Source organism: Pseudomonas sp. LBUM1640 (assembly GCF_059716225.1).
The window spans coordinates 2464015-2521552 of sequence record NZ_CP166816.1 but is presented as its reverse complement, the minus strand read 5'-3'; the positions used below and the strand labels follow the sequence as shown (position 1 = coordinate 2521552).

Below are 57538 nucleotides of genomic sequence, written 5' to 3'. Positions count from 1 at the left end.
CTCGCCACGCCGGACCACGTCAGCACCGTGACCGGAAACCAGGTCGCCAGGGCGATCAGGAAAACACTCGCGCTCCAACTGCTGGGAAACAGGAAAAAACACAACGGCAGCAACGCCGTCGACGGCACCGGCCCGAGGATGCGCAACACTGGGTGCAGCCAGTAGCCAATGCGTGTGGACCAGCCGATAGCCACGCCTGCGACGAAACCGGTGGCCGCGCCCAAGGCCACGCCCGAACCCAGCAGCAGCGCCGAATGCAGCAGGCTGTCGGCCAGGCGCCCATAGTCTTCGATGTACACCGCGAGCAAGGCCTGGGGCGGCGCGAAGAACGGCACCGGCAGCAGCGCCAGTTTGGCGGTGAGCAATTCCCAAATACCCAGCAACACCGGCAAGGCGATCAACCACGGGCCGGCACTGCGCAGGCGCTGCCCCACCCTGGAAAAATATCGACCCAACAGGCTCACCACAATGAACAGCGCGGCCACGCCCACACACAAGTTGGCCAGCCCTTGTGTCAACGGCCAGTTGCGTACGGCGTTGGGCCAATAGCTGATTAACAAGGCAACGGCCAGCCAGGCGGCCACGACTGTTGCGCCACGCCGCCAGAGCGTGAACGTCAGAGGCGGGTCAAGGGTTGTCGCATCAACTGAAGACATCGGCGGTAATCTCCTTGGCAAACGCCACCGGGTCGGTGCTTTTGCTGATCACTTCCACGGTTTTCAGGTCGGTGACATAGGTGGTGATTTCCTGCGTCAGCGCCGCGCCGATGGCATGGTGGCCGTGGGTGTGATCGTGCAGGATCGCCTGCACTTCTTCGGTGGAGGTGTTCAGCGCAAAGGCCTGAAAACCCTTGGCGACTTCTTCTGGGTGCTGCACCGAATAATCATGGGCTTCAAGAATTGCCTGGGTCAGTGCCGCGACCACACGTTTGTCTTCGCGCACCAGTTTGCCGGTGACGCCCACCACGCAACAGCTGAGGTTGGCGTATTCCTCCACCAGGTTAGTGGACAGCTCCCGCGCTACGCCGGACTTGATCAAGCGGTACATGAATGGGTCGCTGCCGCTGACCGCCTGCACTTCGCCACGCTCCAGCGCAGTGCCCAGCAGGTCGGCCGGGTACAGGCGCCACTCCACATCACGCACCGGATCGACGCCGTGTTTTTTCAGCAAGATCGAAAAGAAATTGCGGTCAGGGCTGGCCATGTCAGTCACGCCAATTGCCTTGCCCTTGAGGTCTTCAAGCGTGGAGACGCCGCCGTTCAACGCACTGAGCAACCGCAGGCAGCCACCGTGGGTGCCGGCGGTGAGCCTCACATCAAAGCCCTGCTCCAGCGCCTTGAGCCAACGCAGCGCCATGCCTATGCCCGCGTCGGCCTTGCCGGTGGCGATGGCTTCGAGCAGCACTTCGGTGGAGTTGCCGAAGTTGACCAGTTCAACGTCGAGGTTGTGTTTCTTGAAAAAGCCCTGGCCGTGGGCGATCACCACGGGGGCCAGGCACACCGCGTTGAGGTTGACTGCCAGCTTGAGTGAACGCGGCGCATCAAGGCGGATGAAATCGCCGGTGCCCGCAGGTTCTGCAAGCGTGTTGTGCCCCGCGTGTTCGTCGGCTGCCAAGCCCAAGCGTGGCAGCGACATCAGTACCGGGCTGGCCAGGGTAATGCCGGCCAGGCCCAAGAGGCGGCGGCGGGTTAAGTGATCAAAAGCAGCCATGCGCAATATCCCTTTTAGATTGATGTACTTGCTGATGTGACCCGTGTGAGCTGGCTTGCCTGCGATGGCGGTGTTTCAGCCAGCAGTGATGCAACTGCCCCATTGCTATCGCTGGCAAGCCAGCGCCCACATTGACTGCGTTCAGTGTGTGAGATCCGCCAACCCCAAATGCTCACGCAACGTCGAGCCTTCATACGCCTTACGGAACAAGCCCTTGCGCTGCAAATGCGGAATCACGCTCTCGACAAATTCAGTGAATGAGCCCGGCAAATACCCCGGTGAAATCACAAACCCGTCACAGCCGCCCTGCTCGAACAGCTCGGCCAATTGGTCGGCGATCTGCGCGCCGGTGCCCACCAGTTGCGGCACGCGCACGCTGCTGGCGAAGATGCGGCCGAGTTGCTCCAGGGTGGTTTCCGGGCCTTGCATCAGCAGCTTTTCGGCCGCAGCGGCATGAATCAGCGGCGACTGGGCGATCTCGGCCAGGGTGGCCGACAGCGGGAAGGGCGACAGGTCCACATTGAGCTGCGAAGCGAGTGTGACCAGCCCCAGTTCGGGCCGCGCCAGGGCATTGTGCTTGTCGCGTTTGGCGCGGGCTTCGGCTTCGCTGCCGCCAATAAATGGCATCACCGCCGTCAGCACTTTGCAGCTGTCGGCGTCACGACCTTGCTGCATCACCTGGGCACGCACGTCATCGCGAAAAGCACGCATGGCCGCCAAGTGCGGGTGAATGGTGAAAATCGCCTCGGCCCAGCGCGCGCCAAACCGCCGACCACGCCCGGACGAGCCGGCCTGGATCAGCACCGGTCGGCCCTGAGGTGTGCGCGGAATATTCAACGGGCCTTCGACCTTGAACCACTCGCCCTGATGCTGCACCGAGGTAATCAAGGCCGGGTCGGCGAGCACGCCGCTTTCGCGGTCCAGCTTGAGGGCGTCCTTGCCCCAGCTGTTCCAGAGTTTCAGGGCGACTTCGACAAATTCATCGGCGCGGTCGTAGCGCAGGTCGTGTTCCAGGTGCTTGTCCTTGCCGAACAGGCGCCCTTCGCTGTCGTTCATCGAGGTGACGATATTCCACGCCGCACGGCCCTTGGACAGGTGGTCGAGGGTGGCGAACTCACGGGCGATATGCGCCGGTTCGTAGTAGGTGGTGGAGCGTGTCGCGCCCAGGCCCAGCTTGCTGGTCTGGCCGATCAGATAAGAAAGAATCGGCAGCGGGTCGAGGCGCGTAGCGTCCTGGGCGCCGTAGCGCAAGGCGAACTCACGCGAGCCGCCCATCTGGTCGCCAACGGCCAGGCGGTCGGCGAAGAACAGGAAGTCGAACAGGCCCTCTTCCACCACCTTGGCGATGCGTGAGTAGTAGTCAGGGTCGAGGTAATTGCCGACGGTTTCCGGGTGGCGCCACACAGCGTGGCTGTGCACCACCGGCCCACTCAGGAGGAAGGCTGACAAATGGATCTGGCGGCTCATGGTTTGGGTGCCCACACGGTGATGTCGGTGATTTTCAGCGGCTTGGGAATCAGCTTGGCGGCGTAGTAGGTATCGGCGATGCGTTGCTGCTCGGCGAGATTTTGCAGCTTGACCGGGATGATGTCGTAGCTGCGGCGGCTATTGGCGCGCTCCACCGTGGCCGGCGGGATATTGCCCCACAGCGGCCCAAGCATTTGCGCGGCGTCCTTGGGGTGGGCTTTGACCCATTGGCCGGTCTCGCGCAGGGTATCGAAGGTGACTTGCAGCACGTCCGGGTGCGCCTTGGCGAACGTGGTAGTCGCCAAATAGAAGCGGTTGTAGTTGGCCAGGCCGTCGTTGCCGTCGGCGATCACGCGCACGTGATGGTCGAGTTGCTGGGTGGCGAGGAACGGGTCCCAGATCACCCAGGCATCCACGCTGCCATTGGCAAACGCGGCTGCGCCGTCCGGTGCCTCGAGGTAACGCGGGGTGATATCGGCCAGGGTCAGGCCGGCTTTTTTCAGCGCCGCGATCAGCAGGAAGTTGCTGCCCGAGCCCTTGGACACGGCGACGGTCTTGCCCTTGAGGTCGGCGATGCGGTGAATCGGCGATTGGTCTTGCACGATGAGCGCCTGGGCGCCAGGCGATGCGTTTTCCTGGGCGTAGTAGGTCAACGGCGCGTCGGCAGCTTGAGTGAACAGCGCAAAGGCGTCGGCCACATCGGCGTGCAAATCGACACTGCCGGCGTTCAACGAGCTGAGCAGGCCGGTGCTGAATTCATGCCAGTTGACGGTGAAACCCAAAGGCTTGAGACGCTGTTCGAGCTGGCCATTTTGCTTGAGCAGAATCCACAGTGTGGAAGAACGCTGGTAGCTGATGTCCAGGGTCTGCTCGGCATGGGCCGCCGCTGCGGCGAACAGCAGGCTGGCGGCGAGGATAAGTTTTTTCAACGTCATGGAAGGCCTTGGCGTGGGTGAGGTGTAGGAAGCTGCATATGCCAAAAGACGACATAAGGCCTGGCAGACAAGCTAACTCGATTATATTAATGACGAGTAATTATGAAAGAACCCTATAATTCTATGGTTATGCCCAATTCGTCGGAACACGTGAAAAGCGCCCTAAGCTCAGATCGAAAGAGTATTTATCGAAAGCTTTTTAGAACTTTATGCTTGGCCATATTTCGCTGAATATCGAGCGCGCCATGCCTATTCGTCGTCCCCTCTGCCTCGTGATCGGGCTGCTGGCTTTTTCTGTCGCAGCGAGCGCCGAAGCCCAGCAAACCGTGCGCATCGGTTACCAGAAATCCTCGACCCTGATCACCCTGCTGAAAACCCAGGGCACCCTGGAAAAGGCCCTCAAGGCCGACAACATCGACGTGAGCTGGCACGAGTTCCCCAGTGGCCTGCCGCTGCTCGAAGCATTGAACGTGGGCAACGTCGATATCAGCGCCGACGTGGCCGACACCGTGCCGATCTTCGCCCAGGCCGCCCAGGCCAAACTCACCTATTTCGCCCAGGAAGCGCCCTCGCCTTCGGCCCAGGCCATCGTGGTGCGCAAGGACTCACCGATCCAGCAGCTGGCGGATTTGAAAGGCAAAAAAATCGCAGTGACCAAGGCCGCCGGCACCCACTATTTGCTGATCGCCGCGCTGGCTAAAGCAGGCTTGGTGTTCGCGGATATCGAGCCGGCTTATCTGTCGCCAGCCGATGGCCGCGCTGCGTTCGAGAACAACAAGGTCGATGCCTGGGTCACCTGGGAACCGTTCCTCACCAGCGTGCAGCGTCAACTGCCAACCCGCACCCTGGCCGACGGCGCAGGCCTTGCCAGTTACAAGCGCTATTACCTGACCGGCACGCCCTACGCCAAGGCGCATCCCGAGGTGTTGAAGGTGGTATATGAGCAGTTGGAAAAAGCCGGCACGTGGGTGAAAACCAACCCGCAAGACGCGGCGAAAGTGCTCGGCCCGCTGTGGGGCAACCTGGATGTGGCCACGGTGGAAGCCGCCAACGCGCACCGCAGCTATCAGGTGCAGCCAGTGACGGTGGATCAGTTGGGTGAACAGCAGAAGATTGCGGACGCGTTCTTCAAGGCGGGGTTGTTGCCCAAGGCGGTGGATGCCAAGGATGTAGACACCTGGAAGCCGTGAGGGATGTAGCCAGGCCTCACTCAGTAAACGCGTCTTGCAATAAAACTATCGCCCTTTGATCTAAGCACCTGTCAATTGTCACAGTAGACGGCCCCCGCCATGCTTTTTAGTCTGTAGTGGTAAACCCACCACGCAAGGAGCATCACCATGGCAATCGTCGAAACCTACAAGGGCTATCAAATTGAAGAGGGGCCAACGGGCGGCCGTTACGACAGCAATAACAACCTGGTCGGTCAGGTAACGGCCTACACCGCTATAAGTCCGACGGGAGTCAGGAGCATTACCAAACCTACGTTAGCTGAGGCGAGGGGTTACATTGATAACTTATTCGTGGATCCTCCTGATTGCGGCGGTGAGATCTTTTAATAAGCGAGCGCTAAATGGGTCGCACATGACCATGGAAGGAGAAAGGTTCATTTGGCTGCCTAACCGGGTTGCCGCATAAAGGGCTTTCTCTCCTTCCGTTCAAGTCACCGAGCATGATTTTCGCCATGCACGCGCTCTACATCATCGACGTCACCGAGCATCGCGCCGCTTGGATGTGCAGCTGTTCCAGAACCGCTGGCCGCAGAAGAATGAAGAGATATACGCGCAACAGCGTCCCCAACACGATTGCTGGATGTAATTGGGCGCACGTTGCGGGCCCGCACGGCGTAAACGAAAACGGGCGACCTCGCGGTCGCCCTCTATGAAATCCAGCCCATCAGCGGTACTGCACTGAATCAGAACGGCCCTTTCGTCATCACCCGCTCATCAATAAACCCACGCAACATCGCAATCTGCCGTGTGTAGGCATCACTCAAACAACTCACCTTCGCTCCGCACGTGCGGCGCTGCTTAAGCCAGGCAGCCTGCCCGTCCATCAATGAGCCGCGCCCGCCCATGGCCATGAAGTGCTTGTTCAAGTCGTAGAGCAACGCCATGGTGACATCCTGGTCGTTGAGACTGCGGTTGGCGCAGATGGCGATCTCGTCAGCAGCCTTGGCCTTGGCGCAGTCAAAACTGGCGGCTTGGCTGCAAAGGCTGAGCATCAAGGTGCAAATACCGGTGAAGAGTGCAGGTTTGATCAATGAACGTGGCATCGAGAGTCGGCTCCGAGGCAAATGGGCGGCGTTATAGGTAGGCCCGCCGCCGCCGAAAAAGTTCTCGGGAAAATGCCCCATGCGTTTAGTCGCGCTCGCCCAGTGCACGGGCGGCCAACGCACCGAGTATCCCGCCCACGATCGGCGCCAGCCAGAACAGCCAGAGTTGCGACAGGTACTCACCACCGGCAAACAACGCCGGGCCAGTACTGCGAGCCGGGTTGACCGAGGTGTTGGTGACGGGGATCAGAACCAGGTGAATCAAGGTCAGCGCCAGGCCGATGGCGATCGGCGCAAACCCGGCAGCTGCGCCCGGTGCAGTGACCCGCATGATGATCAGGACAAAGAAGAACGTGGCGATCACTTCGGCCAGCAACGCAGCAAACAGGTCGAATTTGCCTGGGCTGAGCGGGCCATAACCGTTGGCGGCAAAACCACCCACCGCGAAATCCGGCTGCCCGTTGGCGATCTCGTAGAGTGCCGCAGCGGCGAGTATCGCGCCGACTACCTGCACCGCAATGTACGGCAGCACATCAACGCTGCGAACACGCCGCCCGACCCATAAACCAATGGTCACCGCGGGGTTGAAATGCCCGCCGGAAATGCCGCCTACCGCGTAGGCCATGGTGAGTACGGTGAGACCAAACGCCAGGGAAACGCCGACAAAACCAATACCCAGCTCTGGGAATGCCGCCGCCAGAATGGCGCTGCCACAGCCGCCGAACGTCAGCCAGAAGGTACCTAGAAACTCTGCGGTCAAACGTTTTTGCACAATCGACTCCATTGCTTTCCAAGTGCCACGGCCCTTGTTCAAGGTCGTGGCAATCGCCGTCACCACGGGATGTGGCAGGCCCGGCGCGACGGTAGCAATGGGCATCAAAACGCCCTGTAAGATTTGTCTGGTTTTACTCAATGTGCGGCGTTTTGCGCGTCAGGTGCGCGCCACACCCTGCCCATACCGATGAATCGCCAGGCAGTACCCAATCAACGCCACCGCCGCGAGCAAGCCGCCCGCCGCGCCGATCCAGGCGAAGCCGAAGTGGCTGCCGACCCAACTGCCCATGAGCGCACCGCCGCCGATGCCGATGTTGTAGATGCCGGAAAACATCGCCATGGCCACGTCGGTGGCGTCCGGTGCGAGCACCAGCACCTTCGATTGCATGGCCAGGCCAAAGCCCATGATCGCCATGCCCCAGAACACGCTCAGGCCCACCAGGTAGGACTCGGCACCGCTCAACGGCAGCATCAACGCCAGGCACGCGGCGAGCAGGAACACCGCGCTGACCACAAAGATATGCGGGTTGAAACGGTGCACCAGGCTGAACAGCAGCGAACCGATGATGCCCGCGCCGCCGAACACCAGCAGGAACAGGGTCACCACATTGCCGCTCAGGCCGGCGACGCCTTCGACAAAGGGTTCGATGTAGCTGTAGGCGGTGAATTGCGCGGTCACCACCATGGCGGTGAGCACGTAAAGCGCCACCAGCGCCGGGCGTTTGAACAACATCGGCAGGCTGCGCAGCGAACCGGAGTTCTGGCTCGGCAGCAGCGGCAAGGTGCGCGCCAACCAGAACACCAGGGCGGCGGCAAACGCGGCGATCACCAGGAACGTAGTGCGCCAGCCCATGGCTTCGCCAAGCAGGCGACCCAGCGGAATGCCCAAGACCATCGCCAGTGACGTGCCGGTGGCCAGCAGGCCGAGGGCTTGCACCTGTTTGCCTTCTGGCGCCAGGCGCACGGCCAGGGAGGCGGTGATCGACCAGAACAGCGCATGGGACAACGCGATGCCGATGCGGCTGACCATCAGCAAGCCGAAGCTGGTGGCGACGCTGGAGAGGATATGGCTGGCGATAAACAAGCCAAACAACACGATCAGCAACTTGCGCCGCTCGACGTTACGCGTCAGCAGCATCACCGGCAGCGAGGTCAGCGATACGATCCAGGCATAGATGGTGAGCATCAAGCCGACGCTGGCGATGGGCATGTCGAAGCTGGCGCCGATGGCGCTGAGCAGGCCGACCGGCACGAATTCGGTGGTATTGAATACAAACGCGGCCAGCGCGAGGGCGATGACCGGTTGCCAATTGGCTTGGGGGGTTGCGGCTGAAATGCTCATTGGCGGGCGAGGTACTCTGGCGATGATCCAACGGCCACGCAGAACAGCGCCGCCGCCGAGCATTCTATAGGTTTCTCGGCCCGTTGTTGACGCGGATCGTCGCCCGGAGGCTTACGGCGAGGTCATGGTGATCACGTAATTGCCCGACTGGATCGGCTTGCCGGCACTGTCCACCAGCAGATAGCGCTGGTCGTAATAGCGCCCGTTGCCGCTGTCCGCCACCAGCTTCACGTGGGCGGCATTGACGCTGGCCACCGGCGCCACATTGCGCACATCAAAGCGGCTGCCGCGGTTAGAAGTGGCGCAACCTGTCAGTTCCATCACCGCGCCGCTGCGCGCATTTGTCGCACACCCAGGCTCCACGATAGCGCCGGTGAACACAATGGTACCCTGCCCCACTGTCTGTGCCGCAGCACAGGCACCCGCCCAGAGGCAAAACAGGCCGGTAACTACCGAAATACCTTTAACGTTCATGCCGACACTCCTTATTGGGCTCTCTATAAGGGTAGTCGTCTGGCCGCGCGTTAACTTGAGGTGATTCGGCTCAGGGTGTGATCTGGATCACGGATCCACCTGCCCCATCATCTCGGGGATGCTTTCCGGCCGATTGGCGTAGCGTTGTGCCAGCGCCGCGCACACCATCAACTGGATTTGGTGAAACAGCATCAGTGGCAGAATCAACACGCCCATGGTCGCCCCGGCGAACAACACCTGGGCCATCGGCACACCCGTCGCCAGGCTTTTCTTCGAGCCGCAGAACAAGATGGTGATGCGGTCTTCCTGACTGAAGCCGAAAGCCTTGCCCAGCAGGGTGGACGCCACCAGCACCAAGGCCAGCAGCACGCAACAGGCCACTACCAGACCGCCGAGCTCCCACAGTGGGATCTGGTGCCAGATGCCTTCGTTGACCGCTTCGCTGAACGCGCCGAAGACCACCAGCAGAATCGAGCCTTGGTCGACGAACTTCAGCCAGGATTTATTGCGGCCGACCCAGTCGCCGATCCAGCGGCGGGCAATTTGGCCCGCAACAAAAGGCAGCAGCAGTTGCACGCTGATCTTCAGGATCGCGTCGACGGTGGAGCCGCCGTCGCCATGCACGTTGAGCAACAACGTCACCAGCAACGGCGTGAGGAAGATGCCGAACAGGCTCGACGCCGCCGCGCTGCAGATCGCCGCGGGAATGTTGCCACGCGCCAGGGACGTGAAGGCAATCGCCGATTGCACGGTGGCTGGCAAGGCGCAAAGGTAAAGCATGCCCATGTACAGGTCTTTGCCGATCAGCGGCGACAGCAGCGGCTTAAGTGCCAGGCCCAGCAAGGGGAACAGCACGAACGTGAGGCTGAATACCAGCAGGTGCAGGCGCCAATGCCCGGCCCCGGCAACGATGGCCTGGCGCGACAGCTTGGCGCCATGCAGGAAAAACAGCAGCGCGATGGCCAGGTTAGTGACCCAGCCGAAGGCCACGGCGGTCTGGCCGCTGGCGGGCAGCAATGAAGCGAGGATCACCGTGGCGATCAGCGTCAGGGTGAAGTTGTCGGGCAGAAAACGTGGGCGGGTCATAAGCAAATCTTCCAGGGGTTGCCAAGCGCATCGTTGCGACTCTAACGTAACGGCTTATTACCGACTAACGCCAATGAGCCAGTAAATGCCGCCTAAAGGACATGAAAAGACGGTCCGCCGCAGTGTACCCGGGCTTTCCAGCCTGCCACGGCCGGTGTATGGGCGCACTGAATCGCTGCCCAATCGGGCCCTGACCCGCCGCCACAGCCACCCGTGGGTGCAATTGTCCTACGCGATTTCCGGGGTGCTGGAGATCCAGACCAGCGTCGGCCGCTTCGTCGCGCCACCCCAGCGTGCGGTGTGGATTCCCGCGGGCGTGCCGCACCGGGTGTTCAGCTCGCCGCACACGGAAATGCGCAGCCTGTACCTCGACTGCAGCGTCACCGCCTGGGCGGCAGAGCGTTGTCAGGTGTTGGAGGTGAGCAGCTTGTTACGTGAGTTGATCCGCAGCTTCAGTGAGCTGCCGGTGGAATATGCCGAGGACGGGCCGGATGGGCGTCTGGCCCAGGTGGTGCTGGACCAGCTGGCCGCCGCGCCGCAGGTGGATTTGATGCTGCCTTTGCCGCTGGACCCGCGATTACGTCAGGTTTATCGCAGCTTGAATCTGCATCCGGAGCAGCAGACGACTTTGGGGGATTGGGGCCGAAAGCTGGGGGTGAGTGAGAAGACGCTGAGTCGGTTGTTTCTGAGTGATACAGGGCTGACGTTTCGCGCTTGGCGTCAGCGGTTGCGCCTGCTTAGCGCCCTGCCCGCCCTGGAGCAAGGTGAGCGGGTGACGGACGTGGCGTTGGGGTGTGGGTATGAGTCGACTTCGGCGTTTATTGCGGCGTTTCGGCAGCAGTTTGATGCGACACCGGGGGAGTTTTTTCGTTGATTTTTGGGGTGGGGGGTGGGGTTAGGTAGGTGGGGTACATATCCGTTATTTGGGTGATGGCTGATATGGGTTCCGCTCTTACAGCGGGTCACTTTTGAAAAGAGCCCAAAAGTAACCAAAAGGCTCTTGCCCCACCACTCGGCACCTCGCCTCCGGCTCGGTGTGCCCTCACGCAGGCTTTGGAGCGGGGGCCGCCGCGATGGGCCATCCTTGGCCCAGCGCGGCTAAACCGGCGTCCTGCCGGTTTACCCCCGCTCCAAAGCCTGCGTTCGGCCAGCGTGGTTGACGGGGCGCCTAAGATCAAAATCAAGATCAAAATCTACAGCACGGCGGCCTAGTAGCCGACCTGAGTGGTTAGATCAAAAGCGAAAGCGAGGCGGTGTGTCAGTTGATGCATTTGGTGGCTGGCCCACCGCATTCGCGAGCAAGCCCGCTCCCACATTTTGGATCGCAGTGCATCAGGTAGATGTGTGTACTCGGTCAAAGGTGGGAGCTGGCTTGTCGGACCGCCGAACCGCTGCGAAGGCATCAACTGGTTATGCCTGATGTACCGAGGTGTCTGCATCGCAGGCAAGCCAGCTCCCACAGAAAAGCAGCTCTGCTTCTGATCTGTTTTTGCCCTGCTTTTGCTTCTACCACTCAGGTCGGCTACTAGGCCGCCGTGCTGTAGATTTTGATCTTGATCTGACAGGCCCCGTTAACCACGATGGCCGAACGCAGGCTTGAATCCGTGGGTAACCCGGCAGGACGCCGGGTTAGCCGCGCTGGGCCAAGGATGGCCCATCGCGGCGGCCCACGGATTCAAGCCGGAGTGAGGGCATGCCGAGCCTAGGCGAGGCACCGAGTGGTGGGGCAAAGACCTTTTGGTTACTTTTGGGGCGTTTGCCAAAAGTGACTCGCTGTAAGAGCGAAACCCTAAGTGGCCGTTACCGCAGCAACGGATATGTACCCCGACCAACCACCTGCCCCACCACAATCAGCCATTTATCCGCATTCCAAATGCAGGCCAACTCAACTCCCATTCCCACCATGAGCCTCTTCAAAGAAGTAATCCTTCCAGCTCGCCGCCTTGTTCTTCAACACACCCAGTTCCTGCAATTTCTCGGCATAGATATAGGTACGCTGCGGCACGATGGTGAAATCAATTTCCGGGTCCTGAACGATTTTCTCCACCAACTCCAACGGCAGCTTGGATTCCTCGACACGGATATACGCCTTGGCCGCAGCCGGCTTGTCGGCCTTGATGATCGTCTCGGCCTCGGCCAGCGCGTCGTAGAACGCCTTGTAAGTCTTAGGGTTCTCGTCGTGGAATTTCTGCGTGGTGTAAAGCACGTTGAACGTCGCCTGCCCACCCAGGATGTCGTAGGAACTGAGCACCTTGTGCACCTTAGGATTGAGCAATTCCTGGTACTGGAACGGCGGGCTGGAGAAGTGCGAATTGATCTCCGAACCACCGGCAATCAACGCCGCCGTAGCATCCGGGTGGGCCAGGCTGATAGAGATGTCGTCAAACTTCTTGTAGTTGGCGTCGCCGAACTGCTTGGCGGTTTCGATCTGCAAGGTGCGCGATTGGAAGCCCACACCCGCCGCGGGCACGGCGATGCGGTCTTTCTCGGTGAAGTCCTTGAGGGTCTTCACATTCGGATTATTGGTCAGCAGGTAATTAGGCATCGACCCAAGGGAAGCTATCGCCTTGACGTTCTGCTTGCCCTTGGTGCGGTCCCACAGCGTGAGCATCGGCGGCACACCGGCCGACACCACGTCCAGGGCGCCGGCCAGCAGCGATTCATTCATCGCAGTGGCCCCGGAAATGCTGTTCCATTCCACCTTGATATCCAGGCCTTGCTCCTTGCCGTGTTTCTCGATCAAGTGCTGGTCGCGCACCACGTCGAGGATCAAGTAGCCAATGCCGAATTGCTGGGCAATGCTGATCTTGCCTTCGGCCTGGGCGCCGGGGCTGAGCAAGGCGCTTGCAGCCGCCAGGGACGCGGCCAGGAGGGTCAGGGAGGAACGCTTGAAAGTCATCGGGAATCTGCCGCGTTTTCGAGAAGGTAATGGAGCCTAGCGGCGATTTTTAAGACTTGAAAAGAATATCTGGATCTATTCTTATGCAATAAACCAGTGGCATTGAGCTGCTATATTGCGCCACTGCTTCACTCGCCATGAGTCGCTCCCATGTTGCGCACCAACCTCAATGAAATGCTGATCTTCATGGCCGTGGTCGACGGTGCCAGCTTTGTCGCGGGCGGCCAAGCCATGGGGCTGACGCGCTCGGCGGCCGGCAAGGCGGTGATGCGCCTGGAAGACAGCCTCGGCGTGCGCCTGCTGAACCGCACCACGCGCACCTTGAGCCTGACGGATGAAGGCCGTGCGCTTTACGATCAAGGTGTGCAGATTCTGGCCGCCGTCGACACCGCGCAAACCACCATCGGCCAGCCCAGCGGTACACCGCGCGGGCTCCTGCGCCTGACACTGCCCGATGCCTTCGGGCGCCGCGTCATCCTGCCGCTGCTCAATACCTACTTGAACACCTGGCCCGAGGTGCAGGTGGACGTCAGTTTCAGCGACCGCATGGCCGACATCGTCGAGGACGGCTTCGACTTGGCGATTCGCATTGGCGGCGAGCATGCCGACCGCCAGTTGGTATCGCGCGTGGTTGCACGCTACCGGGCGTTGCTCTGCGCCGCGCCCGGCTACCTCGTCGAACACGGCGCACCCCGCGACACCGACGCCCTCGCCCAGCATGACTGCCTGTATTTCAGCAGCCGTACACGTAAACAGAGCTGGCGCTTTCGCGATGCCCAAGGCGAATGGTTCAAGGCCCCCGGCCGCAGCCGCCTGCGCCTGGACAGCGGCGAAGCGTTGCGCGACGCCGCAGTGGCAGGCATGGGCATTGCCCTGCTGCCGGACTTCCTGATCGCCGACGACCTGGCCAACGGGCGCCTGGTGCCGGTGCTGCCGGACCTGGACGCCGGCAACGTCGAAATCATGGCCATGTACCCGAGCAAGCGTTACCTGGAACCTCGGGTCCGGCGCTTTATCGACTTACTGGCCGAGCAACTGCCGGGCTGATCAATCGGCGTGGGCCACGGCCTTGATCTCGACGATCTGCGCATCCGACGCCAGGTAGTTCACGCCGACCAGGGTGGCGGCCGGGCGATGCGTGCCGATGTAGTCCTTCCACACCGCCACCACCGCCTCGAAATCACGCTTAGCGTGCACCAGGTAAATATCCACGGCGGCAATGTTCGAGCGGCCGACGCCAAAGCCGGCCAGCACGTGGTCGAGGTTCTCCAAGGTTTTACGGGTTTGCGCTGCGGCGTCGCCATCGACGAATTCGCCTTCCAGCGTGTGGGAAAACTGCCCAGCAATAAAAATCGTGCCGTTGACGCTGTAGCCCTGGCTGACGCTGTTGCCCTCTTCCCAGGCAACACCATGGTTATAGATAGACGTGTGAGTGCTCATTTGAATGTCCTGTGGGGGTTGATTGGGGAAACTCTAACAAGGTCATTGGCGAACGGACGTCGACACTGAAGCGAGCACCGTTCGCGCAAAAAATCCCCATGGGCACCGCCTGACTGGTATTGTGCCGCGCTTTGAAATACACCTGCCGACCTGCGAGGAAATGGACGTTGAACACTGACGATAAAATGACTGGGGACTTGTTCGAGGTGGATAAGCGCCTGTCACTCAAGCCCGTGGTGGACTTCAACACCTACCTGCGCAGCGCGTTCGGCGACGGCCCATGCACCTGCGTACGCTGCGCCGCCAGCCCTGGCGATGAAACCGGCTACGCGTTCCAGCACACCTTCAACGTCGACGGCAAACCCACCCACCGCCGCTTTGCCTCCACGGCGGGCAGTGATGTGTTGATGAAGCTCAAGCAAGCGTGGCTGTCGTACACCAAGGCCGAGTTGCCGCTCAGCGGCGTGCTGGTGCTGGACACGGTGAAAGAGTTTGTCGAGCCGCAGTTGCACAAGCGCCTGGCGCCGCTGTTTCTGGCCAGTGGGTTGGTCAAGGATGTGGATGGCGAGTTGCAGATTCAGCCACAGGCCCTGAGCTGATTGCGCGAATGCCTGCATTGACTGTGGGAGCTGGCTTGCCTGCGATAGCGTTGGGTCAGTCAACACTGTACTGACTGACAGATTGCCATCGCAGGCAAGCCAGCTCCCACATTGGATCTGCTTATGGCGCAATGACGAAGCAGCACCTGAGTGCCGCTTCGTATTGCCCGATACGCTTACTTACGCGCCGCCTCCCACGACTTGAGCAAATCGCTGTAAGCCACGGTTTCCCCTTTCGGCTTTTCGTTGGCCAGTTTCGGCTTCGGTGCGCCCGGCTGATCGAACCAATACTGAGCATCACGCTCGGGGTTCATTTTCGGGCCGCACACCGGCTGCACCTTGGAGCGTTCCAGGCGCGTCATGATCGCGTCCTGTTCCTTGGCCAGGTTGTCCAGCGCCTGCTGCGGGGTTTTCTCGCCGCTGGCGGCGGCCGCAATGTTGCTCCACCACAGTTGCGCCAGCCGTGGGTAGTCCGGCACGTTAGTGCCGGTCGGCGTCCACTCGACGCGGGCCGGGCTGCGGTAGAACTCCACCAAGCCACCGAGTTTCGGCGCCAGGTCGGTCATGGCCTGGGAGTTGATGTCGGACTCACGAATCGGCGTCAGGCCCACAATGGTTTTCTTCAGCGAGACGGTTTTCGAGGTCACGAACTGTGCGTAGAGCCAGGCCGCGAGTTTCTGTTTCTCAGGCGTCGACTTGAGGAAGGTCCAGGAACCCACGTCCTGGTAACCCTTCTTCATGCCCTTTTCCCAATAAGGCCCGACCGGCGATGGGGCCATGCGCCACTTCGGCGTGCCGTCGGCGTTCACCACCGGCAAGCCCGGCTTGGTCATGTCGGCGGTAAACGCGGTGTACCAGAAGATCTGCTGGGCAATGTTGCCCTGGGACGGCACCGGGCCGGATTCGGAGAACGTCATGCCGGCCGCTTCCGGTGGCGCGTAGGCTTTCATCCAGTCCACGTATTTCTGCGTGGCGAATACCGCGGCCGGGCCGTTGGTGTCGCCGCCGCGCGTTACGCTGGAGCCCACCGGGTGGCAGTCCTCCACGCGAATGCCCCACTCGTCCACCGGCAAACCGTTGGGCAGGCCCTTGTCGCCACCACCGGCCATCGAGAACCAGGCATCGGTGAAGCGCCAGCCCAGTGACGGGTCTTTTTTGCCGTAGTCCATGTGCCCATAAATACGTTTGCCGTCGATTTCCTTGACGTCTTCGCTGAAGAATTTGGCGATGTCTTCATAGGCCGACCAGTTCACCGGCACGCCGAGGTCATAGCCGTATTTTTCCTTGAACTTGGCTTTCAGCTCCGGGCGCTCGAACCAGTCGGCGCGGAACCAGTAGAGGTTGGCGAATTGCTGGTCGGGTAGCTGGTAGATCTTGCCGTCTGGCGCGGTGGTGAAGGAGATGCCGATAAAGTCCTTGATATCCAGGGTCGGCGAGGTGAAGTCCTTGCCCTCGTTGGCCATCAGGTCGGTGATCGATTCGGTCTTGCCATAGCGAAAGTGCGTACCGATCAAGTCGGAATCGTTGACCCAGCCGTCATAGATGTTCTTGTCGGACTGCATCTGGGTTTGCAGCTTTTCCACCACGTCGCCTTCCTGCAGCAAGTCGTGGGTCAGCTTGATCCCGGTGATTTCGCTGAAGGCCTTGGCCAGCACCTTGGATTCATATTCGTGGGTGGTGAGGGTTTCCGACACCACGTTGATCTTCATCCCACGGAACGGTTCCGCCGCCTTGATAAACCACTTCAACTCTTCGAGCTGTTGGGCTTCGGTGAGGGTGGACGGTTTGAACTCGCTGCCGATCCATTTTTTCGCCGCATCTTCATACGCATCGGCCCAGGCCGTGGCGCTCAAACCGCTGAGGGCCAGTACGGCGGCCAATGAAATGCTATGTCGCAGCTTATTGTTTTTATTCAACATAGAGACCTCCTGGTTGTTTATTCACGGAGCACTAGCCCCAACGCATCACACACAACAGCCACACCAGGGACAGCGCAGTCGCCACCCAGATGCTCCAGCCGGTTACGCCAATCACCAGTAAATGCAGGTAGGCGCTGCCGAGAAGACCGATAAACAAACGATCACCACGGGTGGTGCTGATCGGCAACAAACCGCGCCGAGGGATGCTCGGCGAGCGCAGCTCCCAAGTGGTCATGCCCGCCAGCAGCAAGGCAATGCCCGCAAAGAACAACGCGGTGGGGGTGGTCCAGGCCATCCATTCCATAATCGACTCCTCAGACCCGGCCGAGGGCAAAGCCCTTGGCCACGTGGTTGCGAACAAACCAGATCACCAGCATGCCGGGCAGGATGGTCAACACCCCCGCCGCTGCCAGCACGCCCCAATCGATACCCGAGGCCGAGACCGTGCGGGTCATCACCGCCGCGATGGGCTTGGCGTTGACCGACGTCAAGGTGCGCGCCAGCAACAGCTCGACCCAGGAAAACATGAAGCAGAAAAACGCCGTTACGCCGATGCCGGAGCCGATCAGCGGGATAAAGATCTTCACGAAGAACTTGGGAAAGCTATAGCCGTCAATGTAGGCGGTTTCGTCGATTTCCTTGGGTACCCCAGACATGAAGCCTTCCAAAATCCACACCGCCAACGGCACGTTGAACAGGCAATGGGCCAGGGCCACGGCGATGTGCGTATCGAACAAGCCAATGGACGAATACAGCTGAAAAAACGGCAGCAGGAACACCGCGGGCGGCGCCATGCGGTTGGTCAGCAGCCAGAAGAACAGGTGCTTGTCACCGAGGAAACGGTAGCGCGAGAAGGCATACGCCGCCGGCAATGCCACGCTCAGGGAAATCACCGTGTTCAGGCTCACGTAGTACAGCGAGTTGAGGTAGCCGGTGTACCAGCTCGGGTCGGTGAAGATCACTTTGTAGTTGGCCAGGGTGAAATCCTGCGGAAACAGCGTCAGCCCGCCAAGGATTTCGGTGTTGCTCTTGAAGGACATGTTCAGCAACCAGTAAATCGGCACCAGCAGGAACAGGATGTAGATGAGTAAGGGGATCAGCTTGCGTTTGCTCATGTTGGCGGCCTCAGCGGTTGGCGTCGGAGTGGGTCATGGCGGTGTAGAACAGCCAGGACACCAACAGGATGATCAGGAAGTACACCAGGGAAAACGCCGCCGCCGGGCCCAGGTCGAATTGGCCTACAGCCATCTGGGTCAGCGTCTGGCTGAGGAAGGTGGTGGCATTACCCGGCCCGCCACCCGTCAATACAAAGGGCTCGGTGTAAATCATGAAACTGTCCATAAAGCGCAGCATCACCGCGATCAGCAGCACGCTTTTCATCTTCGGCAACTGGATATGTCGGAACACCGCCCAGGCGGATGCGCGATCAATCCGCGCGGCCTGGTAGTACACGTCCGGAATCGCCCGCAGCCCCGAGTAACACAGCAGCGCCACCAACGAGGTCCAGTGCCACACGTCCATCACCAACACGGTGACCCAAGCGTCCATGGTGTTGGCTGCATAGTTGTAGTTGATGCCCATGGCGTTGAGGGTTGAACCGAGCAAGCCGATATCGGCACGGCCGAAGATCTGCCAGATGGTGCCCACCACGTTCCACGGAATCAGCAGCGGAATGGCGAGGATAATCAGCACCAGCGACGACCAACGGCCCTTGGTCGGCATGGTCAGGGCGATGGCGATACCCAATGGAATTTCGATCAACAGCACGCAGGCCGAGTAGATGAACTGACGCAGCAACGAGTCGTGTAAACGCGGGTCGAGCAGCACCTGCTTGTACCAGTCGGCGCCGACGAAGTAACGGCTGGACTGGTCGAAGATGTCCTGCACCGAATAGTTGACCACGGTCATCATCGGGATCACCGCACTGAACGCCACCAGCAGGAACACCGGCAACACCAGCCACCAGGCCTTGTTGTTCTGCACCTTGTTCATGGCTGCACCTCCAGCAGGTAGTCATCGGCGTAGACCATCAGCCATTGCGCGGGGAAGCTGATCGAGGCTTGGCTTTCGGGCACCGGTTTGTCTTCGGCCAGGCGCACTTTCAACGCTGCGCCGTCGAGGTTGAGGGTCATGATCTTGTAGGTGCCGAGGTCTTCAAGGTGTGTGACATCGGCCTGCAAGGCGTCAGGGTTGTACTCGTCCCACACGTGGATAAATTCCGGGCGAATGCCCACCTGCAGTGTCTGGTAGTCGGTGTCGCGGATACGCTGCTGCAACGCTTCGGACAAAGGCAGCAACGTGCCGGCAAAACGCACCCCGCCCGCCTCGGCTTGCACTTGGATCAGGTTCATCCCCGGGCTGCCGATGAAGTAGCCGACAAAGGTGTGGCTCGGCCGCTCGAACAACTCGCGCGGGGTGCCAAACTGCACGATCTGCCCGCCATACATCACCGCGATCTTGTCGGCAAAGGTCGAGGCTTCGAGCTGGTCGTGGGTCACGTAGACCATGGTGATGTTGAACTGCTCGTGGATCTGCTTGAGCTTGCGCCGCAGTTTCCACTTCAGGTGCGGGTCGATCACCGTCAGCGGCTCATCGAACAGGATCGCCGACACGTCGTCACGCACCAGGCCACGGCCCATGGAGACTTTCTGTTTTTCATCAGCGGTGAGGTTGCGCGCCTTTTTACTCAGCAGGTTTTGCAGGTCGAGGACTTCGGCGATTTCCTGCACTTTGCTGTGAATTTTCGCCTCGGCCATGCCTTGGTTACGCAGCGGAAAGGCCAGGTTGTCGAACACCGTCATGGTGTCGTACACCACCGGAAACTGGAACACCTGAGCGATGTTGCGTTTTTCCGGGGTGAGGTCGTTGACCACTTTATGGTCGAACAGCACCTGGCCTTCCGACGGGCTGAGCAGCCCGGAGATGATATTCAGCAACGTCGACTTGCCGCACCCCGACGGCCCGAGCAAGGCGTAGGCTCCGCCCTGCTCCCACACGTGGTTCATTTCCCGAATCGCGTAGTCTTCAGGGCCGGCCGGCGTAGGGCTATAGCTGTGGGCGAGGTTCTGCAAATGGATCTCGGCCATCAGGCAACCCTCGCAACGCGGCGCCCGGGGGCCTGGACCAAACGGCCCTGACCATCGAACACAAACAGTTTATGGGTGGGGATATACACGCGGATCGGCGCATCGACGTCGTACTCGTGTACCCCCGGCAGGTGCAGCACCAGCAGAAAATGTTCGCTGCGCACGTGCAGGAAGGTTTCCGAACCACTGATCTCGGCGACTTCCACGGTCACGGCCAGCTCCAGGTCATCGTCGTTGCTTGGCACCAGGCTGATATGACTGGGGCGCACGCCAAAGCGGAACTCGCCCTCGCCGATGGGGCGCAGGTCGACGTTGAGCGGGAAGTGCACGAAGTTGGCAAAACTCACTTCATTGCCGCTGATTCGTCCCGGCATCAGGTTGATCGGTGGCTCGGAAAACAGCTCAGCCGCCAGCACGGTTTGCGGCTGGTGATACACCTCGGCGGCCTTGCCGCTCTGGATCACCCGGCCCTCATGCAAAATCGTGGTGGTGCCGCCAAGGGCCAGGGCTTCGTTGGGTTCGGTGGTGGCGTAGATGGCGATGGTGTGGCGTGCCTTGAACAGCTCGCGCATTTCCTGACGCAGCTCTTCGCGCAGTTTGTAGTCCAGGTTCACCAGCGGCTCATCGAACAGGATCAACTCGGCGTCTTTGACCAGCGCACGGGCCATGGCCGTGCGTTGCTGCTGGCCACCGGACAGCTCCAGCGGGTGGCGCTGCAGGAACTTCTCGATGCGCAGCATCTTCGCGGTTTCGAGCACCTTGCTCTGGATCAGCTCGTTGGACACACCGGCCTGGCGCAACGGCGAGGCGATGTTCTCGAACACGGTCATGGTCGGGTAGTTGATGAACTGCTGGTAGACCATCGACACATTGCGCAGACGCACCGGCTTTTGCGTGACGTCGACGCCGTTCATCAGGATGCGCCCGCTGTCGGGCTTGTCCAGGCCGGCCATCAGGCGCATCAGGCTGGTCTTGCCGGACAGGGTGCGGCCGAGCAACACGTTGAAGGAACCGGCTTCGAAACGCAGGTTGGCGTCGTCGATCCAGGTCTGGCCTTCGACGACGCGGGAGACATTTTCCAGGGTCAATGACATGACACGCCCTTTTTATTATTGGAATGAATCTGGCAACCATGCAGAGCGAGTTTCGTGCCAGAAGTGGCAGGTGATTGATCTGTAAGCAAATGCGGAAAAAGCAGTGTTCAAGGATGAACACAACTGAACAATCCCGGCTGAACAATTGAACAGGCGCGGGGTTGACAATGAACAGTTGTGAACAACAATTGATGGGCGACACCCGCCAGCTTGTGCAAGCCCAATAACAATAAAAATGAAGGTCGCCCCATGGCCGAACCCTTGGCTCACGACACCCTTATTCAGGATTCCTGGCGGCGTTGCCGCGCATTTGGCCTGGATCACCAGAGCACACCCAGCTTTGACCAACTGCCCGCCGAGGGCATCAGCCAATTGCTGGAAAGCCAGCATTCGCTGGTGCAGACCACGCATCAGGAAGTGCTGCCCTACTACGAAAACATCTTGAGCAATTCCAACTGCCTGATCATGTTGGCCGACAACCAGGGCCAGGTCCTGACATCGTGGGGCACCCAGCGGTTTATCGAGCCGAAACTGGCGCGCGGTTTCAGCGCCGGCGCCAGTTGGCAGGAGCGCAGCAGCGGCACCAATGCCATCGGCACCGCACTGGCCTGTGCCCAAGCGGTGCACATCGAGCACGATGAACACTTCCTTAAGGCCAACCGTTTCATGACCGGCTCCGCGGCGCCGATCTTTGACGCCCAACGCGAAATCATTGCGGTGCTGGATGTGTCCAGCGACAGCTATTTGCCGCCCTCCCACACCTTGGGCATGGTCAAGATGATGAGCCAGACCGTGGAAAACCGGCTGATCCTCAACTTGTTTCGCGGCGAGCATTTCCAATTGACCTTCAATACCGGCCTGAACAACCTCGACAGCCAGTGGGCGGGCCTGCTGATTTTTGATGAGAGCGGTCAGGTGCTGTCGGCCAACCGCCGCGCGGATAACCTGCTGGGCATCAGTTTGTCGCGGGTGCTGATCGACAGTCTGTTCAAGGTGTCATTGCTGGAGTTGTTGAATCAGCCTGAAGGCTTGCCGTTTTCGCTACAGGCGGCGGGACGCAATCGGTTTCAGTGTTTACTCAAACGCCCGAAGCAGATGCCGGTGCAGGCGCGAGTGTTCAGTGAGCCCAAACCCAGCAAACCTGCGGTCATAAAACCGACCTCAATTAGCCTCAAGACCCTGCATTTTGGCGATGTGCGCGTGGAAAAAGCCGTGCGCCAGGCCGAACGTCTGCTGGAAAAGGACATACCGCTGCTGATTCACGGCGAGACCGGCGTGGGCAAAGAGGTGTTCGTCAAAGCCCTGCACCAGGCCAGCTCGCGCAGCGCGCAGGCGTTTATCGCGGTGAACTGTGCGGCGATCCCCGCGGAGTTGGTCGAATCGGAACTGTTCGGCTACGAAAAAGGCGCCTTCACGGGCGCCAATCAGAAAGGCAGCATCGGCCTGATACGCAAGGCCGACAAGGGCACGCTGTTTCTCGATGAAATCGGTGACATGCCGCTGCCGACCCAGGCCCGGCTGCTGCGCGTGCTGCAGGAACGCTGCGTGCAACCGGTGGGCAGCAGCGAGGTGTTCCCGGTGGACCTGCGCATCATCTCCGCCACCAACTGCGCGCTACGCGAATGGGTGCAGGCCGGGCGCTTTCGGGAGGATTTGTATTACCGCATCGGCGGCCTGACCCTGGAGCTGCCGCCGTTGCGCGAACGCACCGACAAACAGGCGCTGTTCCAGCAGTTGTGGCAGCAGCACCGCGAGCCGAGCCAATGGGCCGGGCTGAGCAGCGAGGTGCTGGCATTGTTTGAACAGCACCCGTGGCCGGGGAATTTGCGCCAGGTCAGCAGCGTATTGCAGGTGGCGCTGGCGATGGCCGAGGAACAGCCGGTGCGCCCGGAACACCTGCCGGATGATTTTTTTGTGGATTTGAACGTGACGGCGCCATTGCCTGCCAGCGAGTGGTGTATGGAGGATGGCATTGACCTGACGCAACGCTTGAAGGCAGCGGGCGGGAACATTTCCCACCTTGCGCGGGAATTGGGCGTGAGCCGCAATACCCTGTACAAGCGCCTGCGCCAGAACGAACGCTGAGCTAACGCGGCTTGACCACCACCAGCAGGTCGGTGAAATACTCCACCTGGATCGGCAAATTGTCGGCGAGTGCTGCGAGCGCGGCCGCCGTGTCGTCGAGCTTGAACACGCCGGACACGCGCAGGTTTTTCAACGCTTGTGCATCGAAACGTACCAGGCCATGGCGGTAGCTGGCCAAGGTTTGCAGCACCTCGCTCAATGGCTGGTCGTTGACCTTGAGCAGGCCACGGGTCCACGCGTCCGAGTCGGTGTTGCCAATCGCTTGCGGCGCCTGGGCGCGGCCATGGTCGAGGACCGAGCGCTGGCCGGCTGAGACCTTGACGCCCTCTTTGCCCTCGCCTTTGACCGCCACGCTGGACTCGATCACCGTGACCACGGTGGTGCCGTCCGCCGCGCGCTTGACCATATAGCGCGTGCCCAATGCCGTGGCCGTGCCCTGGTCGGTGCGCACCACGAAGGGCCGTTGCGCATCCTTGGCCACCTCGACCCACAGCTCGCCTTGCAGCAGTTCGATCACACGTTGGTGGCCGTCGAACTTCACGTCCACTGCCGAGTTGCTGTTGAGCTGCAACCGGCTGCCGTCTTCGAGGGCGACCTGGCGGCGTTCGCCGACGCCGGTGCGCTGGTCGGCCATCCATACCGGCACGCGCTCCAACCCCACCCAACCGCAGAGCAATACGCCGAGTAAACCCAGCACCTGTGCGCCACGCGAGCGTTGTGGGGCGAAGGCACGATTAAGGGCGATGCGCGCCGGTTGCGCCGGCAAGGCGTCGAAGTTGCCCCACAGCACGCGCATGCGTTCGATGGCCACGGCGTGGCGCGGGTCGGCCTGGCACCAGGTGTTGAAGGCGTGGCGGTCGGCATCGGTGACATCTTCGTCGTTCAGTCGTGTCAGCCAATTCGCCGCTTGCTGGATGATGTGTTCGGTGTTCACGACAGCGGGTCCGTCACGTGCAAGCTGTGATAGCAATGCACCAGGGCCGTGGAAATGTAGTTTTTGACCGTGCTGGGAGATACATCCAGGCACGTGGCGATCTCGCTGTAGGTCAGCCCGTCAAGGCGACTCAACAGGAATGCTTCACGGGTTTTCGCCGGCAGGCCGGCGAGCATTTCGGCGATGCGCTCCAGGGCTTGCAGTGCCACATGCACCGCAGCAGGGTCGGGCATGCCGGCGTCTTCGCACTGGAGCACCAGGGCCTCCATGTACGCCCTTTCGATGCGCCGCCGCCGCGCGCCATCGATCAGCAGGCGCCCAGCGGTGGTGGCGAGAAAGGCGCGGGGTTCCTTGATGGCTTGCGGCTCGGCCAGCATCAATACGCGAATGAACGCATCGTGGGCCAGGTCGGCGGCGTACTGGGAACAGCCGAGTTTTTTGCGCAGCCAGCCGTGCAACCAGCCGTGATGCTCGCTGTACATTGCCGTGAGGGTCTGCTGACGGGCGCAATCGCCCGGCGCGGCCGGAATGTCATGCATACGCAAAAACTTCTCAAATGGGAAATGTTACCAATTGCGCGAACAATGCCAGTAAAACGGTGTGGGGGCAAGGGGCTCTCCGGTAAGCCCTGATGCTGTTCGGTTAAGAAAGGCGGACGGGCGAACGAAGCAGGTTGAATGTGGGAACTGCCTGGGATGGGCATAGGTATCTACGCAACTTTTTGTGTTGCATTAGGCCTGTGGCGGGGTTAGGTAGATTGAGTACATATCCGTTGCTGCGGTAACGGCTTCGTAGGGTTCCGCTCTTACAGCGGGTCACTTTTGGCAAACGCCCCAAAAGTAACCAAAAGGTCTTTGCCCCACCACTCGGTGCCTCGCCTAGGCTCGGCATGCCCGCACTCCGGCCCGTTTCCGCGGGTCGCCGCGATGGGCCATCCCTGGCCCAGCGCGGCTAAACCGGCATCCCTGCCGGTTTACCCGCTCCACCGTGCCTACTTGCGGCCATCGTGGTTAACGGGGCCTGTCAGATCAAAATCAAGATCAAGATCTACAGCACGGCGGCCTAGTAGCCGACCTGAGTGGTTGAAGCAAAAACAGGGCAAAAGCAGAGCAAAAGCAGAGCTGCTTTTCTGTGGGAGCTGGCTTGCCTGCGATGCAGACACCTCGGTACATCAGGCAAACCCAGTTGATGCCTTCGCAGGCAAGCCAGCTCCCACATTTGACCGAGTACACACACATCTACCTGATGTACTGAGCTCAAAATGTGGGAGCGGGCTTGCTCGCGAATGCGGTGTGTCAGTTACAAATAAGCTGACTGACACACCGCATTCGCGAGCAAGCCCGCTCCCACAATTAGACCGAGAACAGTTTCAGTAAACAGGTCGGCTGTCAGGCCGCCTCGCTTTCGCTTTTGATCTAACCACTCAGGTCGGCTACTAGGCCGCCGTGCTCTTGCTTTTGATCTTGATCTTGATCTTAGGCGCCCCGTCAACCACGCTGGCCGAACGCAGGCTTTGGAGCGGGGGTAAACCGGCAGGACGCCGGTTTAGCCGCGCTGGGCCAAGGATGGCCCATCGCGGCGGCCCCCGCTCCAAAGCCGGAGTGCGGGCACACCGAGCCTAGGCGAGGTGCCGAGTGGTGGGGCAAGAGCCTTTTGGTTACTTTTGGGCTCTTTTCAAAAGTGACCCGCTGTAAGAGCGGAACCCATATCAGCCCTAACCCAAATAACGGATATGTACCCAGCGCCCCCAGCACCACCACAGAACTAAATTAGTAAAAAAGATGTGTAGATACCTATGCAGCGATGCAGGCAAGCCAGCGCCCACATTCGAGTGGTGGCAGGCTTAACGCCAGCTCCACGACACACCGGTATAGATACCCCGACCGTCTGCAGGTGTAGACCGCGCCACATCCAAGCCCTTGTCGTCGTAACCCGGCGTGACCGTATTGGCATAGCGCCGGTTGGTGAGGTTGCGCAGGTCGACCCACGCTTGCCAGTCCTGTTTCGGCGCGTCGTAACCGAAGGTCGCGCCCAGTGTGGTATAGGCCGCAGCGTAGTAAGAGTTGGCGTAGTCCACCGCCACACGCGATGAGTGCTCGGTGTTGAGGCTGGTGTACAAACCGGTCGGATGGCTGTAGCGCAGTTGCGCCTGGTAGTAATGCGTGGGAATGCCCGGCAAGGTGTTGTCGCCGAAACGGTCGTCGTCACGGTAATGGAAGTCGCTGTAAGTGTAGGCCTGGCGCAAAGCCAGCTGGCCGTTGCGCCCGCCGTCCCACAACGGGCTGAGCAGGCTCAGTTCCACGCCTTGGTGCACGGTGGGGCTGGCGTTGGCTTCGGCGACAACCGCGTTGCTGGTGGCGGTTTGCGCCTGGGTTTCCACGGTGAGCAGTTCGTGGCGCACTTCGGAGCGGTACAGCGCCAGGTCCCACTGGCCAAACCATTGTTCACCACGGCCGCCGATCTCCAGCGTGGTGGCGGTCTGATTGCGCAAACTCACGCCTTCGCGGGCCAGCCCTGTGGCCGGCCCACTCGTAAAGTATTTATTGGAACCCCAGATCATCGACCACGCATGCGGTGGCTCGACCGAGCGGCTCAGGTTGCCGTACACCTGCAATTGCGGGGTGAAGTCATAGCGCAGGCCAATGCGCGGCGCGTAATCCCAATCGTGCTGGCTGAGCGGCGCCTGACCTTCGGGGTAGGTCACCTGGGTTTCGCGGCGGGTGTAGATCGCGGCAAGGCCGGTGGTCAGCCACAAATCCTCGACCAGTTCCAGGTCATTGCCGATGTGCAGCACGGTGTCGGAACCCAGGTAGCTGTAATCGCGGGTCTTGGTGCCGGGCGCGTAATACTTCGCGGGATCAGCGGAAGGCACGCGCACATATTCCGAAGCGCCGTTATTGGGCATCGCCTGAGTGGTGCGCAGGCCAAGCGTGGTTTTGCTGTCGTGACCGAACAGCCTGTCCTGGCGGATGTAGTTCAAGGTGCCACTCACGTCGGTGTAGGCGACTTTGAGGCGGTTGGTGCCTTCGCGCAGGTCCATCGGGTAGTCGTGATAGGCCAGCCCGACCTCGACGCGGGCGTTGTCATCGAGCTGCAAGGTGGTCTTGTTGGCGAGCCAGGTCGAGCCGGGTTGCAGGCGTTTAGAATCACGCGCGGCGTTGAGGCTGTTGGCGGCCGTTGGGTCATGGCTGATCTGGTAACGCGTCAGCTTGCCGGGCGTGTCGTTGGTGGTTTCGCGGTAGCGAAAATAGAACCGCGTCTGCAGGTCCGGGTTGAAGCGGTAGCCGAAGTTGGCCGCAATGCCCTTGCCGGTGCCGGCGCTCTGGTGCTGGTAGCCGTCGGACTCCGAGTCGGTCAGGCTGATGTAGTAGTCGGCATCCCCCAGCACCTGGCCGGAGCTGATCTCGCGCTGGGCATAGCCGCGGCTGCCCAGTTCATAACGCACTTGCAGCTTGGGCGCGTCATAGCCCGTGCGGGTGACATAGTTGACCGAGCCACCCAAGGCCAGCGCGCCCTGATCAAAACCATTGGCGCCGCGCAGCACTTCGACACGGCTTTGCCACAGCGGGTCCTTGAGTTCGTAAGGTGTGCCACCAGGGCCGGTCAGCGGCAGACCGTCGAACATTTCATACAGGCCGGAGGCGTGGGAGCCTGGGCTGCGGTTCAAGCCCGAACCCCGGATCGAGAGTTTCACGCCTTCATTGTTCGCCGCCTTGGCGTACACCCCGGCCTGGTACTTGAACACATCTTCGTTGGTGCTCACGCGCCCCTGCTGCACGCTGCTCATGTCGATGTAGTTGGTGCCACCGGGCACGCTTTTGAGTTGCGCCTGGGCCACCTCGCCTGCGCTGGCTTCGCTGCTGGTGACCTCGACCGGCGCCAATTGCAGTGCTTCGGCATGCGCCAGTGAACTCAAGGCCAGGGCGGCAAAAAGAAGCGGAGGTTGGCGCAACAGCATGGGCAAGTCCTTGGAATTCGGGGGCGTGACAGGCCTGGGCCATCACGCGAACAGTGATGGGAAGGCAAGCAGGCTCATCAAGTCACGCCTTATTAACGGACCAGACCCTTCCCACAACAGCATCGGACACCGTCATCGACTTCAGCCTCCACCGCACAGGCGGCGCCCTCCAGTGATAAGCCGGGCGTCGCTGTGGATAGGCGATTCAAATCTTAAGACCAATCGCACAGAAATAAACGATCTAACCGGCGTTAAAAACCCAGCCACTCGCCTGGTCGACGCCAAGTTGCAGAGACCGCATCAAGTCATCCGCCTCCGTTCCCGCTGGGAACCTGAACCCACACATTTCATCGCACGCCAGCACATCGGCGAGGGCTTCGCGCAATTGCGCCTCCGTCGGTGCGTCACGCAGCAGTTTGTGGGCGGCCAATAACACGTCGGCGGCGGCGCCTTGGGCACTGGCCGCATCGATCACCGCGAACAAGATAAATCGCAGACGGACTTCGCGATCAGTAGGCCAAACCGTTTTTTGCTTACCCAAGGCAGGCACTCATCGTTAGGAAAAGTCCGAGGCTATTGCCGACCGAGGGTATGTTTCAAGCAGAGGGGGGCAAGATAGGCCGTTTCCTACATAGCAAAGGGAAATGCCGCACTGTCTGATCTGGCGACGCATCACTGCACCGGCAAAAAGTTCATCAGCAGCAAGCTCTGCGCATAATTGAGCGCGACGCGCCGGTAGCGCTCATCGAGCATCTGGGCGAGCAGGTCGAGGCGCGCGACCACTTTGCCGAACTCCACGGCAAAGCTGAGGTTGCTGCCCTCCTCCGATATCTCATTGGAGAACAACAGCAATACGCCATTGGCGTCCTGACGCTGGCTGAGCAACCAGGTGGCTTTCTCGATATTGCGCGCGGCATTGCTGACAAATTGCGGGTTGATTGAGTCGGTTATATAAAACTGGGTGCGACCGCCGTGCGCGGTCACGATCATACTGCCGATGGCATAGATAAACGCCCCGACCCGGTCGCCGCGAAACTCCGGGCTTAACGAATAGCTCAACGCGACCAGGTCACGACGGTCGCCCAGCGCCGGCAAGGGTTGACGGTTTTCGATGGCCTGGCGGATCTCCCGCGCAGCACTCACCGCATCCGGGTAACCCGATTGCCGCCACTGGTTGGGGTTACGCAGGTAAAGCTTATTCATCAGCAGGTACAGGCTTTTCAGGTTGTCGCGCATGCTCAGGGTTGCCATGCGATCAACGCTGGTTTGAAAGAATTCATCGGGTTTGCCATCGCTGAACTGCCTGGCGATATCGCGGCCCTGTTGCTGGCTGCAACCTGTCGCGCACAGCATAAACACCGCCGCAAACAGCAGCGGCCATCGGCTGATAAAAGCAATTAACGTTCGATCCATCGGCACCGGGTCTGGCTGCTGTCCACGCGCAGGATGAGCGCGGTCGTGACAGGGATAGATCAAGAGAATGAAAAAAAGTGCGGTATGCAGGCGTAGATCAGCAAAGGACTACAGGTTTGCGGCCGTGCGGCGTGGTGCAATCCTGTTGAATACTTGCCTAATCCTACGGACTTATCGGCGATTGCATAGATTGGCCTTGCAGCGTGGTCTAGAGTTCAACGATGGGCGATCAATCGCCCGGCAGTTATAAGAAAAGCCACACCAACCGTTGATCAGCAGGTGAGTCATGGAACTACGTATTAACCAAAAGGCCTATCAAGTCGATGCCGACGCTGATACGCCGTTGCTGTGGGTGATCCGCGATGACCTGGGGCTGACCGGCACCAAGTACGGCTGCGGCCTGGCCCAGTGCGGCGCCTGCTCGGTGCTGGTGGACGGCAACGTGGTGCGCTCTTGCGTGACGCCGGTGGCCGGTGTGGTCGGCCGTGAGATCACCACCATCGAGGCGATTGAGGCCGACGATGTGGGTAAGCGCGTGGTTGCGGCCTGGGTCGAGCATCAGGTGGCGCAGTGCGGTTACTGCCAGTCCGGGCAAGTGATGGCGGCCACCGCGCTGCTCAAGCACACCCCGGCACCCAGTGATGCGCAGATCGAAGCGGCGATGATCAACCTGTGCCGCTGCGGCACCTATAACGCCATTCGTACCGCCGTGCATGACTTGGCTGCACAGCCTGCCAAGCAGGAGAGCGTCTGATGAACACGCGCGATGAAAGCCTCGATGCGCCATTGGGCGACCCGGTCAACCTTTCCCGCCGACGCTTTCTGGCCAGTACCGCCGTGGGCGCGCTGGTGATCGGCTTTGGCCTGCCGCTGGGTTCAGGCAGGGTTTACGCCGCCACGGCCAACGCGGCAGAGCGCGGCACCCAAGTGCCGGCGTTTCTGGAGATTCGCCCCGACGGCAGCGTGCGCCTGCTCAGCCCCTTCATGGAAGGCGGCCAGGGCACGCATACCGCCATGGCGCAGATTGTCGGTGAAGAGCTGGACGCCGACCCCGCCACTTTTGTGGTCGAGGCCGCGCCGCCCGGCGACGCCTATGTGGTGATGGAAAACGGCATGCGCATCACCGGCGGCAGCATGTCGGTGCGCATGAGCTACCCGACCATGCGTCGCCTAGGCGCCCTGGCCCGCGCCATGTTGCTGCAGGCCGGCGCCGAGCAATTGGGTGTGCCCGTGGCCGAACTGACCACGCAACCTGGCCGCGTCGTGCATGCCGCTTCCGGCCGCTCGCTGGGCTACGGCGAATTGGCCGGGCGCGCCCTGGACATGCCGGTGCCCGACCCGGCCACCATTACGCTGCGCGACCCGAGCCAGTTCCGCTGGATCGGCAAGCCGGTAAAACGCCTGGACGCCTACGACAAATCCACCGGCAAGGCGCAATACAGCATCGACCTCAAAGTCGACGGCATGCTCCACGCCGCCGTCCAACATGCCCCACGCCTGGGCATGACCGTGGGCAGCCTGCGCAACCAGTCACAGGTCGAGGCCATGAAGGGCGTGCACTCGGTGCATCAACTGCCCGGCGCCGTGGCCGTGGTGGCCGAACGCTGGTGGCACGCCAAGCGCGCGGTGGAAGCGATCCAGGTGGAATGGCTGGAAGCCGCTGCCGATTCAACCGTTCGTGCGATGCCGGCGGATTTTTCCAGCGACAAGTACCGCGACTTCCTCGCCGCCCAACAAGGCCCGGCGCGTGATGACGAGAACGAAGGCGATGTAGCCGGCGCGCTGGCAAACGCCAAGACCAAAGTCGAAGCCACCTACCATAACCAGTACGTCAATCACGCCCAGCTGGAGCCGCCTTCTGCCCTGGCACGCTTCAACCCCGACGGCACGCTGGAAGTGTGGCTGCCGAACCAGGCGCCCGACATGTTCCGCGCCGATATCGCCAAGCGCACCGGCCTCGACACCGCGAAAATCACTCTGCATTCACCGCTGCTCGGCGGTTTTTTCGGCCGGCATTTCCTGTATGACTCGGCCAACCCTTACCCGCAAGCCATCGCATTGGCCAAAGCGGTGGGTCGCCCGGTCAAGCTGATCTGGAGCCGTGAAGAAGAGTTCCTGCGCGATGTGCTGCGCCCGGTCGCCGTGGTCAAGTTCCGCGCCGCGCTGGACGCGCAAGGGTTGCCGGTGGCGATTGAAGCCGTGAGTGCCACCGAAGGCCCCAGCGAAGCCATCGCCGGCAAACAAGGCGACAAAATCGACCCCACGGCCCTCGAAGGGCTGTCGGGCAAGAGCTACGCGATTCCCAACAAGCGCATTGCGCAAATTTACGTCAAAGGCCCGACCATGCTCGGCTACTGGCGCTCGGTGGGCAATTCGCTGAATGACTTCTTCTACGAAGCGTTCCTCGATGAACTGGCCGACAAAGGTGGCCATGACCCGTACGAACTGCGCCTGCATTTACTGCGCGATAACCCGCGGCTGACCACGCTGTTGCAAGCGGTGGGCGAGTTGTCCGGTGGTTGGAAACGCGGCCCCTACACCGCAGAAGACGGCAGCCGCCGTGCGCGTGGCGTGGCCATGGCCTCGCCGTTCGGCTCCCACGCGGCGGTAGTCGCCGAAGTGTCGATCGAAAACGGCCAGGTCAAGGTGCACCACATCTGGCAAGCCATCGACCCGGGCAGCATCGTCAACCCGGCGATTGTTGAAGCGCAAGTGAATGGCGCAGTAGCCCTGGGCTTGTCGCAAACCTTGCTGGAGGAAGCGGTGTACGTGGACGGCAAGCCACGGGCGCGCAATTACGACCTGTATCCGATCCTGCCGCTGTCGCGGATGGCGCAGGTGCACGTCAAGATCGTCGAGAGTGGTGAAAAAATGGGTGGCATCGGTGAGCCTCCACTGCCCGCCGTGGCACCCGCCGTGGCCAATGCGGTGGCGCACCTGACGGGCCAGCGGATTCGCAGCCTGCCCCTGAGCCGATACACCTTCGCCTGACCGACAAGGAACGCCCATGAACAACCGACGATTGGCTAGAACCGCAGGCTGGCTGGTGCTGGCCGGCGCGGTCGCAGCAGGCGTACTGGCCTGGTACGTGACCCGCCAGCCCGCCTCGCCTTTTGAGCAACAACCCGCCGCCAGCTTTGACCCGGCACTGATCAGCCGCGGCGAGTACGTCGCCCGCGTCAGCGACTGCGTGGCCTGCCACAGTTTGCCGGGCAAGGCGCCGTTCGCCGGTGGCCTGGAGATGGCCACGCCGTTAGGCGCGATTCACGCCACCAACATCACGCCCGACCGCGACACCGGCATCGGCGCCTACACCCCGGCCGACTTCGACCGCGCGGTGCGCCACGGCGTCGCGCCGGGTGGGCGCCGACTTTACCCGGCCATGCCCTACCCGTCCTACGCCAAGCTCAGCGATGACGACATGCGTGCGCTGTATGCGTTTTTCATGCAGGGCGTGGAGCCGGCCAAGCAGCCCAACATCGAAAGCAGTATTCCCTGGCCGCTGAATATGCGCTGGCCCATCGCCCTGTGGAACGGTGTCTTCGCACCCAACGCGACCTACGCGGCCAAACCTGCCCAGGACGCGCTGTGGAACCGTGGCGCCTACATCGTCCAAGGCCCGGGCCACTGCGGCAGCTGCCACACGCCGCGCGGCCTGGCGTTCAACGAGAAGGCATTGGATGAATCCGGCGCGCCCTACCTGGCTGGCGCGCTGCTCGACGGTTGGTATGCACCGAGCTTGCGCCAGGACCACAACACCGGGTTGGGGCGCTGGAGCGAGGACGAGATCGTGCGGTTCCTCAAGACCGGGCGCAACCAGCATGCGGTGGTGTATGGCTCGATGACCGAGGCGTTCAACAACTCGACGCAGTTCATGAGCGATGAGGATTTGAACGCCATCGCACGCTACCTCAAGTCCCTGCCTGGCGACCCGCAGCGCGACGGTTCGCCGTGGCAGTATCAGGCGGCGTCCGTTGACACCCGCGCGCCAGGCGCCCACACCTACGCCACGCGCTGCGCGTCCTGCCATGGCCTGGACGGCAAGGGCCAGCCGGAGTGGATGCCACCGCTGGCGGGCGCCACCTCGTCACTGGCCAAGGAAAACGCGTCGGCGATCAACATCACGCTCAATGGCTCACAGCGCATCGTGACGGCGGGTGTGCCGGACGCCTACCGCATGCCGGCGTTTCGTGAGCAATTGTCGGATGCGGAAATCGCGCAGGTGCTGAGCTACGTACGTGGCACCTGGGGCAACAACGGCGGTGCAGTGGATGCAGCGGCGGTGAACACGCTGCGTGGGCACACCGACCCGGCGAGCAGCAGCCCGATTATTCTGCATATGCGTTAAGGCCCGGATCGCAGATCGTTCCCACGCTCCGCGTGGGAATACCGCCCGTGCCGCTCTGCGTCACCCGTACGCGTGCGTTGGCTGGCGGGACGCGGAGCGTCCCAGGAGGCATTCCCACGCAGAGCGTAGGAACGATCTGATTAGTGGCATTGAGTCATGGTTTGTAAAGGGCCAGCAAGGCGTGTCTCTTTAAATTGCAGGACGTTTCCTAGACAATCCCTGCCGCCTTGTGCCTGTTGGATTCGATGGCTAGTCTGCGATCCGTCACTGCTTATCAGTGATCGGGTTTAGTCGCTCGGGTCTTACGTGGCGCATGGTTCTCCGTGAAGTTTCATGGTGGCTGTGCGTAGGGCACCTTCGGGTGCGCCGGTTTTCCATGTGACCGGTCGACTAACCTGCGTACAGCCGCCACCCAACGTTTAGTCGCGACGGGTGTCAGCTCCAACCATGTGGAGTTACACCATGAAAAAAGTCGTCCCCGATCCACCCCGCAATGCCACCAAAGACCGCGCCGCCTTCAACCGCGCCATCGACCATTACCTGCCCACACAAGGTGTTCAAATCGAAGACCTGAGCTTCGAAGACGCCCTGCTCTACACCTCAAGCTTGCTCGACAGCGCTTCGGCCACGACACTCAACTGCAGTGAGCAACTGCCTAACCCCGAGCGAGCGAAAATTCTGGCGGTGTGGCATTTGCTGGAAATGGCCAAGACCACCGTGGACCGCTCCATCGAGTGCCTGAACCCCGCCAAAGCCCCGGCCTAAGCGCGGTCGATCGTTCCCACGCTCCCGCGTGGGAACGCATCCCGTGACGCTCTGCGTCACCCGTACGCAGCATCGAAACATGCGTGGGCTGGCGGGACGCGGAGCGCCCCATGAGGCATTCCCACGCAGAGCGTGGGAACGATCTGAGGATTCTGGCCGTGTGGCTGGCCAAGACCACCGTGGACCGCGACCATCCGCTGAATGTCAGCGCCCCAGCTGCCTTATTTATCTTCGCTGGGACATTGCCGAAATAAACTAAAAGTCCATAATGGACAAAATAGTTTATACGCGGAGATAACTATGTCCAGCACACCTCACGTAATCAACCAGGCGCAAGCGCGTGAATTACTCGCCCAAGTCGATGTGCCCCACATCCTGCGCAAGCTGTTTCGCGACTTGGCGGCCGGGCAAGCGGTGCAACCGGCGCAGCAGCTTGTAGAGTTCCCGCAAGGCGCCGGCGACTTCATCAATTACCTGGGTGTGCTGGCTGAAGATCAGGTGTACGGCATCAAGACCTCGCCTTACATCGTGCGCGAGCAAGAGCCGCTGGTGACCGCGTGGACGCTGCTGATGTCGATGCGCACCGGCCAGCCCTTGCTGCTCTGCGATGCTGCCGAGCTGACCACCGCGCGCACGGCGGCCACTACAGCGTTGGCCGTGGACGCCCTGGCGCCGGCGGTAGCCCAGCGCCTGGCGATTATCGGCAGCGGCAAGGTCGCGCAGGCGCACTTGCGCTACGTGCAGAACCTGCGCGACTGGCAAAGCATCCGCCTCTACTCGCCAAGCCTTGGCCGCGCAGGCGCTGACACCCTCGCCCACCTCAAAGGCCTGGACCCACGGCTGAGCCTGGCTCAGACCTGCGATGCCGCCCTGCAAGACGCCGACGTCATCCTACTCTGCACCTCATCGGCAGGCCCGGTCATCGACCCAAAACGCTTGCGCAAACCCGCGCTGATCACCTCCATCAGCACCAACGCCCCGCGCGCCCATGAAGTGCCGCCTGAGAGCCTCGAGCACATGCACGTGTTCTGCGACTATCGCCAGACCACCCCGGGCGCGGCCGGTGAAATGCTGATCGCCAGTGAACGGCACGGCTGGGACAAGCGCGCCATCGTCGGCGACTTGCCCGAGTTGCTCAGCGACATGGCGCAACGCCCGGACTACGATCGCCACGTGTTTTTCCGCTCCATCGGCCTGGGCCTGGAAGACATCGCGCTGGCCAATGCCCTCTATCAACTCCAGCGCTAAGCACCTTTTCAGGAGAGGTTCATGAGCCACGCAGACTTCATCATTATCGGCGGCGGGATTGCCGGCGCCTCCACGGGTTTCTGGTTGTCGCAGCACGGCAAAGTGCTGGTGCTGGAGCGCGAAAACCACCCGGCCTATCACTCCACCGGGCGTTCGGCGGCGCTCTACACGGCGGCTTATGGCACCCCGCAGGTGCGCGCACTGACCTTGGCCAGCCGTGAGTTTTTCGACAACCCACCCGCAGGCTTCTGCGAGCATCCGCTGCTGACGCCACGCGGCGAAATGACCGTGGATTTCAGTGGCGACCCGGCGGAATTGGACAGCCAATACCTGAGCGCCAAAGCCACGGTGCCGCAGGTCGAGCGCCTGAGTGCCGACGAGGCCTGCGCGCGGTTGCCGATACTGCGCCGCGAAAAAGTCCATGGCGCGATCTTCGACCCCACCGCCAGCGACATCGACACCGACGCCCTGCACCAAGGCTACTTGCGCGGCATTCGGCGTAACCACAGCGAAGTGCGCACCGACAGCCACGTGTTGGGCTTGAGCCGTGACGCTGACGGCCTATGGCATGTGCGAACCCAGGACGCCACCTACACCGCACCCATCATCATCAACGCCGCTGGCGCGTGGGCCGACCATATCGGCGGGCTGGCCGGCGCGGCGTCCATCGGCCTGCAACCCAAGCGCCGCTCGGCGTTTATCTTCGCCGGGCCCGAGGGCTTGGACACCCACCATTGGCCGATGCTGGTGGCGCTCGACGAAGCCTTCTATATGAAGCCCGACGCCGGCATGTTCCTGGGCTCGCCGGCCAATGCCGACCCGGTCGAGGCACAGGATGTGCAGCCCGAAGAGCTGGACATCGCGATGGGCATTTATCAGATCGAAGAGGCCACCACCTTGACCATCCGCCGCCCGACACGGACCTGGGCTGGCCTGCGCAGTTTTGTCCACGACGGTGATTTGCTCTCGGGTTTCGATCCCCAGATGCCTGGGCTGTTCTGGGTGGCGGCGCAAGGCGGTTATGGCATCCAAACATCACCGGCCATGGGCCAGGCGAGTGCGGCCTTGGTGCGCGGCGCGCCGCTGCCGGAGCAACTGACGCGGTTCGGCCTGGACGCTGGTATGCTCTCGCCCGTCCGCCTGGAGCCGCATTGATGAACACCGCCGAACACGACAAGGTTATGCAAAATTTCCGCGCGATTGCCGATGCGATCGCCACGCTGTTCTTCCCCCACGCCGAAGTGGTGCTGCATGACCTGCGCACGCAAAAAGTCGATTACATCGCCAATAACCTGTCCAAACGCGCCCTCGGTGATGACTCATCGCTGGAGGACATGCTCAGCGATGACATCAGCGAAGTGAATATCGGCCCGTACGAAAAGCTCAATTGGGACGGTCAGAAAATTCGCAGTTTGAGCACTTTGCTCCACGACCACAAAGGGCGCAGGCTCGCGGTATTGTGCATCAACCTGAATATCTCGCTGTTCGAAAACGCCAAGGCGGCGCTGGACCTGTTTTTGTCGCCAAGCAAGCTGATCCCGCAGCCAGACTCGCTGTTTCGTGATGACTGGCAGGAACGCATCAACACCTTCTTACATGCCTGGATGCGCGAGCGTCAGTTGAGCCTGAACCTGCTGAGCCGTGACCATAAGCGCGAACTGGTGCTGGCGCTGCACGCCGAGGGCGCGTTCAAGGGCAAGAGTGCTTCGAACTATGTGGCGAATGTGCTGGGGATGGGGCGGGCGACGGTGTACAAGCATCTCAAGGAATTGAAGGGCTGAGCGAGTGGCCTTGAAGTGAGCGGGCTTACCCTGGTAACCGGTAACCTGTGGCGAGGGAGCTTGCTCCCTGGGGCGCGAAGCGGCCCAAAAAATGCGACTGCTGCGCAGTCCAGCGGGAGCAAGCTCCCTCGCCACAGTTACAGTATTCGGCCTTAACTGATGTGCATTAGAGCAAGCCAGTTCCCACATTGGCCTAGGCTATTTTCATACTCAGTCGCCGTAGATATCCGACTTGAAGTACTTCTGTGAAATCTTCTGATACTCGCCACTCGCACGAATGCCGTCGATGGCCGCATTCAATTCGCTGACCAACGCGGTATTGCCCTTGCGCACCGCGATCCCGGCGCCCTCGCCCACGTATTTCGGGTCCTTGAGTTCCGGGCCGACGAAGGCGTAGCCCTTGCCGCGTGGCATCGACAGGAAGTCACTCAGGGGGATGGTGTCGGCAAAAATCGCATCCAGGCGCCCCGACGCCAGGTCCATGTAGATTTCTTCGTTGTTGCTGTAGCGCTTGACGTTGATGCCCTTGGGCTCAAACACCTCGGTGGCATAGCGATCAGTGGTGGTGGCCCGTTGCACGCCGACCGTCTTGCCTTTGAGGCTGGCGTACTGGTCATCCACGACTGCGCCGTCCTTCATCACCAGGCGCGACGAAGTGAAGTAATACTTGTGGGTGAAGTCCACTGACTTCTTACGGTCTTCATTGATGGTCATGGACGACAAGGCCATGTCGATTTTCTTCACCTTGAGGGAAGGAATCAGGCCGTCGAACTCGCCTTCCACCCACACGCACTTGGCTTTCATCTGCGCGCACAAAGCGTTGCCGATGTCGTAGTCGAACCCCTCGATCTTGCCCTCTTGCGTCTTGGACGCGAACGGTGGGTACGCCGCCTCGATGCCAATGCGCAGGGGTTTGTCGGCCGCCAGCACGTGGCTGGAAGCAATCAGGCTAAGGGCCAAGGTCAGGGGTAGCGCGGTGATCAGCGTGCGTTTCTTCATGATCGTTGTCTCGCAAGTTGTTGTTGGTTTGGCAAGAAGTGAAGAAAGAAGGGCCGGCGGAGCATTTTTTTGTACTTATAATTCCATATTGGACTTTTGTGTATTTTCCGTCAATCCATGCCTGCGCCATAAAACCGCCCATGCCGCTCCATATCGCCCGGGCACACTGGACGCCCGGAGACGGCACAAAGGCTTGAGGTTTTCATGGTCAGTACCATGACGGCGAGCATCATGCTGATGGCTTCCTCCCTGGCTGCGGCGGTTGATGCAGAGGCGCTCTGCAGCGAAAAAAACCATCGCTGTCGACCGCAATGCTTTTTCTTACAGCTAACTCCCACGAAACGCGTCGACAGCGTCCGACATGACAAACGTGAAACAGCTGTTTCTAATACGCCAACTTTCCAGGTGAATAGGATCTTCTTCATGCCCAACGCTCACGGGCCTGTCGGCCACCTCTGTACTCGTCTCCTTGATCGTTGAATCGTCGTCGCACTGCCGCGAGCCTCACAGAGGTGAACCTGTGACGCTTAAAACCCATGCTAGCCCCGACGTCGTGAGCTCATTGCACCCATGATCAAGGCGAGTCGCTGACCGGCATGCACACTCGCCAGCGGGACAATACGCTGCAGTTTTTTAAGCCCGAACACGAGCCAGAGGAAGGCGTTCATGGCAATCACGCAAAACACCCGGTTGGCGCAGGTCAACAGCCCTCTGGGCGATGATGTCCTGCTGCTGCAGAGCATGACAGGCAGCGAAGAGCTGGGGCGCCTGTTCCACTACGAGTTGGAACTGACCTGCGAAGACCGGGCTATCAAATTCGATCAGTTACTGGGCAAGCCCATGGGCCTGACCCTGGAACTGGACGGCGGCGCCCAACGCTACTTCCACGGCATTGCCAGCAGTTGCCGGCAACAGACCGGCCACGGCCAGTTTGCGGGTTACCGCGTCAGCCTGCGGCCGTGGTTCTGGCTGCTCACGCGCACTTCGGACTGCCGAATTTTCCAGAACAAAACAGTGCCGGACATCATCAAGCAGGTCTTTCGCGACCTCGGTTTCTCCGACTTTGAAGACAGCCTGAGCGGCACCTACCGCGAGTGGGAATATTGCGTGCAGTACCGCGAAACCAGCTTCGACTTCGTCAGCCGATTGATGGAGCAGGAGGGCATCTATTATTACTTTCGCCATGAACAGACGCGCCATGTACTGGTGTTAGCCGACGCCTATGGTGCCCACTCCACGGCGGCAGACTACGCCTCGGTGCCCTTCTACCCGGCCGACCGGCAAATGCGCGAACGCGACCACTTCTACGACTGGCAACTGGCGCGAGAAGTACAACCCGGCTCACTGGCGCTCAACGACTATGACTTTCAACGCCCGCGCGCCAGCCTGGAGGTGCGCTCCATTGTGCCGCGCACCCACAGCAACGCCGATCATGCGCTCTACGACTACCCGGGCGAATACGCCCAGTGCAACGATGGCGAGCAATATGCGCGTACACGCATTGAAGCCATCCATAGCCAGTTCGAGCGCGTGCAGCTGCGCGGCTGTGCCCGCGGCCTGGGCTGCGGCCATTTGTTCAACCTGACCGGCTACGACCGTACAGACCAAAACCGCGAATACCTGGCAGTGGTCGCACGCTATCAAATCCGCCAGGACCCCTATGAAAGCGGGCAGACAACCCTGGCCGAACAGTTCATCGGTGAGCTGGACTGCATGGATGCCAGCCAAGTCTTTCGTGCTCTGCCCCTGACTCCCAAACCTATCGTGCGCGGGCCGCAGACCGCCGTGGTGGTTGGCCCCCGTGGCGAGGAGATTTGGACCGACCAGTACGGCCGGGTCAAAGTGCATTTCCACTGGGATCGCCACGACCACTCCAACGAAAACAGCTCCTGCTGGATTCGCGTGTCGCAGGCGTGGGCCGGCAAGAACTGGGGCGCCATGCACATCCCGCGAATCGGTCAGGAAGTGATCGTCAGTTTTCTCGAAGGTGATCCGGATCGCCCGATTATTACCGGGCGTGTCTACAACGCCGAACAGACAGTGCCCTACGCGCTGCCGGCCAATGCCACCCAAAGCGGGGTGAAAAGCCGTTCAAGCAAGGATGGCTCACCGGCCAACTTCAATGAAATCCGCATGGAAGACAAGAAAGGCGCGGAGCAACTGTTCATTCACGCCGAGAAGAACCAGGACATCGAGGTCGAGAACGACGAAACCCATTGGGTCGGCCATGACCGCAGCAAGACCGTCGACAACGACGAAACCGTGCACGTCAAACACGACCGTACTGAAACCGTGGGCAATCACGAAACCATTACCATCGGGGTGAACCGTACCGAAGAGGTTGGCAGCGACGAGACCATCACCATTGGCGTCAATCGTACCGAGCATGTGGGTAGCAACGAGACCATCACCATTGGCGCGAATCGCACGGAGAAGGTCGGCGCCAACGAAAAAATCAGCATCGTCGGCAACCGCACCGAAGACGTGGGCGGCAACGAGACGCTCGACGTCACGGGCAACCGTGGCGAAACGGTCATCGGCAACGAACGTATCAACATCAACGGCAACCAAAGCACCCAGATAGGCCAGAACGAATCCCGCGACGTCGCCCAGAACCGGTCCACCGGCATCACGCAGAACGACAGCCTGAACGTTGGCAAGCACTTCGTACTCACCGCCGGCGATTCCATCAGCCTGACCACAGGCGCGGCCAGTATCACCCTGAAGAAGGACGGAACCATCATGATTCGCGGCAAGAACATCACCCTTAACGGTTCCGGCGCCATCAACCTCAAGGCCATCAAGAACGTGGTGATCAAAGGGCAGAAGATCCTGCAGAACTAGGACAGTGGAGGTACGTATATGACGGTTCAGTTCCCGCTCCCCCCCCATGCCCGCATCGACGCGGTGGTCATCGGCACCCTGCTCGACCTGCCGCACGCGGGTGCGCCCACGGTCACTTATCCAGGCTGCCCGAGCCGCAGCGGCATCGTCGCGCGTTGCACCGCCGTGCTGAGCCCGGCAGATATCGGCAGCCAAGTGGCGCTGATGTTCGAAGGCGGCGACCCGGCCCTGCCGCTGGTCATCGGCCACCTGCTCGGCGCACAGGCCTCACCGGCTCCGGTCGCCAGTGTACGGCTGGATGACCAGTGCCTGGCGTTGAGCGCCGAACGCGAGATCGTGCTGCGTTGCGGCAAAGCCAGCATCACCCTGACTCGCGCGGGCAAAGTGATTATCCAGGGCGCCTACCTGTCCAGCCGTTCCAGCGGGGTCAACCGCCTCAAGGGCGGCTCGGTGCAGATCAACTAAACAGGTATTCGGCCCTATGGAACTACTCAACGCCAGCCCACTGATCGCTGCCTATACCCTGGGTATGGAGCGCGATGGCCGCGAATCCCTGGTCGTGGTGGCCAAAGGCACGTTCAACCTGCCGCTGGACGGCCGCGCCGCGACCCTGGCGAGCACACAGCAACCGCTGCTGATGGCCGACACCTTCCTCGGCGAACCCGGCCTCAGCGCGCCGCACCAGGAAATGGACTTCGCCCCGGCCAAGCGATTCTGCGATGTGCTGGTGTGTGGCAAGGCCTATGCACCCGGCGGGCGGCCAGTGACGCAGTTGACGGCGGGCATTCGCGTCGGTCGCATGAGCAAGGCCTTTTCGGTCCTTGGCCCGAGGCGCTGGCAACCGGGGTTATTGGGTGTTTCTCCAGGCTCACCGCAACCTTTTACCGAACAGAGCATCACCTACGACCAGGCCTATGGCGGCTCCCATCCCACGGTGAACGCCCCCCACCTGCGTGATTGCTACCTGGACAACCCAAGCGGTTGTGGCTGGCACCCGCGCGGCATGGACAGCGCGCGTATCGTCGGCAGGCCAATGCCCAACACCGAGGAAGTGGGCAAGCCGATCAACAGCCCCAGCGGCACCTTCCGCCCTATGGCCCTGGGCCCCATCGGCCGTAGCTGGCCACAGCGCGCCCGCTTCGCCGGTACTTACGACGATGCCTGGCTGGCCGACTGCTTTCCGTTTCTACCCGGGGATTTCGACCCGCGCTACTTTCAGGCAGCCCCTGAGGACCAGCAGATTGATCACCTGCGCGGCGGCGAAGATGTGCTGCTGCTAAACCTCACTGCCCAAGAGCGCGCAGGCTTTCGGATCCCGGAAATGGAGGTGCCGGTGACCTTCTTTCTGAAAAAAGGCGGCCATCAGACGGTATCGGCGGTGATCGACACGTTGCTGATCGACACAGACGCCGGCCAGGTGCAAATGACCTGGCGGGTGTCCCGTGTGCTACGGCGTAACGTGTTCGAAATTGCCCAAGTGCTGGTCGGCACCATGCCCACCGGCTGGTGGCGTGCCCGAGCCATGGGCAAGGACTATTACCCCTCGCTTGGGGCGTTGGTAAAAGCCAAACGCGCCCCCGAGGGAGCCGACGTATGAGTGCACTTTGTATTGTCGGCTCCGGCATGGTCAGCGCTGTCGGCCTCAGCGCACCGGCGAGCTGCGCGGCGATCCGCTGCGCCATCGACAACTTTCAGGAAACCCGCTTCATTGCCCGTGGCGGCGAATGGCTGATTGCCGCCAGCGTGCCGTTGGAACACCCCTGGCGCGGCCGCACCAAGTTGATCAAGATGGCCGCCCGCGCCATCGCCGAGGCACTGCAGAGCCGCCCCGACGTCGACCCGCAAACCACCCCGCTGCTGCTGGGGGTGGCGGAAGCCGAGCGCCCCGGTCGTCTTGCGGGTGTGGACAAGGGGCTGCTGCACGCCATCGAAGCCGAGCTGGGCCTGCGCTTTCATCCTGCCTCCGACATCATCGCCCAGGGCCGGGTCAGCGCCGCCGTGGCCCTGCTGAACGCGCGCACGCTGATCTACCAGGGCGGCCATCGTCATGTGCTGATTGCCGGCGTCGACTCCTTCCTGAACGGTGCGACCCTGTCTGCTTTCGACGCACGCGAACGCTTGCTCACCAGTAAAAACTCCAACGGTTTTATCCCCGGCGAAGGTGCCGCCGCCGTGGTGCTGGCCGCCCCCGTTGCCAGCGAAACACCGCAATTGGTCTGCATCGGCCTGGGTTTCGGCCTGGAGCACGCCACCGTTGAGGCCGACGACATTCCGCTGCGCGCCGAAGGCCTGACCCAGGCGGTCCGCGCCGCCCTGCGCGAAGCCGGCTGCGGGCTGGAGCAGATGGATTATCGGCTGACGGATATTTCCGGCGAACAGTATTACTTCAAGGAAGCCTCCCTGGCCCTGAGCCGCAGCCTGCGGGTACGCAAGGAATTCTTCCACCTCTGGCACCCGGCCGACTGCATCGGCGAAGTCGGCGCCGCCATCGGCCCGGCGATGCTCGCCGTGGCACTGGCCGCCAGCCGCAAAGGCTACGGCGAAGGGCCGAACATCTTCTGCCACCTGGGCAACGACGCCGGCCAACGCGCCGCCGCGCTGCTCAGCTACCGCACCGTGGGAGCTGCCTGATGGCCAACCAAGTCTTTGCCAACAATATGGAAGTGTCCTGCAAAGCGGCCGACGGCAAGTCGATCGCGTGCTTTCCGGATGTGTGCTTTACCCCACCCTTGGCCCCGCCCACGCCGCTGGGCGTGCCCATCCCCTACCCCAACACCGGCCTGGCCAAGGACACGACCAAGGGCAGTCGAACCGTGAAGATCAGTGGTAAGGAAGTGATGCTCAAGGACCAGAGCCACTTCAAGACCAGCTATGGGGATGAAGCGGCCAATACGCCCAAAAAAGGCGTGGTCACCAGCAAGATCAAGGGCAAGGTGTATTTCACCTCGTGGTCGATGGATGTGAAGTACGAAGGCAAGAACGTCGTGCGCCACATGGACCTGACCACCCATAACCACGCCTCCCAGCCGGGTAATACCGTGCCCTGGCCCTATATGAACCGGATGGCACTCGCCAACAAGTCGGGCCAATGCGAAAAAGAGAAAGAGCAGGCGAAAACGGCTTGCAAGAACACCACACAGGACAAGTTCTGCCCGGATGTAACCACCCTATACGCCGCGCTCGACGCCAGGAAAGCCGCCAAGGAAAAGGCAGGCAAGGGGTTCGAACGCGACCCTGCCTGGCAGAGCAACCACGCCGCCGTCCTAGGCGAGTATTCGACCTTGGCAAAGACCATCAACGATGACGCTTGCCAACAAGCGATGCGCTGTTTTCTCCGCCCCTACAAGCCCAGAAAATGTTGCAAGGGACAAACCGGTGACCACCTTATCGATTCGGCGTCCTTTACCGACGGGCCGGCCTCTGCGGGCCAACCCAGAAACAAGCACCCGACAAAAGCCGGGTGGAGCAACTACAAGACCGACAAAGCCCCGGTGATATGCGCAGAAGGGCCCAACCAAACCACCGCCACCCATGGCCAGTTGCATACCCGTCGTGGGGTGGTGGCGTTGCAGGCGGCGGATGCGAACGGTGAATGGTCGAGAGCCAAGGCTACGGAGACAGGGGCGCTGGCTGCCATTCTAACCTTTCCGGACTCCAACTGTTCACAGGAGTGTTTGGAAGCTCAGTTGAACGCGTATCACGACACAGCGAAGGACGAGGGCGAGGAACGGCCGATTAAGGCCTGTGCGTCCATGACTAGCGATCCACTTCAGCGCTCCAAGACTTGGGCTGAGATGAAAGCCCGTGTTCGTACCCGTTAACTTACTCACATCAGGAGACCACCATGGACACTCAAGATCCCGCATTCAGCGAACTCAGCATTTCTACCGGAGTGGTTCGATACTCAGACCTCAGTTATTTAATTACCACGCACGACGCCGTTATCAACGAAGGTTACACAGATTCAATATTATGCTGTTTGGATACTGGAACTTGGTACGCCGATGCAGTTCCATGGCTTGCCTGTTCTGGAACGGTCTGCCACGTGCCGATCGAACGTTACCTGATGCTGGGCACCAGTGGATCAGTAGTCGCCATTGGTAGCGGCTCAAAAAGCGAAGAATCCATCGCCACCTGCGGCGTCAACCCAAAAAAACGCGGCCCTCTGCGCGAAATCCGTGGCATCGCAAAAGGTCGAGCCTACGCCGTAGGCACCTGCCGGCAAGCCTACCTTCGCGAGGGTGAAGATCAGTGGCGTTGCATTGACCAGAGCGCCCAGGTCGGTGACACACCGATCACCTCCACCAGCTTTGAGTCCATCGATGGCTTCAGCGAACAGGAAATCTATACCGTCGGCTGGGAAGGCGAAATCTGGCAGTACGACGGCGCCCTCTTCACCCAGCGCAACAGCCCGACCAACCTGGCACTTTACAAAGTTCGCTGCGCGCCGGACGGTTTTGTCTATGCCTGCGGCCAGCTCGGCACCTTGCTTCGGGGCCGCGACGATCAATGGGAAATAATCGAACATGAAAGCACCCGCGAAGACCTCTGGGGCATGGAAGTTTTCGATGGGCAGGTGTACGTGTCTTCCACCCATTTCGTCTACCGGCTTGAGGACGGCAAGCTCACGCCGGTGGATTTCGGCGATGACGTTCCACAGACCTGCTATCACCTGAGCGCCGCCGACGGGATCATGTGGTCCATGGGGCCCAAGGATGTGATGCAGTTCGACGGTTCAAGCTGGACGCGGTGCCTGCGCATTGACTAACCCGACGCGAGCGGCCTGCCCCTGCACAAGGACCGGCGACAGATGAACACACTGCCCGTGGTGCTTGACCTTCACGTCGAAGAAGCGAGTTTTCTCGCGGTCCTGCGTGGCTACGCTTTACACGCGCCGCATTACGACCTGGACGACCTGCGCAAACTCGACGAGCGCATCGACGCACACCTGGACGGCTTGCGAATCGCCGGCTCAACAGGCTTGGACACATTAGTGGCCCAGCTCGGCCCACAGTCGATTGGCGAGCTGTTCGCCAGTACGGTGCTGGCGTTCGAGGCGGCCGATGCGACCGTGCTGTCGCAGCTCGGCGCACACGTGAGAAGTGCCGAGCAAACGCAGCGCGGTTTTCTGATGGCCTTGGGGTGGCTCGACTGGGCGCACGTAGCGCCCTGGATCGACCGTATGCTCGCCACCCCTGAGCCGCTGTTCCGCCGCCTCGGCCTGGCCGCCTGCGGCATGCATCGCCACGATCCTGGCCCCGCCTTGTTGAACGGGCTGGCGCATGCCGACCCCGGCGTGCTGGCACGTGCCGCGCGTACTGCCGGCGAACTGCGCCGGTACGACCTGATGCCGACCCTGCGTGCCCACTGCCTGCATAAGGACCCAGCCACGCGCTTCTGGGCCAATTGGGCCATCGCGCAAATGGGCGATGAGCACGCCCTGGAGCCACTGCGGCAATTTGCCGAGCAACCGGGTGAGTTCCAGTACCGCGCGCTGTGTGTGGTGCTGGCCTGGCAAAAGCGCGAGCTCAGCTTCACGTGGGTCCAACAATGGGTGCAGCACCCCGAGCAGCGCCGCATCGGCATCCAGGCTCTGGGGCTGCTGGGCGATCCGGCCAGCGTGCCGTGGCTGATCGAGCAGATGAGCGAACTGCCTTATGCCCGCGTTGCCGGCGAAGCCTTCAGCCTGATCACCGGCGCTGACTTGGCGCTGCTCGACCTGGAACTGCAAGACCTGCCGGATTTCGATGCCGGACCGAACGACGACCCCGAGGACACCCATGTGCTGATGGACCCCGATGAGAACCTGCCCTGGCCCGACCCGCAGTCAATCACAGCCTGGTGGCAGGCCCATGGCCGTGATTTTGCGGCGGGCGTCGGCCACATACTGGGGCTGGCGCACAGCGAAAGCAGCTTTCACCAAGCACTTGCCCGCGGCCAACAACGCCAGCGCATTGCCGCCGCCTGCGGCCTCGCCCGCTTTCGGCCAACCGACGTACTGTTCCCCACCAGCGCACCGGCCTGGCGGCAAAAGAGGCTGTTGTGAGGCTACCCTGCCCCTAAAACCTTAAGTGCAACAATTATTGCCCGCCTCCATCGTTCCTCCACAAAACCTCCCATAAAAACGCACGTTGGTGGCGCACAATCGCGCTGACTACGGCCGGACGCCCTTACCCAGAAGCTATGATCAACACTTGAAAACGTGGCCATGGACAGCAGCCACGACACGGCAGATAACCGCCAGCACAGGGAGGCGACGGCGCGCGACCTATTCACCGAGCAGACCATGAATGATTTTCCCGTTGCATCGCTGCCCCGACCGGACACCGCCCGGGAAACCCAGGCGCTTGTGTTGATTGCAGAAGACGAGCCAGAGATCGCCGACATTCTGATTGCCTACCTCAAGCGCAGTGGCTTTCGTACCGCCCACGCCGTCGACGGCCGACGCGCGCTGGACATGCACCAGGCGCTCAAGCCGGACCTGCTGTTGCTGGACGTGCTGATGCCGCAGGTGGATGGCTGGCAGGTACTTGCCGAAGTGCGCCATCGCGGCAACACGCCGGTGATCATGCTGACGGCGCAGGATCAGGACATGGACAAACTGATGGGCCTGCGCATCGGCGCCGACGATTACATCGTCAAACCGTTCAACCCGGCCGAGGTGGTGGCCCGCACCCAGGCGGTGCTGCGGCGTTCCCTCGATTACAGCTACCGCGCCAGCCCCACGGTGCTGCGGGTGGATGCGTTTGAAATCGACCTGGAAAGTTATGAAGTCACGGTGACTATCGCCGGTAAAAAAGTGCCGCTGGCCTTGACCGTCACCGAATTCCGCTTGCTGGCCCAGTTGGCCAAAGCGCCAAAACGCGTGTTCACCCGCGCCGAACTGCTGGCTCAATGTTCTCCGGAAAGCGACAGCCTGGAACGCACAGTCGACAGCCATATCAGCAAACTGCGCCGCAAGATCGAAGACATCGGGTTGCAGGGCGTGCCGACCAGCATCCGGGGCGTCGGCTACCGGTTTGGGAGTGCCGCGTGAAAATGCTCAATGGCTTGAGCCGTCAGATCATTTTGTCCATGTCCGCCGTGGTGTTGTGCGTAATCGCGCTGGCCGTCATTGGCTCTTATATTTTTTATGCCTTGTTATGGACGTATTGGCCGCTCACGGACGAAGAAGTGAATGAATGGTTGCCGGCCAATATCGAGTGGCTGTGGATGGGCTTGACCACCTGCGTGAGCCTCGCGGTGGGTTCCATCGTCGCCATGAAGTTATCTAGACGGATCCTCATGCCGTTGAACTCGGTAGCCGAGAACCTGCGCAAACTGGCGGACGGCAACCTGGATGTGCAAGCCGTGGCCGGCGACCAGTCCATTGGGGAGGCGGCCATCCTGGTGGATGACTTTAATAGCATGGCCAAACGCTTGCAGCGCATGGCGCAAGAACAGGCGTTCTGGAATGCGGCGATTGCCCACGAATTGCGCACGCCCCTGACCATCCTGCGCGGGCGCCTGCAAGGCTTGGCCGAAGGCGTATTCGAACCGGACACCTCACAGTTCTACAGCCTGCTGGGCCAGGTGGAAGGCTTGACGCGTGTGATCGAGGATTTGCGGGTCGTCGGCCTGGCTGACAGCGGCTACCTGGAACTCAACCTGCTGGAAGCCGACCTGGCCACGGGGATTGAAGAGGATGTGCGGCTGTTCGAACCGAGCCTGGTGGACGCAGGGTTTGCACTGCAACTGGACCTGCAACGCCGCACGATGCGCTGCGACCCGGCCAGGATCCGCCAGGCCCTGTTGGCGTTGCTGGACAATATCCGTCGGCATGCGACGCCGGGAAACGTCGTCGTGCACCTGAGCACGCGCGATGCAATCAACTATTTGCGCGTGCGCGATGACGGCCCCGGCATCGACGCGGGCTTTGCCAAGCATATGTTCGAGGCTTTCCAGCGCGGCGAAAACTCCCGCTCCCGCGCCCAAGGTGGCAGCGGCCTGGGCCTGGCGGTGGTACGCGCCATTGCCCTCGCCCATGGCGGCGCCGTGACCTGCCGCAGAATGGAAAACGGCGGAACGCTGTTCGAACTCAGCTGGCATGCGTGATTTAACCAGGGGCTGCGATGCGAATTTTTTCCGGGTGGTTCAAGCGAACCGCCCGCTATCGACACTTTGCTTTGTTGGATGCCCACGGTGTGTGCAGGGCATTCAAGAGCTGTGGTGAACAACCTGCCGGCGAGCACTGGGTAGAAGTTGAACACGTCAACCTGGCCTGGCTGGGAAGTGCGCTGCCCAAGCGCGCCCGGATCGTTTAGCAACCTACGTGGCCTGGACCTATGTCAACTGCACAACAACACTTTGTCAACGCCTACTTATCAACCCTTGAAGACGCGCTGCGGCTGCATACCGTGCGGCTCAAAAAACTACAGCGCTACTGGGTCCCGCTGCAGCAACGCGCCCCCAAGTGGGTGCTGGTGTTGTGGGTGGTGGGCGTCGCCGTGTCAGTCACGACCCAGTGCTACTGTCATTGGCTGGTGACCGCCCCGATGATTTGTGGATTGATCGTGGCGGAAATCATCATCGACGAGAGGCAAATGACCCTGCTATTGCGCGCGGATGCAGCACGCGACTTGCTCAGAGAGGCTCGGGAAAACGGCCGGTAATAACCCGCAGCCGGCAAAGAGCAACAGCGGGCACACAGGAAAATTCCCACCACAGTTATCGACAGTTCTTGCGAACTTCCCTACATACGATGACCGCGTCAAAACATAGCATTGATCACCGACTCACTTTATAAGTTTAAAAGGCCGTGATCGCTACCATGTCATCTCTCGGAACATTGCACGTGGACGGTGTACTGTGCATCAGTCTTGAAGAGCGCGAAGACCGCCGCGCTTTACTCCAAAGTGAATTTGCAGACTGCAACTTGAATATTGAGTTTTATATTGCAAAACGAGATATCAACCCTGAACGCGGGTGCTTCACTTCTCATCAGGCGTGCGCGGCATTGGCGCTTGAACGCGGCTACAAAAACGTCCTGATCCTGGAAGATGACGCCACGCTGGTAGGGGTTAAAAGCTCGACAGTGCAACGTATCAACCAGTTTTTGTCCACAAGACAGCCCGACCTGTTTTACCTTGGCGTTACGCTGGGCACCATGTGGCTGACGTGGAACTTAAATATCACACGATGCAGGGCCAAAGGCACTCACGCGTATATCCTTTCCAGTGCTGCTTGCAAAAAACTACTCACATTTGAATACTTCGACCATCCCATAGACAGGCTCTACTCTAAACACTTCAAGGCGTATTGCGCATTCCCGATGATCTGCCAACAACAGCCTGAGGAAATAAACCCAAGCGATATAAGTTCAGGCGCCACTGTTGATTTTTGGGAACGTAATTGGAAAAGGCAATATCAAGAAATCTTTCGGAATCTTGGAAAAACATTAATCAGAAAGGATTTCTAGCTGCAGTTATACGCTCATCGGGATCCCCGCCCAGAAATCGAGTGGCATTAGCCGTCAATATTGATCGACGGCTAAAGCCCCCTATCTACCGCTACTTACAGCCGAGCCGGCTCAGTAACTGGCCCTGCTTCGCCTTCAGCGCGACCTGCACCGATGGCGGCAAATTGCTCCAGAACGTCAGCCCCGAGCGCACCTCGATCTGGTTCACCGGCACCTGATAGTCACAGAAGTTCGCCCCCTTCGGCGTTTCCTGATTCATCACAAACGAAGCATAAACACCGCTTTCAGGTGAACGGCCCACAAAGATAATTTTCCAGTAACCACTGGGAATCGTGTGAACCTTGTTTGTACCCGGAAGCGTGCCCACAAAATGCTCATACAGTGGCCCCGTGGTGACGTACACCTGATCAATGCCTGACTGTTTGCTGAGGTTGCGCTCCTGGTCTTCAAGGTGCGCCCAAGGCCCTTGGTTGAGATCGGCCTTCTGCGGGGTGATGTTCGACAAGTAATTGAGGGTGTGCCAGTCAGGAACGCCCGCCATCGAAGCAAGATTGGCCTGATGGCCGCGGTCGACTTTGAGCGCGACATTCGCGCCGTTGTAATCCACCGGGTCGAGGGTTTCGCCGGCGGGAATATCCGGGTCGGTCTGCCAGTCGCGGGGGCGACCGCTGGCCGGTGTGTCCTTGGTGATTTTGTACGAGACCCAGTTGGCAAATTTGGTCGAGCCATTGTTGTTCAGCGTATACGCCTGGCGGTTCAGCGTCAGCGGGCTTCCGCCGGTCGGGCAACCCACTGAGCAGTTGTCGAACAGCAATGCCTGCTGGGGCTGGGTAGAGACTGCGGATTCACGCGTTCTATCGGGTGTAGTACAAGCCGCAACGAGCGGAATCAGCAGAAATGCCAGGTGCTTTAACTGCATACGTCCTTGCATGGTGTAGCTCCTTGGGGTGAGTCAATGACAACGGCAAATGCCGAGCCGACTGCTGCGGTTCCATCGCGAGTCGACATAAACATTAAACCACTTTAAACATTGCAAAATAACGTTCCGACGTTTATTGGGTTCATCTCAGCCGAGCGCTGAAACTAGCGCCCATTCCGAACAAGCGCGCCAAACCGTTGCAGGTGATCAACAATGGCACCAGTCTTTCTGAGGCTGAAGCACTGGAACAACGATTGATCGCGGTCGCCGGCGCATTGCTTGCGAAGGCGCAGTTTGTGCCCAGCGGGCAAATCGAGAACCTGGATGAGCACGACCCCGAGCTTGTCTATTTCAAAGACCTCATCACGGCCAGGCAACCGTAAAATTCGCGAGATGGCTGACACATCACCGACTCGGTAAGCCTGTGAGGATTGTGGTCGGCATCGCGTGGCAAGGTGGCTGTTCGATGGGGAGTGCCGGCTCAACACCCACCCGGAAGCTCATTTGGCAGGCGCCCGGCAAACTCACCTGCCCGACCCTGCGCTAAAGGGTAAGGGTGCCCACCTGAAAATACGTGGCCGGCCATGCTAAAGCACCTGAGGTGACCTACAGTTCAACGTCGTGCCTGTATGACATGAAGGCATTGTCATAGGGGAACACACCACGAAGCGTACGGCTCAGTATAGGTCTGCCACTTCGCGCCTATCAGCCGGCGTAGCATGAGGAGAGCCTTTGTCCACTTCCAAGCTGACTTCACGTGTCTTCAGCACGCCACGTCATACGACGCACTATGTAGAGTCGGGACCTGCCGATGGGCCATTGATGATGTTCCTGCACGGTTGGCCGGAGCTCAGTCTGATCTGGCGCGCGCAGATGGAAGCGTTCGCTGCCGAAGGCTGGCACTGCGTGGCACCCGACATGCGCGGCTATGGTGCCTCTTCTGCGCCAGCAGCCATCAGTGCGTACACGATTGAAAATATCGTGGCAGACATGGCAGAACTTCACGACCATCTCGGTGGAATGCCCGCCATTTGGGTGGGCCACGATTGGGGCAGCGTTGTGGCAGGTGAATGGGTCGCTCATGAACCTCTGCGCAGTCGCGGGGTTGTGCTGATTTCGGTCCCTTACTTCCCCACCACGAACGCGCTGGCGACGCTTGTCCCGCTGATTGACCGAGCGATCTACCCAGCGGACCAGTACCCAGATGGTCAATGGGACTATTACCGCTACTACAACACCCATTTTGCGTCCGCCGTTGCTGATCTTGATGCAGACAAAGCCGCATCGCTGGCGTCGATCTATCGACGAGGCGACCCTGCGAACATCGCCAAGGTTGCATCAAATGCCGAAGTGACCAGCAAAGGGGGCCGGTTTGGCCAAGCGCACCGTGCTCCCCCCACCCGTCCAGACCTCGCGCTCTGGCCGGAGGCGGACTTCGCTGCACTGGTGCGCACGTTTGAGAAGCACGGTTTCCGCGCGCCCTGCGCGTGGTATCTAAACGACGATGCCAACATCGATTATGCCCATCGAGCGCCCAATGGCGGGCGCTTGTCCTTGCCCGTACTGTTTGTGAACGGCGATTACGACCCGATGAATAGCATCAAAGGCAATCAGTTGGGCGATCCAATGCGGGCGGCTTGCGCAGATCTCACCGTGACGAGCCTACCCGGCGGGCATTGGCTGCCGGTGGAGTGCAAGACAGAACTCGTTGAAGCCATAAGCACCTGGCTACAGAGTAGACAGTTTCGATAACGTATCTAACGGCCCTGAGTTTCAGTGACTTTCCGTAGAAACAAATAAACACCGCTGGCTCTTTCGTCAAATTTCAGGCAAAAAAAAGCCACTCTACTCAGGCTCCCCCTCCCTCCTTAGACTCCGACGCCGTAAGGAATAGGCCTTGCACATGCCGTGATTAGACCTTACGGCGGGTGAGAAGCGACCTTGCTGCCACTACGAAAATCTAAGACATCGTGACAATGACAAGAACCTTCGCCGCTGCTGCCTTGTTGGTGCTGACCACTGCCTTGACGGGCTGCGCTACCAACCCCAATGTGCTGCAGATGCACAAAGTGACGGCCAAAACGCTGGGTCTGGCCTCTACGGACGAGCTGACCATGGGGCCGGTGAAAAAAGGCGAGCCTGACTTTCTGGGCGGCGCCGACCTGACCTATGAAGCCACCACTGCCAAGGGGCGAAAATTCAACTGTGCAACCTACATGTCGCCAGGTTTCCTGCTGGATCCACCGAAGTATTCGCGGCTGACCTGCACGAAATAAACAGTCGCCCCCTTGTCTCCGGTGCAGGCCTATATCGCCCCACCGGCGACACGTCCAATCAATACGCAACCGCGCTCCATCCCATTGTTTGAGGCACCCGCCTCGCCAGGCGCAACGGGGTTCTGTCCCCTTGGGGGCGAGCCTCCCTGTAATGACACACCTACACGCGTGACTGAGCAATGCTCATTACGTCGAGGAGGTTCTTGAAGGATTCGCTGCCGCCACAGTAATACCCGCAAGATTCTGTTCGTGTGAAACAGTCAATTTCACAAATCGTTGTTGGCGCAGAGTCTCGATGACGTACAGCATTCTTGCCAATAGCTCGTTACCTTTTTCGTAAACCTGACAACACACAACTATTGCGAAAAGACGCTCGCCGCGCTCAGTCGCTGCAGCATTCTCTATCTGCTTCAAGTAAAAATCCTGCAAACCGCGACTGCTGATGGCCGCAGGCAATTTGTCGGGTCGCAACGTAGGCGCCGCCAAGTTGTCTGGATCTGTTATCAGCTCTGAATGAAGCACACTGATTGCTGCGCGATTGTAGAATGCAAACGTTTTGGAACTGCCGGTTACGTACGCTTGCACAACTCGCGCAATTACATCGCTGTTGCTTCGGGTTGCCAAGCTGCTCGCAACTAGCCACGCTACCGCACTGGCTAACGCTTGAGGGTCAGGCGGGCTCGGCGGCACGAGCGTTGACAGCTTTAAGGCGTTCAGATGCTTAGTAACGCGCTCAACGTTAACGCCCTCAACTTCAATGTCCGCTTCAACCTTGAGCTGTAGCTGGGCCGCCGTTTGAGTAGCGTTATGGTGCCTCTCGAGCAAAAACTTTCTCAGCGCAGTTACCTGCGCAAACCCTATACGCTGACGCAGCTCATTTTCCTTGCTGGAGCGTAACGTCACCAAGTGGCTGACTTGCTTGAGCGAGTCCGTTTTTGTTTGTGATGCACTCGTACCGGGTGCGGAATTCAAACTCGCCCACAGTCTGTTAAGTTGCTTATCAACACTGCCTGCGAACGAAGCGGGAAAATGCACCACGGTGTAACTGGCGCTGTCTATGAAGCGGCTCCCTCCCGCGACCCCACTACGTGCCCAGCCCCCCATGTCATCGCTGGCGGCAACCGAAGAGGTGTAGCGTTTGTATAAAAGCACACGGGTTGCATTCTTCTCTAGCGTTGCAAAACGAGACGCCCAATCTACCAAGCTGCCCGCATAGGCTCGACGCACGTTAGATGAACCGTATTGCGGCATCGTTAGATCAACGACAATCTGTGTTCCAGACTTTTTAGCCAGCAATGCAAAGTGGTGTGCGGGTAGCTCGCTGCTGGGATGGTCAAACATCAGTACACCCAGCACCTCGACTACCCAACCATCGGCCTCCATCACCGATTTGGCTAAGGACGATGCGTCGTAGGCATTGCCGTGAGGCCATTTGACCCAGCCTGTAATTGCCAACTGAGATTCGGAGCGTTCAAAACATCGAACAAGGTCAGCTACAAGTGGCGCCAACACATTGGATGTCGGTTGGAAATAAAGCCCTACCGTCACCAGGTCTTCGGAAAGAGGGGGGACGGGCTTATTCTTATCGATGATTGCGGGTATTGCCGTACGAGCGAGACCGCTGATTTGCCTGATCAATCGGCCGACAGGTGCTTTGAGACTATTGGCATCGCCAATCAACTCAGCGGCCAGAAGCAATGCCCCAAGTTTCCCTTCTTTGATGTAGCGTTCGTAATCAGTGCTGCGATCAGCATTGTTCGCCAACTCCACGCTTGACCACAGCCCGATGCTGTTGATAGTGACCTGTGTCAGGGTGTTGACAACCAAGGCACTGACTCCAAGTGTGGGTGGCAGCAAAATTGCAACCATGGCCGATACTGCTCGCAAAGCGGTCTGACGCAAGCGCAGTCTGGACGCGACGTACTGCTCTCTGCTGGTAAAAACCAGGAAGTTCATGTCTGATTTTGCTTGCACAATGGCCTGCAATCGCAATGAAGCTTCCCAGTTTGGCGTGAACTGGAAGCTCAGTCTGGGCCTGACGACAAAGCGCGAGGTTGTCATAATGCGTACGCGCCATGTTCGCAGATCGTCAATCGTCAACAGCAATTGTTGTGATAAGGACAGGTGCGGCTCGATAAAGCTGAGGAGCCTTTTAAGATAGGTATCGGAACCCTGACTTGAGTTCCAGTCAAACACCGTAGTGGCGTTTGGCAGAGCCGGATTAAGGGAAACCAGTAGCGCTGTATCTGAGCCTCTGGTCAGTGCAATAAGTGACGGGACTACTTCGTGATTGAGCAACACCAATTGAGGGGCGAGGTCTGCGACCAGATAATCGGCCGCCACCCCACTAAACTCTGCCGATGTTGGCTGTGAGTCAAAGTACACAGCCACCCGAGCCATCGCAATGGATTGGCAGGTGGTCGCGAATACTTTTTTGAACTCAGCTTCGCTTGAGAGTTTTTCAAGATCTTTGTAAAACTCATCAGATAGCTTGTCCCGAATCGACTTGATGACCTCGATCATCTTCTTATTGATCAGGCCACTCTTCGAATAGACGTCGATCTCGCGCTCCCAGACGCTTCTTTGCCGTTCCGGCTCTCCCAGTGCGACTTGCAGGACAGTGAAGAGTTTATGACTTTTTAAGTGGGCAGAGGCCGCGCCTGCGGCATAAACAAACCCGGTGTTGCCCTCAACGTACTTGAACACCAAGGTATCGGTGAACTGGACCTTCTCGAGGGAACCGCTGTCCAGTCCCGCACTGGCCAGACAACGTCGAATCAATTGCTCAAGGTATGGACGAGCGTCCAGCGTCTTGCCATCAGCTTGGTTCAATGCTTCCCATATACTCAGTGTCGGCACCTCGTCCGGCGTGGCTGTCGGGACACTGTCTGCTTCTATCTGGGCAGTAGGGAAGCGATGGTTTCCGGGATTCAACCACTGAGCCAGGGGTTTTTCCACGACCTTGAAGTCAACGCCATTGATCTCGGAGTCATGCCAGGCAAAGATCCGATAGCCGTTGGCTGGTCGTGTAGCAACGATCGTTCCATTGTCCTGCAATATGCCGTATGCAAGACCATCGACCCGATGATTGATGTAGGTTGCCACATAGAATGGCCAATCCTGTGCTCCGTGAAACTTCGGAGGAACTGTAATAGGGTAGCGAGTGACTCTACCGGTCGAAGTGCGGACCGTGACTTCGAGTTGCTTACTTTCCGACAAAGCCGCCGGAACACTGATATTGATTGACAGTAACTGCCATCGGTCTACCAGTGTGACGGTGATTGATGTGTCCTCTCCTGCCAAATGACTGACCCAAATATCATGCTCACTGATAGCCGTCGCTACGGGGCAGGTCGTGGCTGTGCAAGTTGGATCATCATCCTGCGCTGAGTTAATACGCAGGAAAGTCATCGA

General features: G+C 60.3%; 53 protein-coding genes (2 of these 53 running past the window's edge). 27 read left to right on the top strand and 26 right to left on the bottom strand.

The features are described from left to right. The 4 genes from ACA065_RS11425 to ACA065_RS11410 all read right to left on the bottom strand — a co-directional run. A protein-coding gene (locus tag ACA065_RS11425) for an ABC transporter permease (RefSeq protein WP_497694591.1) crosses the window boundary here: on the bottom strand, positions 1 to 656 show its 5' portion. The gene continues 334 nt to the left of window position 1, outside the view; 656 of the gene's 990 nt are visible here — the first part of the coding sequence; its start codon is at positions 654 to 656; the stop codon falls past the left edge of the window. Beyond that, positions 643 to 1710: an ABC transporter substrate-binding protein gene (locus tag ACA065_RS11420; protein ID WP_497694590.1), complete on the bottom strand. Its 1068-nt coding sequence runs from the start codon at positions 1708 to 1710 to the stop codon at positions 643 to 645. Before ACA065_RS11420 ends, ACA065_RS11425 begins: the two co-directional genes overlap by 14 nt. Before the next feature lie 141 nt (positions 1711 to 1851). Further along, complete coding sequence (locus ACA065_RS11415; protein ID WP_497694589.1) at positions 1852 to 3177, bottom strand: LLM class flavin-dependent oxidoreductase; 1326 nt, start codon at positions 3175 to 3177, stop codon at positions 1852 to 1854. Beyond that, positions 3174 to 4112, bottom strand: a complete 939-nt coding sequence (locus tag ACA065_RS11410) for an aliphatic sulfonate ABC transporter substrate-binding protein (RefSeq protein WP_497694588.1) — start codon at positions 4110 to 4112, stop codon at positions 3174 to 3176. The genes ACA065_RS11415 and ACA065_RS11410 overlap by 4 nt, the downstream gene beginning before the upstream one ends. A 245-nt stretch (positions 4113 to 4357) precedes the next feature. Between ACA065_RS11410 and ACA065_RS11405 the strand changes: the two genes are divergently transcribed. After that, a complete protein-coding gene (locus tag ACA065_RS11405; protein ID WP_497694587.1) occupies positions 4358 to 5302 on the top strand; it encodes an aliphatic sulfonate ABC transporter substrate-binding protein in 945 nt (314 codons plus the stop codon). A gap of 147 nt (positions 5303 to 5449) precedes the next feature. Then, the gene (locus ACA065_RS11400) at positions 5450 to 5668 is read left to right on the top strand and encodes a hypothetical protein (RefSeq protein WP_497694586.1); all 219 of its coding nucleotides are present in this window, start codon (positions 5450 to 5452) and stop codon (positions 5666 to 5668) included. A 356-nt stretch (positions 5669 to 6024) separates the two neighbouring features. On the opposite strand, the gene ACA065_RS11395 is transcribed toward ACA065_RS11400, so the two are convergent. The 5 genes from ACA065_RS11395 to ACA065_RS11375 all read right to left on the bottom strand — a co-directional run bounded on the left by ACA065_RS11395 (position 6025) and on the right by ACA065_RS11375 (position 10060). Beyond that, positions 6025 to 6384 carry a lysozyme inhibitor LprI family protein gene (locus ACA065_RS11395; RefSeq protein ID WP_497694585.1) on the bottom strand — a complete coding sequence of 120 codons (360 nt, stop codon included), beginning with the start codon at positions 6382 to 6384 and terminating at the stop codon, positions 6025 to 6027. Positions 6385 to 6469: 85 nt separating this feature from the next. Further along, positions 6470 to 7168, bottom strand: a complete 699-nt coding sequence (gene aqpZ, locus ACA065_RS11390) for an aquaporin Z (RefSeq protein ID WP_497695335.1) — start codon at positions 7166 to 7168, stop codon at positions 6470 to 6472. Between the two features lie 147 nt (positions 7169 to 7315). Beyond that, a complete protein-coding gene (locus ACA065_RS11385; RefSeq protein ID WP_497694584.1) occupies positions 7316 to 8500 on the bottom strand; it encodes a sugar transporter in 1185 nt (394 codons plus the stop codon). Between the two features lie 111 nt (positions 8501 to 8611). Beyond that, positions 8612 to 8974 carry a type 1 fimbrial protein gene (locus ACA065_RS11380; protein WP_497694583.1) on the bottom strand — a complete coding sequence of 121 codons (363 nt, stop codon included), beginning with the start codon at positions 8972 to 8974 and terminating at the stop codon, positions 8612 to 8614. A gap of 87 nt (positions 8975 to 9061) precedes the next feature. Then, on the bottom strand, positions 9062 to 10060 hold the full coding sequence (locus tag ACA065_RS11375; RefSeq protein ID WP_497694582.1) for a bile acid:sodium symporter family protein: 999 nt from the start codon (positions 10058 to 10060) through the stop codon (positions 9062 to 9064). A gap of 85 nt (positions 10061 to 10145) precedes the next feature. Here ACA065_RS11375 and ACA065_RS11370 point away from each other — a divergent pair, with 85 nt between their 5' ends. Beyond that, positions 10146 to 10934: an AraC family transcriptional regulator gene (locus tag ACA065_RS11370; protein ID WP_497694581.1), complete on the top strand. Its 789-nt coding sequence runs from the start codon at positions 10146 to 10148 to the stop codon at positions 10932 to 10934. Positions 10935 to 11945: 1011 nt separating this feature from the next. Here ACA065_RS11370 and ACA065_RS11365 read toward each other — a convergent pair. Beyond that, entirely contained in the window at positions 11946 to 12959 is a 1014-nt protein-coding gene (locus ACA065_RS11365) for an ABC transporter substrate-binding protein (RefSeq protein ID WP_497694580.1), read from the bottom strand. Between the two features lie 150 nt (positions 12960 to 13109). Between ACA065_RS11365 and ACA065_RS11360 the strand changes: the two genes are divergently transcribed. After that, positions 13110 to 14006, top strand: coding sequence for a LysR family transcriptional regulator (locus ACA065_RS11360; protein ID WP_497694579.1), 897 nt, complete (start codon positions 13110 to 13112; stop codon positions 14004 to 14006). Here the strand turns inward: ACA065_RS11360 and ACA065_RS11355 are convergent, their stop codons facing one another. Continuing rightward, positions 14007 to 14399, bottom strand: coding sequence for a RidA family protein (locus ACA065_RS11355; protein ID WP_497694578.1), 393 nt, complete (start codon positions 14397 to 14399; stop codon positions 14007 to 14009). 167 nt (positions 14400 to 14566) lie between these two features. On the opposite strand from ACA065_RS11355, the gene ACA065_RS11350 reads away from it, so the two are divergent. Then, complete coding sequence (locus ACA065_RS11350) at positions 14567 to 14998, top strand: hypothetical protein (RefSeq protein ID WP_497694577.1); 432 nt, start codon at positions 14567 to 14569, stop codon at positions 14996 to 14998. Between the two features lie 176 nt (positions 14999 to 15174). Here ACA065_RS11350 and ACA065_RS11345 read toward each other — a convergent pair whose 3' ends face one another. From ACA065_RS11345 to ACA065_RS11320, 6 genes are read right to left on the bottom strand one after another with little or no spacing between them, the layout of a single operon-like run. Then, the gene (locus ACA065_RS11345; protein WP_497694576.1) at positions 15175 to 16917 is read right to left on the bottom strand and encodes an ABC transporter substrate-binding protein; all 1743 of its coding nucleotides are present in this window, start codon (positions 16915 to 16917) and stop codon (positions 15175 to 15177) included. 31 nt (positions 16918 to 16948) lie between these two features. Beyond that, positions 16949 to 17221: a DUF2160 domain-containing protein gene (locus ACA065_RS11340; RefSeq protein ID WP_497694575.1), complete on the bottom strand. Its 273-nt coding sequence runs from the start codon at positions 17219 to 17221 to the stop codon at positions 16949 to 16951. 10 nt (positions 17222 to 17231) lie between these two features. Continuing rightward, positions 17232 to 18032, bottom strand: coding sequence for a carbohydrate ABC transporter permease (locus ACA065_RS11335; RefSeq protein ID WP_003232361.1), 801 nt, complete (start codon positions 18030 to 18032; stop codon positions 17232 to 17234). A gap of 10 nt (positions 18033 to 18042) precedes the next feature. Further along, complete coding sequence (locus tag ACA065_RS11330; protein WP_017137728.1) at positions 18043 to 18909, bottom strand: carbohydrate ABC transporter permease; 867 nt, start codon at positions 18907 to 18909, stop codon at positions 18043 to 18045. Further along, the gene (locus ACA065_RS11325) at positions 18906 to 20003 is read right to left on the bottom strand and encodes an ABC transporter ATP-binding protein (RefSeq protein ID WP_497694574.1); all 1098 of its coding nucleotides are present in this window, start codon (positions 20001 to 20003) and stop codon (positions 18906 to 18908) included. Before ACA065_RS11325 ends, ACA065_RS11330 begins: the two co-directional genes overlap by 4 nt. After that, a complete protein-coding gene (locus ACA065_RS11320) occupies positions 20003 to 21097 on the bottom strand; it encodes an ABC transporter ATP-binding protein (RefSeq protein ID WP_497694573.1) in 1095 nt (364 codons plus the stop codon). The genes ACA065_RS11325 and ACA065_RS11320 overlap by 1 nt, the downstream gene beginning before the upstream one ends. A 249-nt stretch (positions 21098 to 21346) precedes the next feature. Between ACA065_RS11320 and ACA065_RS11315 the strand changes: the two genes are divergently transcribed. Next, positions 21347 to 23182, top strand: a complete 1836-nt coding sequence (locus ACA065_RS11315) for a sigma-54-dependent Fis family transcriptional regulator (protein ID WP_497694572.1) — start codon at positions 21347 to 21349, stop codon at positions 23180 to 23182. A 1-nt stretch (position 23183) separates the two neighbouring features. Here ACA065_RS11315 and ACA065_RS11310 read toward each other — a convergent pair whose 3' ends face one another. The 5 genes from ACA065_RS11310 to ACA065_RS11290 form a co-directional block, all read right to left on the bottom strand. Beyond that, the gene (locus ACA065_RS11310) at positions 23184 to 24116 is read right to left on the bottom strand and encodes a FecR family protein (protein WP_497694571.1); all 933 of its coding nucleotides are present in this window, start codon (positions 24114 to 24116) and stop codon (positions 23184 to 23186) included. Next, positions 24113 to 24655, bottom strand: a complete 543-nt coding sequence (locus ACA065_RS11305) for a sigma-70 family RNA polymerase sigma factor (RefSeq protein WP_497694570.1) — start codon at positions 24653 to 24655, stop codon at positions 24113 to 24115. The genes ACA065_RS11310 and ACA065_RS11305 overlap by 4 nt, the downstream gene beginning before the upstream one ends. Before the next feature lie 1304 nt (positions 24656 to 25959). Continuing rightward, complete coding sequence (locus tag ACA065_RS11300; RefSeq protein ID WP_497694569.1) at positions 25960 to 28074, bottom strand: TonB-dependent receptor family protein; 2115 nt, start codon at positions 28072 to 28074, stop codon at positions 25960 to 25962. 241 nt (positions 28075 to 28315) lie between these two features. After that, a complete protein-coding gene (locus tag ACA065_RS11295) occupies positions 28316 to 28615 on the bottom strand; it encodes a hypothetical protein (protein ID WP_497694568.1) in 300 nt (99 codons plus the stop codon). A 131-nt stretch (positions 28616 to 28746) separates the two neighbouring features. After that, positions 28747 to 29487 (bottom strand): hypothetical protein, encoded by a 741-nt coding sequence (locus ACA065_RS11290; protein WP_497694567.1) that lies wholly within the window; start codon positions 29485 to 29487, stop codon positions 28747 to 28749. 286 nt (positions 29488 to 29773) lie between these two features. On the opposite strand from ACA065_RS11290, the gene ACA065_RS11285 reads away from it, so the two are divergent. The 7 genes from ACA065_RS11285 to ACA065_RS11255 all read left to right on the top strand — a co-directional run bounded on the left by ACA065_RS11285 (position 29774) and on the right by ACA065_RS11255 (position 37629). Further along, positions 29774 to 30241, top strand: coding sequence for a (2Fe-2S)-binding protein (locus ACA065_RS11285; protein ID WP_497694566.1), 468 nt, complete (start codon positions 29774 to 29776; stop codon positions 30239 to 30241). After that, positions 30241 to 32478: a xanthine dehydrogenase family protein molybdopterin-binding subunit gene (locus ACA065_RS11280; protein WP_497694565.1), complete on the top strand. Its 2238-nt coding sequence runs from the start codon at positions 30241 to 30243 to the stop codon at positions 32476 to 32478. The genes ACA065_RS11285 and ACA065_RS11280 overlap by 1 nt, the downstream gene beginning before the upstream one ends. Before the next feature lie 16 nt (positions 32479 to 32494). Then, positions 32495 to 33835, top strand: coding sequence for a c-type cytochrome (locus ACA065_RS11275; protein ID WP_497694564.1), 1341 nt, complete (start codon positions 32495 to 32497; stop codon positions 33833 to 33835). A gap of 462 nt (positions 33836 to 34297) precedes the next feature. Further along, positions 34298 to 34600 carry a DUF6124 family protein gene (locus tag ACA065_RS11270; RefSeq protein ID WP_497694563.1) on the top strand — a complete coding sequence of 101 codons (303 nt, stop codon included), beginning with the start codon at positions 34298 to 34300 and terminating at the stop codon, positions 34598 to 34600. A 300-nt stretch (positions 34601 to 34900) separates the two neighbouring features. Beyond that, on the top strand, positions 34901 to 35848 hold the full coding sequence (locus ACA065_RS11265) for an ornithine cyclodeaminase family protein (RefSeq protein ID WP_497694562.1): 948 nt from the start codon (positions 34901 to 34903) through the stop codon (positions 35846 to 35848). Positions 35849 to 35869: 21 nt separating this feature from the next. Then, positions 35870 to 37003 (top strand): NAD(P)/FAD-dependent oxidoreductase, encoded by a 1134-nt coding sequence (locus ACA065_RS11260; protein WP_497694561.1) that lies wholly within the window; start codon positions 35870 to 35872, stop codon positions 37001 to 37003. Continuing rightward, positions 37003 to 37629, top strand: coding sequence for a helix-turn-helix transcriptional regulator (locus ACA065_RS11255; protein WP_497694560.1), 627 nt, complete (start codon positions 37003 to 37005; stop codon positions 37627 to 37629). The genes ACA065_RS11260 and ACA065_RS11255 overlap by 1 nt, the downstream gene beginning before the upstream one ends. A 210-nt stretch (positions 37630 to 37839) precedes the next feature. Here ACA065_RS11255 and ACA065_RS11250 read toward each other — a convergent pair whose 3' ends face one another. Together ACA065_RS11250 and ACA065_RS11245 are read right to left on the bottom strand one after the other, a co-directional pair. Next, positions 37840 to 38628: an ABC transporter substrate-binding protein gene (locus ACA065_RS11250; protein WP_497694559.1), complete on the bottom strand. Its 789-nt coding sequence runs from the start codon at positions 38626 to 38628 to the stop codon at positions 37840 to 37842. A gap of 110 nt (positions 38629 to 38738) precedes the next feature. Next, positions 38739 to 39053, bottom strand: coding sequence for a hypothetical protein (locus ACA065_RS11245; RefSeq protein ID WP_497694558.1), 315 nt, complete (start codon positions 39051 to 39053; stop codon positions 38739 to 38741). Between the two features lie 241 nt (positions 39054 to 39294). On the opposite strand from ACA065_RS11245, the gene ACA065_RS11240 reads away from it, so the two are divergent. From ACA065_RS11240 to ACA065_RS11190, 11 genes are all read left to right on the top strand, one after another. Next, positions 39295 to 41472, top strand: coding sequence for a type VI secretion system Vgr family protein (locus ACA065_RS11240; RefSeq protein WP_497694557.1), 2178 nt, complete (start codon positions 39295 to 39297; stop codon positions 41470 to 41472). Positions 41473 to 41490: 18 nt separating this feature from the next. Continuing rightward, on the top strand, positions 41491 to 41937 hold the full coding sequence (locus ACA065_RS11235) for a DUF6484 domain-containing protein (RefSeq protein WP_497694556.1): 447 nt from the start codon (positions 41491 to 41493) through the stop codon (positions 41935 to 41937). 16 nt (positions 41938 to 41953) lie between these two features. Beyond that, on the top strand, positions 41954 to 43069 hold the full coding sequence (locus tag ACA065_RS11230) for a DUF2169 family type VI secretion system accessory protein (RefSeq protein WP_497694555.1): 1116 nt from the start codon (positions 41954 to 41956) through the stop codon (positions 43067 to 43069). Further along, positions 43066 to 44103 carry a hypothetical protein gene (locus tag ACA065_RS11225; protein WP_497694554.1) on the top strand — a complete coding sequence of 346 codons (1038 nt, stop codon included), beginning with the start codon at positions 43066 to 43068 and terminating at the stop codon, positions 44101 to 44103. The genes ACA065_RS11230 and ACA065_RS11225 overlap by 4 nt, the downstream gene beginning before the upstream one ends. Next, positions 44103 to 45293, top strand: a complete 1191-nt coding sequence (locus ACA065_RS11220; protein WP_497694553.1) for a PAAR-like domain-containing protein — start codon at positions 44103 to 44105, stop codon at positions 45291 to 45293. The genes ACA065_RS11225 and ACA065_RS11220 overlap by 1 nt, the downstream gene beginning before the upstream one ends. Before the next feature lie 23 nt (positions 45294 to 45316). Further along, on the top strand, positions 45317 to 46240 hold the full coding sequence (locus tag ACA065_RS11215; protein WP_497694552.1) for a beta propeller repeat protein: 924 nt from the start codon (positions 45317 to 45319) through the stop codon (positions 46238 to 46240). A 42-nt stretch (positions 46241 to 46282) separates the two neighbouring features. Continuing rightward, the gene (locus ACA065_RS11210; RefSeq protein WP_497694551.1) at positions 46283 to 47518 is read left to right on the top strand and encodes a TIGR02270 family protein; all 1236 of its coding nucleotides are present in this window, start codon (positions 46283 to 46285) and stop codon (positions 47516 to 47518) included. A 240-nt stretch (positions 47519 to 47758) separates the two neighbouring features. After that, positions 47759 to 48508, top strand: coding sequence for a response regulator (locus ACA065_RS11205; protein WP_497695334.1), 750 nt, complete (start codon positions 47759 to 47761; stop codon positions 48506 to 48508). Next, on the top strand, positions 48505 to 49566 hold the full coding sequence (locus ACA065_RS11200) for an ATP-binding protein (protein WP_497694550.1): 1062 nt from the start codon (positions 48505 to 48507) through the stop codon (positions 49564 to 49566). Before ACA065_RS11205 ends, ACA065_RS11200 begins: the two co-directional genes overlap by 4 nt. Positions 49567 to 49796: 230 nt before the next feature. After that, the gene (locus tag ACA065_RS11195) at positions 49797 to 50123 is read left to right on the top strand and encodes a hypothetical protein (RefSeq protein WP_497694549.1); all 327 of its coding nucleotides are present in this window, start codon (positions 49797 to 49799) and stop codon (positions 50121 to 50123) included. Positions 50124 to 50305: 182 nt separating this feature from the next. Then, the gene (locus ACA065_RS11190; protein WP_497694548.1) at positions 50306 to 50929 is read left to right on the top strand and encodes a glycosyltransferase family 25 protein; all 624 of its coding nucleotides are present in this window, start codon (positions 50306 to 50308) and stop codon (positions 50927 to 50929) included. Between the two features lie 91 nt (positions 50930 to 51020). On the opposite strand, the gene ACA065_RS11185 is transcribed toward ACA065_RS11190, so the two are convergent. Next, on the bottom strand, positions 51021 to 51860 hold the full coding sequence (locus tag ACA065_RS11185) for a DNA/RNA non-specific endonuclease (protein WP_497694547.1): 840 nt from the start codon (positions 51858 to 51860) through the stop codon (positions 51021 to 51023). A gap of 185 nt (positions 51861 to 52045) precedes the next feature. Here ACA065_RS11185 and ACA065_RS11180 point away from each other — a divergent pair, with 185 nt between their 5' ends. From ACA065_RS11180 to ACA065_RS11170, 3 genes are all read left to right on the top strand, one after another. Continuing rightward, the gene (locus ACA065_RS11180) at positions 52046 to 52231 is read left to right on the top strand and encodes a hypothetical protein (RefSeq protein WP_497694546.1); all 186 of its coding nucleotides are present in this window, start codon (positions 52046 to 52048) and stop codon (positions 52229 to 52231) included. Positions 52232 to 52580: 349 nt separating this feature from the next. Then, entirely contained in the window at positions 52581 to 53600 is a 1020-nt protein-coding gene (locus ACA065_RS11175) for an alpha/beta fold hydrolase (protein ID WP_497694545.1), read from the top strand. A gap of 224 nt (positions 53601 to 53824) precedes the next feature. Next, positions 53825 to 54124, top strand: coding sequence for a hypothetical protein (locus tag ACA065_RS11170; RefSeq protein ID WP_497694544.1), 300 nt, complete (start codon positions 53825 to 53827; stop codon positions 54122 to 54124). A gap of 186 nt (positions 54125 to 54310) precedes the next feature. Here ACA065_RS11170 and ACA065_RS11165 read toward each other — a convergent pair whose 3' ends face one another. Further along, positions 54311 to 57538 carry the 3' portion of a hypothetical protein gene (locus ACA065_RS11165; protein WP_497694543.1) on the bottom strand. It continues 627 nt past the right edge of the window, so only the last 3228 of its 3855 coding nucleotides appear in the window; the start codon falls outside the window, past its right edge; its stop codon occupies positions 54311 to 54313.

Bases quoted from the DNA above. Each gene is read 5' to 3' on its own strand.
- ACA065_RS11420 (WP_497694590.1), bottom strand. From the start codon at position 1,710: ATGGCTGCTTTTGATCACTTAACCCGCCGCCGCCTCTTGGGCCTGGCC.
- ACA065_RS11415 (WP_497694589.1), bottom strand. From the start codon at position 3,177: ATGAGCCGCCAGATCCATTTGTCAGCCTTCCTCCTGAGTGGGCCGGTG.
- ACA065_RS11410 (WP_497694588.1), bottom strand. From the start codon at position 4,112: ATGACGTTGAAAAAACTTATCCTCGCCGCCAGCCTGCTGTTCGCCGCA.
- ACA065_RS11405 (WP_497694587.1), top strand. From the start codon at position 4,358: ATGCCTATTCGTCGTCCCCTCTGCCTCGTGATCGGGCTGCTGGCTTTT.
- ACA065_RS11400 (WP_497694586.1), top strand. From the start codon at position 5,450: ATGGCAATCGTCGAAACCTACAAGGGCTATCAAATTGAAGAGGGGCCA.
- ACA065_RS11395 (WP_497694585.1), bottom strand. From the start codon at position 6,384: ATGCCACGTTCATTGATCAAACCTGCACTCTTCACCGGTATTTGCACC.
- aqpZ (WP_497695335.1), bottom strand. From the start codon at position 7,168: ATGGAGTCGATTGTGCAAAAACGTTTGACCGCAGAGTTTCTAGGTACC.
- ACA065_RS11385 (WP_497694584.1), bottom strand. From the start codon at position 8,500: ATGAGCATTTCAGCCGCAACCCCCCAAGCCAATTGGCAACCGGTCATC.
- ACA065_RS11380 (WP_497694583.1), bottom strand. From the start codon at position 8,974: ATGAACGTTAAAGGTATTTCGGTAGTTACCGGCCTGTTTTGCCTCTGG.
- ACA065_RS11375 (WP_497694582.1), bottom strand. From the start codon at position 10,060: ATGACCCGCCCACGTTTTCTGCCCGACAACTTCACCCTGACGCTGATC.
- ACA065_RS11370 (WP_497694581.1), top strand. From the start codon at position 10,146: ATGCCGCCTAAAGGACATGAAAAGACGGTCCGCCGCAGTGTACCCGGG.
- ACA065_RS11365 (WP_497694580.1), bottom strand. From the start codon at position 12,959: ATGACTTTCAAGCGTTCCTCCCTGACCCTCCTGGCCGCGTCCCTGGCG.
- ACA065_RS11360 (WP_497694579.1), top strand. From the start codon at position 13,110: ATGTTGCGCACCAACCTCAATGAAATGCTGATCTTCATGGCCGTGGTC.
- ACA065_RS11355 (WP_497694578.1), bottom strand. From the start codon at position 14,399: ATGAGCACTCACACGTCTATCTATAACCATGGTGTTGCCTGGGAAGAG.
- ACA065_RS11345 (WP_497694576.1), bottom strand. From the start codon at position 16,917: ATGTTGAATAAAAACAATAAGCTGCGACATAGCATTTCATTGGCCGCC.
- ACA065_RS11340 (WP_497694575.1), bottom strand. From the start codon at position 17,221: ATGGAATGGATGGCCTGGACCACCCCCACCGCGTTGTTCTTTGCGGGC.
- ACA065_RS11335 (WP_003232361.1), bottom strand. From the start codon at position 18,032: ATGAGCAAACGCAAGCTGATCCCCTTACTCATCTACATCCTGTTCCTG.
- ACA065_RS11330 (WP_017137728.1), bottom strand. From the start codon at position 18,909: ATGAACAAGGTGCAGAACAACAAGGCCTGGTGGCTGGTGTTGCCGGTG.
- ACA065_RS11325 (WP_497694574.1), bottom strand. From the start codon at position 20,003: ATGGCCGAGATCCATTTGCAGAACCTCGCCCACAGCTATAGCCCTACG.
- ACA065_RS11320 (WP_497694573.1), bottom strand. From the start codon at position 21,097: ATGTCATTGACCCTGGAAAATGTCTCCCGCGTCGTCGAAGGCCAGACC.
- ACA065_RS11315 (WP_497694572.1), top strand. From the start codon at position 21,347: ATGGCCGAACCCTTGGCTCACGACACCCTTATTCAGGATTCCTGGCGG.
- ACA065_RS11305 (WP_497694570.1), bottom strand. From the start codon at position 24,655: ATGCATGACATTCCGGCCGCGCCGGGCGATTGCGCCCGTCAGCAGACC.
- ACA065_RS11300 (WP_497694569.1), bottom strand. From the start codon at position 28,074: ATGCTGTTGCGCCAACCTCCGCTTCTTTTTGCCGCCCTGGCCTTGAGT.
- ACA065_RS11290 (WP_497694567.1), bottom strand. From the start codon at position 29,487: ATGGATCGAACGTTAATTGCTTTTATCAGCCGATGGCCGCTGCTGTTT.
- ACA065_RS11285 (WP_497694566.1), top strand. From the start codon at position 29,774: ATGGAACTACGTATTAACCAAAAGGCCTATCAAGTCGATGCCGACGCT.
- ACA065_RS11280 (WP_497694565.1), top strand. From the start codon at position 30,241: ATGAACACGCGCGATGAAAGCCTCGATGCGCCATTGGGCGACCCGGTC.
- ACA065_RS11275 (WP_497694564.1), top strand. From the start codon at position 32,495: ATGAACAACCGACGATTGGCTAGAACCGCAGGCTGGCTGGTGCTGGCC.
- ACA065_RS11270 (WP_497694563.1), top strand. From the start codon at position 34,298: ATGAAAAAAGTCGTCCCCGATCCACCCCGCAATGCCACCAAAGACCGC.
- ACA065_RS11265 (WP_497694562.1), top strand. From the start codon at position 34,901: ATGTCCAGCACACCTCACGTAATCAACCAGGCGCAAGCGCGTGAATTA.
- ACA065_RS11260 (WP_497694561.1), top strand. From the start codon at position 35,870: ATGAGCCACGCAGACTTCATCATTATCGGCGGCGGGATTGCCGGCGCC.
- ACA065_RS11255 (WP_497694560.1), top strand. From the start codon at position 37,003: ATGAACACCGCCGAACACGACAAGGTTATGCAAAATTTCCGCGCGATT.
- ACA065_RS11250 (WP_497694559.1), bottom strand. From the start codon at position 38,628: ATGAAGAAACGCACGCTGATCACCGCGCTACCCCTGACCTTGGCCCTT.
- ACA065_RS11245 (WP_497694558.1), bottom strand. From the start codon at position 39,053: ATGAAGAAGATCCTATTCACCTGGAAAGTTGGCGTATTAGAAACAGCT.
- ACA065_RS11240 (WP_497694557.1), top strand. From the start codon at position 39,295: ATGGCAATCACGCAAAACACCCGGTTGGCGCAGGTCAACAGCCCTCTG.
- ACA065_RS11235 (WP_497694556.1), top strand. From the start codon at position 41,491: ATGACGGTTCAGTTCCCGCTCCCCCCCCATGCCCGCATCGACGCGGTG.
- ACA065_RS11230 (WP_497694555.1), top strand. From the start codon at position 41,954: ATGGAACTACTCAACGCCAGCCCACTGATCGCTGCCTATACCCTGGGT.
- ACA065_RS11225 (WP_497694554.1), top strand. From the start codon at position 43,066: ATGAGTGCACTTTGTATTGTCGGCTCCGGCATGGTCAGCGCTGTCGGC.
- ACA065_RS11220 (WP_497694553.1), top strand. From the start codon at position 44,103: ATGGCCAACCAAGTCTTTGCCAACAATATGGAAGTGTCCTGCAAAGCG.
- ACA065_RS11215 (WP_497694552.1), top strand. From the start codon at position 45,317: ATGGACACTCAAGATCCCGCATTCAGCGAACTCAGCATTTCTACCGGA.
- ACA065_RS11210 (WP_497694551.1), top strand. From the start codon at position 46,283: ATGAACACACTGCCCGTGGTGCTTGACCTTCACGTCGAAGAAGCGAGT.
- ACA065_RS11205 (WP_497695334.1), top strand. From the start codon at position 47,759: ATGAATGATTTTCCCGTTGCATCGCTGCCCCGACCGGACACCGCCCGG.
- ACA065_RS11195 (WP_497694549.1), top strand. From the start codon at position 49,797: ATGTCAACTGCACAACAACACTTTGTCAACGCCTACTTATCAACCCTT.
- ACA065_RS11185 (WP_497694547.1), bottom strand. From the start codon at position 51,860: ATGCAAGGACGTATGCAGTTAAAGCACCTGGCATTTCTGCTGATTCCG.
- ACA065_RS11170 (WP_497694544.1), top strand. From the start codon at position 53,825: ATGACAAGAACCTTCGCCGCTGCTGCCTTGTTGGTGCTGACCACTGCC.